The 56,702-nt window shown below is 67.5% G+C and carries 51 protein-coding genes and 1 tRNA gene (2 of these 52 cut by a window edge); 13 read left to right on the top strand and 39 right to left on the bottom strand.

Annotation, left to right across the window (positions count from 1 at the left end; all coding sequences use genetic code 11):
* Both HFK18_RS05675 and mgtE read right to left on the bottom strand, forming a co-directional pair.
* A protein-coding gene (locus tag HFK18_RS05675; protein ID WP_180164996.1) for a bifunctional acetate--CoA ligase family protein/GNAT family N-acetyltransferase crosses the window boundary here: on the bottom strand, nt 1-2,334 show its 5' portion. It extends 387 nt beyond the left edge of the window; the window shows 2,334 of its 2,721 coding nt (coding positions 1-2,334); its start codon is at nt 2,332-2,334; its stop codon lies off the left edge, out of view.
* A gap of 135 nt (nt 2,335-2,469) precedes the next feature.
* On the bottom strand, nt 2,470-3,840 hold the full coding sequence (mgtE, locus tag HFK18_RS05670) for a magnesium transporter (protein ID WP_099819869.1): 1,371 nt from the start codon (nt 3,838-3,840) through the stop codon (nt 2,470-2,472).
* Nucleotides 3,841-4,182: 342 nt separating this feature from the next.
* On the opposite strand from mgtE, the gene HFK18_RS05665 reads away from it, so the two are divergent.
* Nucleotides 4,183-5,961, top strand: a complete 1,779-nt coding sequence (locus tag HFK18_RS05665) for a monovalent cation:proton antiporter-2 (CPA2) family protein (protein ID WP_180164995.1) — start codon at nt 4,183-4,185, stop codon at nt 5,959-5,961.
* 119 nt (nt 5,962-6,080) lie between these two features.
* On the opposite strand, the gene HFK18_RS05660 is transcribed toward HFK18_RS05665, so the two are convergent.
* The 23 genes from HFK18_RS05660 to HFK18_RS05550 all read right to left on the bottom strand — a co-directional run bounded on the left by HFK18_RS05660 (nt 6,081) and on the right by HFK18_RS05550 (nt 29,368).
* Nucleotides 6,081-9,419 (bottom strand): ankyrin repeat domain-containing protein, encoded by a 3,339-nt coding sequence (locus HFK18_RS05660; protein WP_180164993.1) that lies wholly within the window; start codon nt 9,417-9,419, stop codon nt 6,081-6,083.
* On the bottom strand, nt 9,412-9,672 hold the full coding sequence (locus tag HFK18_RS05655) for a YcgL domain-containing protein (RefSeq protein WP_165378427.1): 261 nt from the start codon (nt 9,670-9,672) through the stop codon (nt 9,412-9,414). The genes HFK18_RS05660 and HFK18_RS05655 overlap by 8 nt, the downstream gene beginning before the upstream one ends.
* Before the next feature lie 159 nt (nt 9,673-9,831).
* Complete coding sequence (locus HFK18_RS05650) at nt 9,832-10,272, bottom strand: hypothetical protein (protein WP_025877987.1); 441 nt, start codon at nt 10,270-10,272, stop codon at nt 9,832-9,834.
* A gap of 37 nt (nt 10,273-10,309) precedes the next feature.
* Nucleotides 10,310-11,548, bottom strand: coding sequence for a beta-ketoacyl-ACP synthase (locus HFK18_RS05645; protein WP_180164991.1), 1,239 nt, complete (start codon nt 11,546-11,548; stop codon nt 10,310-10,312).
* Nucleotides 11,548-12,279 carry a 3-ketoacyl-ACP reductase FabG2 gene (locus HFK18_RS05640; RefSeq protein ID WP_180164989.1) on the bottom strand — a complete coding sequence of 244 codons (732 nt, stop codon included), beginning with the start codon at nt 12,277-12,279 and terminating at the stop codon, nt 11,548-11,550. The genes HFK18_RS05645 and HFK18_RS05640 overlap by 1 nt, the downstream gene beginning before the upstream one ends.
* Nucleotides 12,276-12,734, bottom strand: a complete 459-nt coding sequence (locus HFK18_RS05635) for a hotdog family protein (protein ID WP_180164987.1) — start codon at nt 12,732-12,734, stop codon at nt 12,276-12,278. Before HFK18_RS05635 ends, HFK18_RS05640 begins: the two co-directional genes overlap by 4 nt.
* Nucleotides 12,731-13,918, bottom strand: a complete 1,188-nt coding sequence (locus HFK18_RS05630; RefSeq protein ID WP_180164985.1) for a beta-ketoacyl-[acyl-carrier-protein] synthase family protein — start codon at nt 13,916-13,918, stop codon at nt 12,731-12,733. The genes HFK18_RS05635 and HFK18_RS05630 overlap by 4 nt, the downstream gene beginning before the upstream one ends.
* Nucleotides 13,915-14,469 (bottom strand): DUF3261 domain-containing protein, encoded by a 555-nt coding sequence (locus HFK18_RS05625; RefSeq protein ID WP_180164983.1) that lies wholly within the window; start codon nt 14,467-14,469, stop codon nt 13,915-13,917. Before HFK18_RS05625 ends, HFK18_RS05630 begins: the two co-directional genes overlap by 4 nt.
* A complete protein-coding gene (locus HFK18_RS05620) occupies nt 14,457-15,731 on the bottom strand; it encodes an NAD(P)/FAD-dependent oxidoreductase (protein WP_180164981.1) in 1,275 nt (424 codons plus the stop codon). The genes HFK18_RS05625 and HFK18_RS05620 overlap by 13 nt, the downstream gene beginning before the upstream one ends.
* Before the next feature lie 62 nt (nt 15,732-15,793).
* On the bottom strand, nt 15,794-18,139 hold the full coding sequence (locus HFK18_RS05615; protein WP_180164980.1) for an MMPL family transporter: 2,346 nt from the start codon (nt 18,137-18,139) through the stop codon (nt 15,794-15,796).
* Nucleotides 18,132-18,761, bottom strand: a complete 630-nt coding sequence (locus HFK18_RS05610) for an outer membrane lipoprotein carrier protein LolA (RefSeq protein WP_180164978.1) — start codon at nt 18,759-18,761, stop codon at nt 18,132-18,134. Before HFK18_RS05610 ends, HFK18_RS05615 begins: the two co-directional genes overlap by 8 nt.
* Nucleotides 18,758-19,189, bottom strand: coding sequence for an acyl-CoA thioesterase (locus HFK18_RS05605; RefSeq protein WP_033832524.1), 432 nt, complete (start codon nt 19,187-19,189; stop codon nt 18,758-18,760). The genes HFK18_RS05610 and HFK18_RS05605 overlap by 4 nt, the downstream gene beginning before the upstream one ends.
* A complete protein-coding gene (locus HFK18_RS05600) occupies nt 19,176-20,726 on the bottom strand; it encodes an aromatic amino acid ammonia-lyase (RefSeq protein WP_180164976.1) in 1,551 nt (516 codons plus the stop codon). The genes HFK18_RS05605 and HFK18_RS05600 overlap by 14 nt, the downstream gene beginning before the upstream one ends.
* Nucleotides 20,716-21,657, bottom strand: a complete 942-nt coding sequence (locus HFK18_RS05595) for an acyltransferase (protein WP_180164974.1) — start codon at nt 21,655-21,657, stop codon at nt 20,716-20,718. The genes HFK18_RS05600 and HFK18_RS05595 overlap by 11 nt, the downstream gene beginning before the upstream one ends.
* A gap of 1 nt (nt 21,658) precedes the next feature.
* The gene (locus tag HFK18_RS05590) at nt 21,659-22,429 is read right to left on the bottom strand and encodes a glycosyltransferase family 2 protein (RefSeq protein ID WP_180164972.1); all 771 of its coding nucleotides are present in this window, start codon (nt 22,427-22,429) and stop codon (nt 21,659-21,661) included.
* Entirely contained in the window at nt 22,419-24,104 is a 1,686-nt protein-coding gene (locus HFK18_RS05585; protein WP_180164970.1) for an AMP-binding protein, read from the bottom strand. The genes HFK18_RS05590 and HFK18_RS05585 overlap by 11 nt, the downstream gene beginning before the upstream one ends.
* Nucleotides 24,097-24,648, bottom strand: a complete 552-nt coding sequence (locus HFK18_RS05580; protein ID WP_089238175.1) for a hypothetical protein — start codon at nt 24,646-24,648, stop codon at nt 24,097-24,099. Before HFK18_RS05580 ends, HFK18_RS05585 begins: the two co-directional genes overlap by 8 nt.
* Nucleotides 24,649-24,670: 22 nt before the next feature.
* Nucleotides 24,671-24,928 (bottom strand): acyl carrier protein, encoded by a 258-nt coding sequence (locus tag HFK18_RS05575; RefSeq protein ID WP_025878014.1) that lies wholly within the window; start codon nt 24,926-24,928, stop codon nt 24,671-24,673.
* Between the two features lie 16 nt (nt 24,929-24,944).
* Nucleotides 24,945-25,202, bottom strand: coding sequence for a phosphopantetheine-binding protein (locus HFK18_RS05570; RefSeq protein ID WP_005411610.1), 258 nt, complete (start codon nt 25,200-25,202; stop codon nt 24,945-24,947).
* Entirely contained in the window at nt 25,189-25,986 is a 798-nt protein-coding gene (locus tag HFK18_RS05565; protein WP_180164968.1) for a lysophospholipid acyltransferase family protein, read from the bottom strand. The genes HFK18_RS05570 and HFK18_RS05565 overlap by 14 nt, the downstream gene beginning before the upstream one ends.
* On the bottom strand, nt 25,979-26,725 hold the full coding sequence (locus HFK18_RS05560) for a beta-ketoacyl synthase chain length factor (protein WP_180164966.1): 747 nt from the start codon (nt 26,723-26,725) through the stop codon (nt 25,979-25,981). The genes HFK18_RS05565 and HFK18_RS05560 overlap by 8 nt, the downstream gene beginning before the upstream one ends.
* A 230-nt stretch (nt 26,726-26,955) precedes the next feature.
* Entirely contained in the window at nt 26,956-27,969 is a 1,014-nt protein-coding gene (gene cydB, locus HFK18_RS05555; RefSeq protein WP_180164964.1) for a cytochrome d ubiquinol oxidase subunit II, read from the bottom strand.
* A 1-nt stretch (nt 27,970) separates the two neighbouring features.
* Complete coding sequence (locus tag HFK18_RS05550; RefSeq protein WP_180164962.1) at nt 27,971-29,368, bottom strand: cytochrome ubiquinol oxidase subunit I; 1,398 nt, start codon at nt 29,366-29,368, stop codon at nt 27,971-27,973.
* Nucleotides 29,369-29,674: 306 nt separating this feature from the next.
* Here HFK18_RS05550 and HFK18_RS05545 point away from each other — a divergent pair, with 306 nt between their 5' ends.
* Nucleotides 29,675-30,217 carry a hypothetical protein gene (locus tag HFK18_RS05545; RefSeq protein ID WP_180164960.1) on the top strand — a complete coding sequence of 181 codons (543 nt, stop codon included), beginning with the start codon at nt 29,675-29,677 and terminating at the stop codon, nt 30,215-30,217.
* Between the two features lie 91 nt (nt 30,218-30,308).
* On the opposite strand, the gene HFK18_RS05540 is transcribed toward HFK18_RS05545, so the two are convergent.
* From HFK18_RS05540 to HFK18_RS05530, 3 genes are read right to left on the bottom strand one after another with little or no spacing between them, the layout of a single operon-like run.
* Nucleotides 30,309-30,524 carry a hypothetical protein gene (locus HFK18_RS05540; RefSeq protein WP_180164958.1) on the bottom strand — a complete coding sequence of 72 codons (216 nt, stop codon included), beginning with the start codon at nt 30,522-30,524 and terminating at the stop codon, nt 30,309-30,311.
* Nucleotides 30,521-31,174 (bottom strand): sigma-70 family RNA polymerase sigma factor, encoded by a 654-nt coding sequence (locus HFK18_RS05535; protein ID WP_180164956.1) that lies wholly within the window; start codon nt 31,172-31,174, stop codon nt 30,521-30,523. The genes HFK18_RS05540 and HFK18_RS05535 overlap by 4 nt, the downstream gene beginning before the upstream one ends.
* Before the next feature lie 37 nt (nt 31,175-31,211).
* Entirely contained in the window at nt 31,212-31,541 is a 330-nt protein-coding gene (locus HFK18_RS05530; RefSeq protein WP_180164954.1) for a hypothetical protein, read from the bottom strand.
* A gap of 167 nt (nt 31,542-31,708) precedes the next feature.
* Here HFK18_RS05530 and HFK18_RS05525 point away from each other — a divergent pair, with 167 nt between their 5' ends.
* From HFK18_RS05525 to HFK18_RS05495, 7 genes are all read left to right on the top strand, one after another.
* Nucleotides 31,709-34,081 (top strand): S9 family peptidase, encoded by a 2,373-nt coding sequence (locus HFK18_RS05525; RefSeq protein WP_180164952.1) that lies wholly within the window; start codon nt 31,709-31,711, stop codon nt 34,079-34,081.
* On the top strand, nt 34,078-34,497 hold the full coding sequence (locus tag HFK18_RS05520) for an NUDIX domain-containing protein (protein WP_180164950.1): 420 nt from the start codon (nt 34,078-34,080) through the stop codon (nt 34,495-34,497). Before HFK18_RS05525 ends, HFK18_RS05520 begins: the two co-directional genes overlap by 4 nt.
* A 30-nt stretch (nt 34,498-34,527) precedes the next feature.
* A complete protein-coding gene (locus tag HFK18_RS05515) occupies nt 34,528-35,091 on the top strand; it encodes a hypothetical protein (protein ID WP_180164948.1) in 564 nt (187 codons plus the stop codon).
* A 35-nt stretch (nt 35,092-35,126) separates the two neighbouring features.
* A complete protein-coding gene (locus HFK18_RS05510; protein WP_180164946.1) occupies nt 35,127-36,239 on the top strand; it encodes a hypothetical protein in 1,113 nt (370 codons plus the stop codon).
* A 33-nt stretch (nt 36,240-36,272) separates the two neighbouring features.
* Entirely contained in the window at nt 36,273-37,469 is a 1,197-nt protein-coding gene (locus tag HFK18_RS05505) for a hypothetical protein (protein ID WP_180164944.1), read from the top strand.
* A complete protein-coding gene (gene hemF / locus HFK18_RS05500; RefSeq protein WP_180164942.1) occupies nt 37,466-38,362 on the top strand; it encodes an oxygen-dependent coproporphyrinogen oxidase in 897 nt (298 codons plus the stop codon). The genes HFK18_RS05505 and hemF overlap by 4 nt, the downstream gene beginning before the upstream one ends.
* Nucleotides 38,363-38,485: 123 nt before the next feature.
* Nucleotides 38,486-40,006, top strand: a complete 1,521-nt coding sequence (locus HFK18_RS05495) for a hypothetical protein (RefSeq protein ID WP_180164940.1) — start codon at nt 38,486-38,488, stop codon at nt 40,004-40,006.
* 55 nt (nt 40,007-40,061) lie between these two features.
* Here HFK18_RS05495 and HFK18_RS05490 read toward each other — a convergent pair whose 3' ends face one another.
* Together HFK18_RS05490 and polA are read right to left on the bottom strand one after the other, a co-directional pair.
* Nucleotides 40,062-40,544, bottom strand: a complete 483-nt coding sequence (locus tag HFK18_RS05490) for a YetF domain-containing protein (RefSeq protein WP_180164938.1) — start codon at nt 40,542-40,544, stop codon at nt 40,062-40,064.
* A 315-nt stretch (nt 40,545-40,859) separates the two neighbouring features.
* Entirely contained in the window at nt 40,860-43,634 is a 2,775-nt protein-coding gene (gene polA, locus HFK18_RS05485) for a DNA polymerase I (protein ID WP_180164936.1), read from the bottom strand.
* Between the two features lie 97 nt (nt 43,635-43,731).
* Here polA and HFK18_RS05480 point away from each other — a divergent pair, with 97 nt between their 5' ends.
* Nucleotides 43,732-44,016, top strand: a complete 285-nt coding sequence (locus HFK18_RS05480; protein ID WP_099819903.1) for a DUF2782 domain-containing protein — start codon at nt 43,732-43,734, stop codon at nt 44,014-44,016.
* Nucleotides 44,017-44,307: 291 nt separating this feature from the next.
* Here HFK18_RS05480 and HFK18_RS05475 read toward each other — a convergent pair whose 3' ends face one another.
* The 5 genes from HFK18_RS05475 to HFK18_RS05455 all read right to left on the bottom strand — a co-directional run bounded on the left by HFK18_RS05475 (nt 44,308) and on the right by HFK18_RS05455 (nt 49,376).
* Nucleotides 44,308-44,754: a universal stress protein gene (locus HFK18_RS05475; protein ID WP_025878044.1), complete on the bottom strand. Its 447-nt coding sequence runs from the start codon at nt 44,752-44,754 to the stop codon at nt 44,308-44,310.
* Between the two features lie 219 nt (nt 44,755-44,973).
* Entirely contained in the window at nt 44,974-45,990 is a 1,017-nt protein-coding gene (gene rtcA, locus HFK18_RS05470) for an RNA 3'-terminal phosphate cyclase (RefSeq protein WP_180164934.1), read from the bottom strand.
* Between the two features lie 82 nt (nt 45,991-46,072).
* Nucleotides 46,073-47,299: an RtcB family protein gene (locus HFK18_RS05465; protein WP_089237839.1), complete on the bottom strand. Its 1,227-nt coding sequence runs from the start codon at nt 47,297-47,299 to the stop codon at nt 46,073-46,075.
* Nucleotides 47,300-47,382: 83 nt separating this feature from the next.
* Nucleotides 47,383-47,525, bottom strand: a tRNA-OTHER gene (locus HFK18_RS05460).
* A 303-nt stretch (nt 47,526-47,828) separates the two neighbouring features.
* The gene (locus tag HFK18_RS05455; protein ID WP_180164932.1) at nt 47,829-49,376 is read right to left on the bottom strand and encodes a VWA domain-containing protein; all 1,548 of its coding nucleotides are present in this window, start codon (nt 49,374-49,376) and stop codon (nt 47,829-47,831) included.
* 187 nt (nt 49,377-49,563) lie between these two features.
* Here HFK18_RS05455 and rtcR point away from each other — a divergent pair, with 187 nt between their 5' ends.
* Together rtcR and HFK18_RS05445 are read left to right on the top strand one after the other, a co-directional pair.
* Nucleotides 49,564-51,159: an RNA repair transcriptional activator RtcR gene (gene rtcR / locus HFK18_RS05450; RefSeq protein ID WP_180164930.1), complete on the top strand. Its 1,596-nt coding sequence runs from the start codon at nt 49,564-49,566 to the stop codon at nt 51,157-51,159.
* A 75-nt stretch (nt 51,160-51,234) separates the two neighbouring features.
* The gene (locus tag HFK18_RS05445) at nt 51,235-51,381 is read left to right on the top strand and encodes a hypothetical protein (protein WP_164745102.1); all 147 of its coding nucleotides are present in this window, start codon (nt 51,235-51,237) and stop codon (nt 51,379-51,381) included.
* A gap of 94 nt (nt 51,382-51,475) precedes the next feature.
* Here the strand turns inward: HFK18_RS05445 and HFK18_RS05440 are convergent, their stop codons facing one another.
* Both HFK18_RS05440 and HFK18_RS05435 read right to left on the bottom strand, forming a co-directional pair.
* Entirely contained in the window at nt 51,476-52,030 is a 555-nt protein-coding gene (locus HFK18_RS05440; protein WP_180164928.1) for a hypothetical protein, read from the bottom strand.
* Nucleotides 52,031-52,135: 105 nt separating this feature from the next.
* Nucleotides 52,136-52,462: a low molecular weight protein tyrosine phosphatase family protein gene (locus tag HFK18_RS05435; RefSeq protein WP_100461988.1), complete on the bottom strand. Its 327-nt coding sequence runs from the start codon at nt 52,460-52,462 to the stop codon at nt 52,136-52,138.
* Between the two features lie 135 nt (nt 52,463-52,597).
* On the opposite strand from HFK18_RS05435, the gene HFK18_RS05430 reads away from it, so the two are divergent.
* Complete coding sequence (locus HFK18_RS05430; RefSeq protein WP_180164926.1) at nt 52,598-53,308, top strand: hypothetical protein; 711 nt, start codon at nt 52,598-52,600, stop codon at nt 53,306-53,308.
* A gap of 106 nt (nt 53,309-53,414) precedes the next feature.
* On the opposite strand, the gene uvrD is transcribed toward HFK18_RS05430, so the two are convergent.
* Together uvrD and HFK18_RS05420 are read right to left on the bottom strand one after the other, a co-directional pair.
* Nucleotides 53,415-55,607 (bottom strand): DNA helicase II, encoded by a 2,193-nt coding sequence (uvrD, locus tag HFK18_RS05425; protein WP_108267661.1) that lies wholly within the window; start codon nt 55,605-55,607, stop codon nt 53,415-53,417.
* 9 nt (nt 55,608-55,616) lie between these two features.
* Nucleotides 55,617-56,702, bottom strand: the 3' portion of a protein-coding gene (locus HFK18_RS05420) for an FAD/NAD(P)-binding protein (protein WP_180164924.1). 336 nt of this gene lie beyond the right edge of the window; 1,086 of the gene's 1,422 nt are visible here — the last part of the coding sequence; its start codon lies beyond the right edge, outside the window — the gene reads right to left on this strand; the stop codon is at nt 55,617-55,619.

Genomic DNA, 56,702 nt, shown 5'->3' with positions numbered 1-56,702 from the left:
GTGCTTGACCGACTGGAAGAAGCGCAGGCGCAGATCCTCATCGCTGACGCGCGCGAAGAACGCGCGGAACAACGCGTCATCTTCCGGCCGCACCGGGCGTACGAAGGCGCGACCGCCGTCGGACAGTTCGATGGTGCGTTCCCATTCCTTCGGATACGGGAAGACGGCGAAGCGCGGATGGCCACGGCCCTTGTGCAGGATGCGCGACGGCGCAACCGCCACGCGCGCGTCCAGCGCCAGGATGCCCTTGCTGTCGACCAGCAGCGGGTTGATGTCCAGCGTGCGTACTTCGGGAATATCTGCTGCCAGCTGCGCCAGCTTGACCAGCGCCAGCGCCAGCGCGCGCTCGTCGGCCGCTGGCACATCGCCGTAGGCCTTGAGGATGCGCGAGGCGCGGGTCTGGCCGATCAGCTCGTGGGCCAGGCGCAGGTCCAGCGGGGGCAGCGCCAAGGCCTTGTCATTGATGACTTCCACCGCCGTGCCACCACGACCGACTACGATCACCGGGCCGAACGTGGCGTCGTCGGCGATGCCGACGATGAGCTCGCGCGCCTTCGGGCGGACGATGGTCGGCTGCACCAGCAGGCCGTCGATGCGGGCGTCCGGCCGCAGCTGTCGCGCACGGGCAAGGATCGCCTTGGCCGCGCTCTGCACCGCAGGCAACGTCGCCAGGTTCAGGCGCACGCCATCCACTTCGGATTTGTGCGGAATATCGGGCGACAGGATCTTCAGCGCGACGGTGGCACCACGCTCCAGCAGCGGTTGCGCCAGGTCCATCGCCTCGTGCGCATCGCGCGCGTGCATCACCGGCGCAGAGGGGATGCCGTAGGCCTTCAGCAGTTCATGGGTGGCCAGCGGATCCAGCCAGCCTTGACCGTTGGCCAGCGCGGCCTCGACCAGCGCACGTGCACGCACGGTGTCCACGCTGAAGTCCTGCGGCAGGCTGGGTGGCGTTTCCATCAACGCGTTCTGTGCTTCGCGGTAACGCACCAGATGCTGGAAACCGCGTACGGCTTCGGCTTCGGTGGGATAGGTCGGCACGCGTGCCGCGTTGAGGGTAGCGGTGGCCTGGTCGTCGTTGCCCAGCCACACCGCGAATACCGGCTTGTCGCGGTGATGGCGCGGGCGCAGGCCGAGCGTGCGGGTCAGCGCCTGCGCGGCGTCGGCCGAGGAGGTGAACGCCGTGGGCACGTTGACCACCAGCACCGCGTCGTTCTCGTTGTCGGCCAGCAGCGCCTCGATGGCCGTGGCATAGCGATCACCATCGGCATCGACCACGATGTCGACCGGGTTGCTGCGCGACCAGCCCTGCGGCAGTACCGTATCCAGCTTCTGTACGGTGCTGTCGGACAGCTGCGCCAGCGTGCCATGCAGGGCGATCAGCTGGTCCACCGCCAGGTGGCCGACACCGCCGCCGTTGCTGAGGATGGCCAGGCGACGACCGGGGAAGGTACCGAGGCGGCCCAGCGATTCGGCCGCGGTGAACAGTTCGTCCAGCGCGCTCACCCGCAGCAGGCCGGCACGGTTGAATGCCGCGCCGTAGACATCATCGGCACGCGCCAGGGCCTGCACGTGAGTATCGGCGCTGCCCGGCTGCACCCGTTCGGCGCGGCCGGACTTCACCACCACCACCGGCTTGGCACGCGCGGCGGCACGGGCGGCCGACATGAACTTGCGGGCGTCCTTGATCTGCTCGACGTAGAGCAGGATGGCGCGGGTGCGGTAATCAGTAGCGAAATAATCCAGCAGGTCGCCGAAGTCCACGTCCATGGTGTCGCCCAGCGAAACCACGGCGGAGAACCCCACCGAACGTGCCACGCCCCACTCCACCAGGGCGGCGGCGATCGCCGAGGATTCGGAGATCAGCGCGAGGTCGCCGGCCTGCGGGAAATGCGCGGCGATGCTGGCATTGAGCCGTGCATGCGGTGCGATCACGCCCAGGCAGTGGGGGCCGAGGATACGCAGGCCATGCGCGCGCGCGGCAGCCTCTACCTGTGCCCACGGCGAGCCCGGGCCTTCACCCAGATGCGCGGTGAGGATGATCGCGGCCTGCACGCCGCGTTCGGCGGCGGTGCGTACCACCTGCGGCACGATCGCCGCCGGCGCGGTGATCACCACCAGCTCCGGCACCCAGTCCAGGTCCTTCAACCGCTTTACCGTGCGGATGCCGTCGATCTCGGCGTGGCGCGGATTGATCCATGCCACCTTGCCGGGGAAGCCGGTGCCACGCAGGTTGCGCATCACTGCGCGGCCGGCCGAGCGCTCACGCGGGCTGCCGCCGATCACCGCGACCGACTGCGGACGGAACACGGACTGCAGGTGGTAGGTACTCATGTGCCTACGTTACACGGACCGGCGCTGCGGCGGCATGATCGTACGCAGGAACCTGGCATCGCATCCACGCATGGCGTGGATCTACCATGGCTGCCAGGACCAGTAGATCCACGCCATGCGTGGATGACGCCCCCGTTACAGCAGGGTGCCGTGCAGAATCATCGCAGCGATGCTGAAATAGATCACCAGGCCGGTCACATCCACCAGGGTGGCGACGAACGGGGCCGAGGCGCTGGCCGGGTCGAAGCCCAGCCGCTTGAGGATGAAGGGCAGCATCGACCCCGACAGCGAGCCGAAGGTAACGATACCCACCAGCGCGGCGCCGATGGTGATCGCCAGCAGGATCCAGTGCTCGCCGTAGTCATGGAAGCCACCAAGCTGCCAGATCACGATGCGTACGATGGCCAGGCAGCCGAGGATGGCGCCGAGCACCATGCCGGTGGGCACTTCGCGCAGGGCCACCTTCCACCAGTCGCGCAGGCGCAGCTCGCGCAGGGCCAGGCTGCGGATCAGCAGCGAAGTGGCCTGCGAACCGGAGTTGCCACCCGAGCTCATGATCAACGGGATGAACAGGGTCAGCACCACCGCGCGCGCCAGTTCGTCCTCGTAGTGCTGCATCGCGCTGGCGGTCAGCATCTCGCCCACGAACAGCACGCTCAGCCAGCCGGCGCGCTTGCGCAGCATCTCGAAAAAGCCGATCTGCATGTACGGCTTGTCCAGCGCTTCCATGCCGCCGAACTTGTGCGCGTCTTCGGTGGACTCTTCGATCAGTGCATCGAGGATGTCATCGACGGTGACGATGCCGAGCATGTGCTGCTGCGCGTCCACCACCGGGATCGCCAGCAGATCGTGGCGGCGGATCAGCCGTGCCACGTCTTCCTGATCCATCTGCGCATCCACCATCACCGGCGGGTTGACCTGGGCCACGTCCAGGATCGATTCCTCCGGCAGGCCGGTGATCAGCCGCCGCATGGTCACCACCTGCTGCAGCTGCTGGGTGGCCGGGTCGAGGACGTAGATCGCGTACACGGTCTCGCGCGTGCGCTCGACCTGGCGGATGTGCTGCAGGGTCTGGGCCACGGTCCAGGTGGCGGGCACGGCGACGAACTCGGTGGTCATCAGCGCACCGGCGGTGTTCGGCGGGTAGCTCAGCAGCTTCTGGATGGTCTGCCGGGCTTCGTTGCCCAGCAGCGGAATCAGCCGCGCGCGTTCCTCTTCATCCAGCTCGTGGACGATGTCGGTGGCACGGTCGTCGGCCATCAACCCCAGCAGCGCGGCGGCGCGTGCCGGCGGCAGCGCGGCAACCAGTTCGCCACTGCGGTGCAGCTCCGGCGCCTCCAGCATCTTCACTGCACGCGGCAACGACAGCGCGGCCAGCGTCTCGGCGGCGCGCTGCAGTTCGAGCGTGTTGAGGAATTCCACCGCGTCGGCGGTGTTGTAGTTCGCCAGCGGTGCCGACAATGCTGCGGCATCGGCCACCGGACGCAGCAATTGCTTCTGGTTCATGGTGATTCGCCTTCATGGGGTGCGACATCGCGCAACGCCAACGCAGGCAAACCGTCCCGATGTCAGACGGTGGCCATCGCTGGCGTCGACCGAGGTCGACTTCTACTGTCGCTGGACATGGGTTGGGGACTCCGGAAGGGTGTACTGACGGACATGCCGGCAGCGGCGGGCAGTCTGGACCGGCGACCGGTGCAGGTCAACCCGCCGCCGGTGACCGGGCAAGGGGCCGACTGCCGTTCTCGTGCGTACACAGCCGCGCGCGCATAATGGCCAGGTGGCATCCGCCGCGCTTCCCCCCGCCGAACGGACGCACAGCCGGCCTCCCGATGACCAGGTATTCCCATGCATAGCGGTGGTCTGGAACTGGCACTGGTGCTGCTGCTGGCCGCGGTGATCGCGGTGCCGGTGTTCAAGAAGTTCGGCTTCGGCGCGGTGCTGGGCTACCTGGCGGCCGGCGTGGTGCTGGGGCCGGATGGCCTCGGCTTCGTGCAGGATGCCGACCGCATCCTCGGCGCGGCCGAGATCGGCGTGGTCATGCTGCTGTTCGTGATCGGGCTGGAGCTGTCCCCTGCCCGCCTGAAGGTGATGCGGCGCTCGGTGTTCGGTGCGGGCGCGGCGCAGGTGGCGCTGTCCGGGCTGGTGCTGGGCGGCCTGCTGCTGCTCGATCACTTCCAGTGGAAGAGCGCGCTGGTGGTGGGCGTGGCGCTGGCGCTGTCGTCGACCGCGGTCGGCCTGCAGCTGCTGTCCGAGCACAAGGCGATCAACAGCGACCACGGCCGGCTGGGGTTTGCCATCCTGCTGTTCCAGGACCTGATCGCCATTCCGCTGCTGGCCGCGATTCCGCTGCTGGGCGGGGTCAAGAACGAGACGCTGCGCTGGGAAGATGCCGCCGTCGCGCTGGGCGCGCTGGCGGTGGTGATCCTGTGTGGACGGCCGGTGCTGCGCCGCCTGTTCGGCATCATCGCGCGCACCCGCAGCCCGGAAGTGTTCACCGCTACTGCGCTGCTGGTGGTGCTGGGCACCGCCTGGTTCATGCAGGAGGCCGGCCTGAGCCCCAGCCTGGGGGCGTTCCTGGCCGGCGTGCTGCTGTCCGATTCGGAATTCCGGCACGAGCTGGAATCGCAGATCGAGCCGTTCAAGGGTTTGCTGCTGGGCCTGTTCTTCATCGCGGTGGGCATGGGCATCGACCTCGACCGCATCGCCGCCGAGCCGTGGATGATCGCTGCCGGCGTGGCGATCCTGCTGGTGGTGAAGTTCAGCCTGCTGTACGCCATCGGCCGCATCGCCAAGCTCAGTTCGCGGCAGTCGCTGCTGCTGGGCAGCGTGCTGTGGCTGGGCGGCGAATTCGCCTTCGTGGTGTTCAACGAAGCGCAGCGCGCGCACCTGCTGGGCAATGCCAACCATGACCGGCTGGTGGCGATCGTCGGCCTGTCGATGGCGATCACCCCGTTGCTGATGATCGCCCTGATGCGCCTGCTCGGCGAGGAGAAGGCCGCGCCACGCCAAGCGGCGGAGGCCGACAAGGTGGCGCCGGACAATCGTCCGAAGGTGCTGATTGCCGGCATGGGCCGCTTCGGCCAGGTGATCGCGCGCCTGCTGACCGCGCAGAAGGTGCCGTTCGTGGCGCTGGAAGCGAACCCGGACACCGTGGCCGACCTGCGCCGCTTCGGCAACCAGCTGTACTACGGCGACCCGACCCGGCCGGAGATGCTGCGCGCCGCCGGTGGCGAGCACATCGACGTGTTCGTGATCACCGTGGACGACCCGGAGACCAACCTGCGCGCGGTGCGCATGGTGCGCCGCCTGTACCCGGATGCGACGGTGCTGGCACGCGCACGCAACCGCCAGCATGCGTGGCGGTTGATGGACATGTCGGCCGAACCGTTCCGCGAAGTGTTCGGTACCAGCCTGGAAATGAGCGGGCGCGTGCTGACCGCGCTGGGCGTGGCCCCGAACGTGGCCGAGCGCCATGTGCAGCAGTTCCGCGAACACGACGAGAAGCTGCTGCGCGACCAGTACCTGGTCTACGACGACGAGGCGGCGGTGATCCAGACTTCGCGCGATGCGCGCAACGACCTGATGCACCTGTTCGAAGCGGACGCGGAAAGCGACGACAAGTAGATCCACGCCATGCGTGGATGTTGTTGTTTCCGTGCGCGGCGATCATCCACGCATGGCGTGGATCTACTGAAGGCATCCTGCCGACCAACGGTCGGCACCCACCCTATGGAGTGCGACCTTCAGCCGTTGTCGCGCAGGAACCTGGCCATCGACGATACGCCCGGCACGCGCGGCTCGAACTCGGCGGCGACGTCGATGAAGCCGCGCATCACCGCGATCTCGCGCGGGCTGCGGTTCAAGCCATCGCGCGCTTCCGGATCGGCACCGGCGCGCAGCAGGCGCTGCACCAGCAGCGGCAGCCCGTGCAGGGCGGCCAGGTGCAACGGGCCGAAGCCACGCGGGTCGCGCACATCCAGGCTCACGTCTTCATCCAGCAGGCGCTCGACAGCGGCCATCACCACCTGCTCGTCGCAGGCGGTGCCCGGTTCGGCGCGCGCGCCCATCAGCAGCAGCAGCGGCGTGACCGCACCGGCGGCGGCCTGGTCCGGTTCTGCACCGGCCAGAAGCAGGGTGTCGAGCAGCGCCAGCAGGCGCGAACGATCGCGCGCACTGAAGCCATACAGGGCCGCGCAGTGCAGCGGCGCAAGCTGCTGGGCATCGCCGGCATGCACGTTGGCACCGGCGGTGAGCAGGCGCGCCACGATGTCCGGCAGGCCCAGCGCCGAGGCCAGCATCAGCACCGTGACCCCGCCAGGCAGGCGGTGTTCGAGCTGCGCCCCGGCGTCGAGCAGGGCCGAGACGATCTCGACCTGGCGCATGCTGACCGCCGCCGACAACGGCGTCGCACCACTGGCAGCGGCATGCTGCGGATCAGCACCGCGCGCCAGCAGCAGGTCGACCACGGCCAGATGGCCACCGCCGGCAGCACGCAGCAGCGCGGTGCAGCCCTGCGCATCGACGGCGTCGATGGCAAAGCCGAGATCATTCAAACGACGCACGGCATCGACATCACCGGCCATCGCGGCGGCCGGCAGATCGCCTTCGCGCAGGGTCCTGCGCGGCAGCGGCCAGACCCGCCAGTCCAGCCAGTCGGCCAGATCGCGACGACCGATCGACAGCGCCACGCCCAGCGGCGTCTGCCCATCGGCAGCACGCGCTTCGGGCGAGGCGCCGTGCTGCACCAGCAGCTTCAGGGCACTTTCGCGCGCCAGTGCGGTGGCCAGATGCAGCGCGGTCATGCCATGGCTGTCGCGTGCTTCACGGTCCACGCCAGTGGTGAGCAGGGCCTGCTGCAGGCGCAGCCAGCCCAGGCGCACGGCCAGTGACAACGGCGGATCACCGGCCGGCGAGGCAGCAAACGGATCGGCGCCGCGTTCCAGCAGCTCCAGCGCCAGCTGTTCCAGGCCACGCGCCGCCTGGTCGTGCTGCGCACAGGCGGCCAGGAAACGTGCCAGGCCACCACGGCCGGCCGGCGACAGGCCATGCTGCAGCATCACCTGCAGGGCCGGCACGGCATCGATGCCACGCGACAGCAGCGCGAACATCGGTGTATCGGCACAGGCGTCACGCACGTACGGATCGGCACCGTGGGCGAGCAGCCAGTCGACCGCGCGCGGCTCCAGTGCCAGCTCCGGATCGAGCAGCAGACCACCCAGTTCTTCCGGCTGGCACAGCCTGGCCAGTGCGGCCATGCCATCGGTATTGCCGAACCCCAGCGCCTCGCGCAGCAGGGTCAGCGGCGGGCGATCGGGCAGCAGGCCGCTGGCACTGGCCGTCTCACCGCGCTCGGCCAGGCCATCGCTGACGGCGGCGGGCAACGGGTAAGACGGATCCAGCAGGGCGACGATCGCCCAGCGACCGGCTTCGGCGGCGTAGTCCACCGCGCGTCGACCTGCCGGATCGCTGCCATCGGCGGCGATGCCCAGTTCCAGCAGGCGCTTGATCAACAGCGGCGAAACGTCCTCGGCCATCGTTGCCAGCAGCACCGCGTTGCGGCCATCGGTGTCGACTGCAACCAGATCGGGCTTGTGCGGCAGCAGGTGCTCGACCACGGCGGCGCGGCCGGCACGTGCAGCTTCCAGCCACGGGGTACGGCCGAGCGCATCGCGCGCTTCCAGGTTGGCACCGGCGGCAAGCAGCACGCCGATGATGTCCACGTGGCCGGCCAGTGCCGCTTCGTGCAGCGCGCTGCGGCGCTGGCGGTCACGCGCGTCGGCACGTGCCTTGTGCTTGAGCAGCAGCTGCACGCCGGCTGGATCATCGTCTTCGGTAGCGGCCGCGGCCAGCAGCACCGGGGTGCCGTCAGCCGGTTCGCTGCGGGCGCCGCGCTCCAGCAGGAAGCGCGCGAGGCGCCAGTTGCCGACCTGGCAGGCCACCGCCAACGGCGACCAGCCATCACGGTTCAGTGCGTCGACTTCAGCCGCTGCATCGCGCAGCAGCGCGGCCACGCCCGGGTCGGAACTGCGCGCGGCGTGATGCAGGGGCGTGTTGCCCTCGCTGTCGGTGGCGCGCGAATCGGCACCGTTGGCCAGCAGGGTCATCACCGCTTCCGGACGCCCATGCCAGCTGTCGCGGGTGGCGGCCAGCAGCGGGGTCATGCCGCGATGCGGCGCGTTCACATCGACGCCGCGGCCGATCAGTTCACGCAGCAGGCGCAGGTCCGGCAGGACGGCGGCGAGCACCGCCAGGCTGCGCTGGTCGCGCCAGTTCGGGTCAGGCAGGGAATACGGATCGGCGCCGGCCTGCAGCAGTTGCAGCGCACGATCGATGCGGCCGTGGCGCGCGGCTTCGTACAGGGCCGGGGTCAGCTCCTGCGGCGCCAGAGCTTCCAGCGGCGTGGTGTCCACGACCGCGCTGAACAGCGTTTCGCGATCGACTGGCAGTTCCGCGCCAAGCGGGCTGCGCAACGAGACCAGCGGCGCCGGTGCAATGCGCTGCAGCAGCAGGTGCAGCAGAGGCGACAGCAGCAGCACCGCCAGTGCCGACGGCCAACGTGCGCTTTCCGGCAGCAGGTCCGGCCAGGTCGGCAGTACCACCAGTGCCGCCAGGGCCATCACCAGTGCTGCCGCGCCAAGGCCACGCCAGGCGCTGAGGTCACGACCGGCCAACGCCTGCCAATGCTGGGCCAGGCCACCATCGAGACGCTCGACATCGTTCCACAGCGGCCAGGTGCGCCAGGCCGCCAGCAGGCCGGCGCTGACCAGCACGCTCAGGCCCAGCACCGCGGCAAGACTGCCGCTGTCGCGCAGCGCGGCCAGTGGCCAGGCCAGCAGCAGGGCCAGCAGCAACGGCGCGGCGGTCCACAGTGCCAGCAGCGCCGGCAGGTCCTGGCGGGCGATCACCTTCGGCGGCAGCAGCGTGCGGCTGCGTCGCCACCACGAGATTCCCAGTGCGAACGCCGGTTGCGCCAGGGCCGCCAGTACCGCACCGGGCAGGCCACCCAGCGCCGATCCCAGCGCCAGCAAGGCACCGAGGGTGAAGGCCAGCGACAGAGCGCGGGAGCGGGAAAGCTCAGTCATAGTGGCGCAGCATCATGCTGCTCACCGACGGCGGCACCTGCAGGTAGAACCCGCGCTCGGTCAGTTCGCTGCGCACCTTGGCCGGATCGGCCTGGGCCAGCCGGCGCTGCGCATCCAGGGTCACTTCCAGCACGAAGACGAGCGCACCCAACGACGCCGACAGCGGCGCAGGCAAAGCGCTGAAGTCATCGCGTCGGGCGAGATAGACGTAGGTGTCCGGCTTGAGTTGGCTTTTATAGACGTAGGCGTGCATGTCCACGGGACGATAACCCGGGAAGAGCCGTGATTGTGTCGGAAAGCCGACACCGGGGAAAGCCGTCACGCGACGATGGCGGCGTGATCGACGGCGTTTCCCCGGTGAGGTTCAGCAATGTGGCGACGCCGTTCAGCCAGCGCCACCGTTCCGCCGCGCTTACTTGACCTTGGCGTAGGTGCCCTTCAGGGCCACGCCGGCGACGAAGGTGCCGGCCCAGCACTCGTAGTTGGTCGCGCTCTTGAACTCGTTCTTCTTGTAGTAGCTGACGATGTCGACCACGGCGTTGGCGCCGCGCGACTTGGCACCGTCCTGCAGCGCCAGCAGCGCCGACAGCGCCACCCAGTTGCAGGCCTCGACGTCGCTCTTGTTGGCGGCGTTGGTCTTCTTGTTGGTCACGTCTTCGCCCAGGCGCTGCTGCACGCTGACCGGCTGGCCGGCCAGGTAGAAGCGCACGCTGCCGTCGATGCCGGCATCTTTGGCGGCCTGCGAACTGATCAGTTCGCGCAGGGACTGCTCGACGCGGGTATCGCGCGCCGAAGCGGTGGAAGTCAGGGCCAGCAGCGCGGTGGCAGTGGCGATCAGCAGGGTGCGGCGCATCGGAACGTCTCCTTGTTGAGGTGCGGGTACGGCGGGATCACTCGGTCCAGCGACGGAACACCAGCGAGGTGTTGATGCCGCCGAAGGCGAAGTTGTTGCTCATCACGTACTCGGCCTGCAGCTCGCGGCCCTGCCCGGTGATGAAGTCGAGCTGGCCGCAGCGCGGGTCCACCTCGACCAGGTTCAGGGTTGGCGCGAACCAGCCGGCGCGCATCATCTCGATGCTCATCCAGGCTTCGAACGCACCGCAACCGCCCAGCATGTGGCCGACGTAGCTCTTCAGCGAGCTGATCGGCACGCGGCTGCCGAACACCTGGGCGGTGGCCTGGGTCTCGGCGATGTCGCCGTGGTCGGTGGCGGTGCCGTGGGCGTTCACGTAGTCGATCTGCGCCGGCTGCAGGCCGGCGTCTTCCAATGCCAGGCGCATGGCCTGGGCCATGGTGTCGGCGCTGGGCTGGGTGACGTGCTGGCCGTCGCTGTTGGTGCCGTAGCCCACGATCTCGGCAAGGATGGTCGCGCCGCGTGCCTGTGCGTGCTCCAGATCCTCCAGGATCAGCGTGCAGGCGCCCTCGCCCAGCACCAGGCCATCGCGGCCGGCATCGAACGGACGTGGGGTGGTGTGCGGCGCGTCGTTGCGCGTGCTGGTGGCGAACAGGGTGTCGAACACTGCCGCAGCGGTGGCGTCGAGCTGTTCGGCGCCACCGGCCACCATCACCGTCTGCTTGCCGCTGCGGATCGCTTCGTAGCCGGCACCCACGCCCTGGCTGCCCGACGTACAGGCGCTGGAGGTGGTGTAGACACGCCCGGACAAGCCGAAGAACACACCGATATTGACCGGCGCGGTGTGGCTCATCATCTTCAGGTAGGTGGTGGCGCTGATGCCGTCGGTGGTGAACTCATGCAGCATGCGACCGAATTCGCCGGTGGCCTCGTGGCTGCCCGACGATGAGCCGTAGGCCACGCCGGTACGGCCGCTGCGCAGCACCGGGTGCTCGAGCAGGCCTGCCTCACGCAGGGCGACCTCGGTGGCGCGCACCGACATGATCGCCACCTTGCCCATCGAGCGGGTGGTCTTGCGGTTGTAGTTCGGCGGCAGCTCATAGTCCTGCGCCGGCGCGGCCAGCTTGGTGTTCAGGCCCGCATACACATCCCATTCCGGCATCGAACGCACCGCGTTGCGGCAGCTGCGCAGATGGGCCTGGATGGTCGGCCAGTCATGGCCGAGCGGACTGATGGCGGCGGCACCGGTGACCACCACGCGACGATCGGCGGCCATCAGATCATCCCCCCGTTGACCGAGATCACCTGGCGGGTGATGTAGCCAGCCGGCTCGGACAGCAGGAACGCGACCGTGGCCGCCACTTCCTCGGGCCGACCAACGCGACCGGCCGGGATCAGCTTCAATGCGTGTTCGACCACTTCTTCGTTGAGCATGTCGGTCTCGATCAGGCCAGGGGCCACGCAGTTGACGGTGATCTGGCGGCTGGCCAGCTCCAGCGCCAATGCCTTGCTGGCGCCGATGATGCCGGCCTTGGCAGCACTGTAATTGACCTGGCCACGGTTGCCGGCCACGCCGGACACCGAGGACAGAGTGACGATGCGGCCGGGCTTGCGCCGCCGCACCATCGGCATGATCAGCGGATGCAGCACGTTGTAGAAGCCGTCCAGATTGGTGTGGATCACCTGGTCCCAGTCGTCCTCGGACAGTGCCGGGAAGGCGCCGTCACGGGCGATGCCGGCATTGCACACCACGCCGTAGTAGGCGCCATGTGCCTCCACGTCCGCTTCCAGCGCGGCGCGCGCGGCGGCACGGTCGGCCACGTCGAAGGCCAGCACGCGGGCCTGCTGGCCCAGTGCCTGGATCTCGTCGGCCACCGCCTGTGCTTCCTCCACACGGTTGCGGCAATGCACCACCACGTCGAAGCCATCGCGCGCGATACGCAGCGCAATGGCCCGGCCGATGCCCCGGCTCGCGCCGGTCACCAGCACGCTTCGATTTCCTGTCATGCCTGTCCACTCTCCAGATAGGCCATCGAGTCGGCCGGTTCGAACACCGACACGTTGGCAACCGCCCATTCTTCTTCGCCTGCCAGGATGCGGCAGGCAAACATCCCCAATCCATTGTCGCCCAACAGCTCGCAACGCGCCTGTACCTGCAGGCGGGTGCCGCTGGGGAAGCTGCTGCGCGTGCTGGCATAGCGCCGGCTGCCGAGCAGGAAGCCCAGCTGCGGCGGGTTGCCGGCCGTACGCGCACGGCAGCCGGCCCAGGCGGCGATGGCCTGGGCCATGTATTCGATGCCGACCCAGGCCGGGACCGCGCCGTCTTCGATGAACAGGCCGGCCTCGGGCACCACCAGTTCCGCCTCGATGCTCTCCTGGTCCCAGCGCAGGATGCGGTCCAGCAGGCACATGTCCTGGCGGTGCGGCACCACTTCTTCGATGGCATACAGCGGCAGGCTCATCGGCGCTCCAGTGCCAGCACGGCATTGCTGCCGCCGAAGGCGAACGAATTGCTCAGCACCCGCCGCGGCAGCTGCGGCAGGAAGGTCGCCGGGGCGACCAGCGGCAACGCCGGCAGCGCCGGATCGGCCACGCCGTCCCACCAGTGCGGCGGCAGCTGCTGCTGCGGATTCTCGGCCAGCAGGATCCAGCACAGCGCCGCTTCGATCGCACCGGACGCACCCAGCGTGTGGCCGGTCAATGGCTTGGTCGAGCTGGCCGGCACATCGGTGCCCAGCACCTGCGCCACCGCCAGGCTTTCCATCGCGTCGTTGTGGCCGGTCGCAGTGCCATGCAGATTCACGTAATCCACTTCCGAAGGCGCCCAGCCGGCACGCTGCAACGCCTGCTGCAGGGCATCGATGGCGCCCAGGCCCTGCGGGTCCGGTGCGGACATATGGTGCGCGTCGGCTGACTCACCCCAACCGGCCAGGCTGACCGGACCGGGTTCGCGGGTCAGCAGGAACAGCGCGGCGCCCTCGCCGATGTTGATCCCGCAGCGATGCTGCGAGAACGGATTGCAGCGCACGGCGGAGACCGATTCGAGCGCGCTGAATCCGGCGACGGTGAACCGGCACAGGGAATCGGCACCACCGGCGATGACCGCATCGACGATGCCCGAACGCAGCATGCGCGCAGCCGACATCAACGCCTTGGCGCTGGACGAACAGGCCGTGGACAGCGTCCAGGCTGGGCCCAGCGCGCCACTGCGCTCCCGCACGAACTGCGCGGCGGTACCCATTTCCTGCTGCGCGTAGTCGAAGCCTTCGGGCCAATGGCCGTGCTCGGCGCGGGTACGCAGTGCCTGTTCGGATTCACCGATGCCCGAGGTACTGGTGCCCAGCACCACGGCCACGCGCTCGGCACCGTAACGGCTGATGGCATCGGCAACGGCCGGCGCGATCTGCGCCAGGGCCACGTCCAGCAGCGCGTTGTTGCGGCCACGCAGGGACACCGGCAGTGCTTCCAGCGTCGGCAACGGGCTGTGCACTTCGCCCAGCGCCAGGGTGCGACCTGGCAGTAGGGTGGCGTTGTCGCTCAGCCCGCCGGGCACGTCGGCAAACAGCGCAGCCGCCACCGCAGCGCGGCCGTCACCCAACGCGCAGACCACGCCGAGGTCGTTGAGGAAAATGGGCGCGCTCTTCATTGCTGGCCGGCCATGTCGATCGATTCGATGCGCAGGGTGTAGCCCTCGGCGCGGTTGTCCAGTTGCACGCTGCCATCGGCCAGGCGCTGCAGTTGCAGCCACACGGTGCCGTCGCGCGACAGGCTGCGCTGGCGGCCGTCATCGCTCACCTGCCAGCCGGCCGGCAGCGCGGCGGCAATGGCGTCGGTTGGCCACAGCGCGAACTGCAGGTCGTCCAGCACGCGTTCGGCGCGCACCTGCGGCGGCAGCCACGGTGCACGCTGCTGGGTCAGCTGCTGGCCATCCCACTGCAGGCGCACGCCGGTCTGGCCCATCGCCTGCACGGCCAGCCGCACCTGCTGCGCGTCGGCCTCCAGCAGCGCATCCAGATCACGCTCGTGGCTGCCGAAGCGGAAGTGCAGCTGCTGCTGCAGAGCCAACGGCGCCGGCAGGCTGGACGGTGCCAGCCGCAACGGCGGCAGCTCGACCAGCGGCCGCGGCATGCGGCTGGCACAGGCGGCCAGCAGCAGGCACAGCAGGACCGCAGAGAGGCGGGCAATCAGGCGCTGCACAGTTCCTCCAGCACACGCATGCGGCGGCCGCTGTCGTCGGCCACATACGGATTGTTGGTGTCCCAGGCGTAGCCGGCCAGGATGGAGCTGATCATGTCGCGCACCTGCGGCTGCTGGTCGGGGTGGTAGATGATCTTCTGGAAGCCGCCCTGGTACCAGCTTTCGACGAAGCGGCGGAAGGTTTTCACACCGGCACGCAGCGGAATCGAGAAGTCGCTTTCCCAGTCAACGGTCTCGCCCGCGTAGCGGCGCTTCAGGCATTCGCTGGCCAGTTGCGCGGATTTGAACGCGATGGTGACGCCGGAGGAGAACACCGGATCCAGGAATTCGCCGGCGTTGCCCAGCAGCGCATAGCCCGGGCCCCACAGCGAGCTGACGTTGGCCGAGTAGCCGGTGATGCGGCGCACCGGCAGCACGGCCCATTCGGCGTTGGCCAGCAGCGAGGTCAGGTTCGGGTCCTCGCCGACGATGGCCTGCAGCTTCTGCAGGTCGTCGCCTTCGTAGCGCTCGAAGAATGACGGCTCGGCCACCACGCCCAGCGAGCAGCAGCCGTTGGAGAACGGGATCGTCCAGTACCAGACGTCGATGTGCTCGGGATGGGTGGTGATCAGGATCTTGTTGCGGTCGAAATCCGCTTCGGCCGGGATGTTGTCACGCACGTGGCAGAAGATGGCGCCACGCACCGGGAAGTTGGACGGCGATTCCAGGTCGAGCAGGCGCGGCAGCAGCCGCGCGAAGCCGGAAGCGTCGAGGATGAAATCGGCTTCGATGCGGTACTCGCTGCCATCCGGGCGGCGCACGTTCACCACCGGCTGTTCGCCCGGCTCGACCGCCAGCACTTCGTCGCCGAAGCGCAGGGTCGCACCCATGCGCTCGGCGCCACGCGCCAGCACGTTGTCGAAGTCGGCGCGCTGCACCTGGTAGGTGGTGCCCCAACCCGGCGAGAACTTCTTCCTGAAGTCGAACGCGGTGCGCGCTTCCCCGTGCACGAAGGCCGCGCCGTTCTTGTACTGGAAGCCCGCCTCGACCACGTCCTGCAGCAGGCCCGCCGCCTCGATGTATTCCATGCTCTGCGGCAGCAGGCTCTCGCCTATGGAAAAGCGCGGGAACTGCTGGCGCTCCAGCATCAGCACCTTGCGCCCCTGCTGGCGCAGCATCGCCGCGGCCACCGAACCGGCCGGGCCGGCACCGATGATCAGGATTTCGGTACGTTCCACGTCTTCGTGGCCGGAAGAATCAGCGGCATCCACAGCAGTAGTCATCGGTGCGTCCTTGTTGCTCGATCAGGTGGAAAAGCGGAGGAATCGGAATGAAGCGTGTCCGTTCAGGCCGGCGGCACGTCATGCGGTGGCGGCCGGAACAGCGGCGAGATCAGCCAGACCAGGCCGATGCCGAACAGCAGGGTGAGCCCGAACGCGCGCAGCGCCGGTGTCTGCGAAAGACCCAGCAGGCCGAACGACAGCCACGTGCTGGCGGCACCCACGCACACCGCCAGCCAGGCACTGGCGTCGCCGCGGTGCTCGATCAGGAAGATGCCGTAGTCGATGCCCATGCCCAGCAGCAACATCAGTGCCAGCACGTTGAACAGCTGTAGCGGCTGGCCGAACAGGCCGAGCAGGCCGAGGGTCAGCGCACCGGCCACCAGGGTGGGTGCGAATACGCGCCAGGCCTGGCGCCGATAGCGCAGCCACAGGGCGCCGAACACCAGCACGATGCCAACCAGCAGCAGGCCGCCCATCAGCTTGCGGTAATGGCCCAGCAGCTGCGAGAAATCAGCGGTGCGGTCGACCCAGCGCACGCCGTCCAGGCCTTCGGCAGCGCCACGCAGGGTGGCCAGCGCATCGGCACGCGACAGGTCATCAACCATCACCACGCTGATCATCTGCCCGCCTACGTTGCCGACCCACAGGTGGCGGAACGGCTGCGAAGCCGGCGAGGCGAGGAAGGCCTCGGCACTCAGTGGCACCGCTGCGAATGCAGGGCGCTGCAGGGGCTCGCCCACTGCTTCGCCAACCGCGGCCAGCACACCCGGTTCCACCCGCGCAGTCAGCGCCGCATCGGCCTGCTGCCGCGCAGGCGACGGCAACCAGTCGCTGATCGCACGATAACCGCCGATGCGCTTGTCGTGGGTCAGTTCGCGCAGGCGCGTGGTCAGCGCTTCTTCGCGTTGCAACAGTTGTGCAGCGTCACTGCCCTGCACCAGGTAGAACTGCGCGGGACTGGGCATGCCCAGCAGCTGGCTGAGGCGGATCTGCTGGGCCATCAGCGCCGGCGGCGAGGACTGCAGGCTGCGCAGGTCGTCGTTGCTCTGCAGGCGGGCGATGCCGATGGCCGACACCAGCGCGGCCACGCCGAGGAAGATCACCACCGGGCGACGCCCATGCAGGCGCGGGAAGCGCTCCAGCGTATTGCCCAGCCACTGCGCGAAGCGGGTGCTACGGATCTCGCCACCGTCCAGCCACGGGAACCAGAAGATCACCGTGAGGAAGGCCGCAGCCAGACCGACCACCGAGAACAACGCCATCTGCCGCAGGCCAGGGAACGGCGCCAGGCCCAGTGCCAGGTAGGCCAGCGCGCTGGTCAGCAGGGCCAACCACAGGCCCGGCAGCAGATGCCGCAGCAGCTTCCAGCGGCGGTCGGCCGGCTCGGCCTGGCGCGAAGCAAACCAGTGGATGCCGTAGTCCTCGGCCACGCCGACCAGCGAGGCACCAAACACCAGGGTCAGCACATGCACCTTGTCGAACACCAGCACGGTGACCGCCAGCGCCACGCCACAACCGATCAGCAGCGAGGCGGCGACCAGCAGGATCGGCCGCAGCGAGCGGAATGCCAGCCACACCAGCAGCAGCACCGCCGCCAGCGAACCCCAGCCGATGGTGTTGATCTCCTGGTTGGCCTGCACCGCGGCCGCTTCGGCATGCAACGGCACGCCGGCATGCAGGATCTCCAGATCCGGCGCAGCGGCCTTGGCCGCCTCTCCGGCGCGCTCGAGCAGACCGTCGAGATGGCGCTCGCCATCAAGCCTGAAGGCCGAGCCCGGCGTATCGAACTGCAGCGCCGCCCAGTGCTTGCCCTCGGCCTCGAGCAGACCGTCATCGCCCAGGCGCAGCCCGGAGCCCTGGGCCTGCTGCTGCCACCACTGCGGCCACAGCGACAGCGGATCCTGCCGCCACTCGGTCAGGCGCGGTGCGCCCATCGGTCCGTACAGCGCGCCCAGCGCCTGTTCGGCCAGCGCAGCGGGTTCGGCCTGTTGCAGCTGCTCGCGCTGGGCCGGGGTCAGCAGGCGGTCGCGGTACGGTGCGTAGAACGCTCGCGCGTCATCGAACCAGCCTTCGATCGAACCACTCGGCACCAGCAGCGCGCTGTCGGCATCGCTGGCCATCGCCGCAGCGAACGCCGCCTGCGCGCGCTTGGCAGCGGCTCCGTCGGTGCTGCCGAGCAGCACCACCACCTGCCGCGAGCTGCCATCGGCGATGCGCCGGGTAACGTCGCTGAGCAGGCGGTCGTGCGCGTCCTGCGGCAACAGGGCGAGGATGTCGGTGTCGATCCGCGACTCCTGGCTCCACAGGCGCCACTGCTGCGCGCCCAGCACCAGCAACAGCAGCAGCCAGGCGATGCCCAGCCAGTGCCACCAGCGGCGCAGGCGATCCGGTGCGGCGCTGTCACTCAAAGCGGCGCGCCTCGTCGGCGTTCAGCGTGGCCGGCGCTTCGCTCAGCGCGGTGAACTGGATGCGGGTGCGATCCTGGTTGGCTTCGATGATCTCGACCTGACGCACGTAACGGTCGCCCTGCAGTGTCAGCGACTGGAAGGCCTTGGCCAGCATCGCCGACTTCGGCGTCAGTTTCAGGCGCCAGCCCTGCCCTTCACGCGTGGCCTGGACGTTGAACTGGCTGGACAGTGCCTGCACGTCACCGCTCATCAACGCGAACATGATCGCGTTGACCGAGCGCATCGCCGGCTGCTGACGCGCGTCCAGTTCGACGCGGGTGCTGCCATCGCGCTGGCGGCTGAGGATGCGGTCGGCGGTGACCACCACCTCGGACGGGAACGGCTTGAGCGTGGACCAGATCACCCCATGCTTGCGCGCGACCACGAACTGGCCCTGCGATCGCAGCGGGTTCTTGAAGCCGCTGACCTGCTTTTCCTGGGTGAACTGCCCGCGCAGCACGTCCGGCCGGGCGACGGCCTGGGTGATGGCATCGACGGCGGGATCTGCCGCCTGCACCAACGGCGCGGCTACCAGCAGCAGCGCGCACAGCAGCACGCGTGGAAGACGAAGGGATCGGATCACGGGGCAGGCACTCCAAGACGCTGCCACAGCACCGGCGGGCACTGGTACAGCATTTCCTTGCTGGCCGCGTCGACCGCGACCTGGATGGTCATTGCGCGGGTCAGCACCTGGCCGCTTTCCGCATCGAGGATCTCGTATTCGATCTTCAGCCGGTTCTCCCACTCGACGATGCGCGAGCGCACGCGCAACGCCTGCCCGAACAGCAGCGGCCGCACGTACTTCACCCGCGCATCGACCACCGGCCACAGGTAGCCCGATTCGAGCATCTGCGGATAGTCGTAGTCGTAGCGCTTCAGCAACGCGCAGCGCGCGATCTCGAAGTACTTGAAGTAATTGCCATGCCAGACCACGTTCATCGGATCGCAGTCATGGAATGCGGGGGCCAGCTCGATTTCGCCGACCAGTTCGTTGCCTTCATTCACCGACATACAGCTCCCAGCGTTGCGCGCGGATCTCCACCAGCAGTTCCCGCAGTTCGCGATCCAGCGCGCGGTCTTCTTCGACCAGGGCGATGCGCTGCCCCAGGTCGGCGTACATGTCGGCCAGACTGCCATGCAGCTGCGCGTTCATGCCAACCCGTTCGCGCAACGCCAGCCCCTGGCGAGCGGCGATCAGCATGGCCGCCACCACCTGTTCAGTCAGCTCGATCACGCGCAGGCAGTCGCGCGCGGCGATGGTGCCCATGCTGACCTTGTCCTGGTTGTGGCATTCGGTGGAGCGCGAGAACACCGAGGCCGGCATGGTCTGCTTCAGTGCCTCGGCAGTCCATGCGGAAACGCTGATCTGCAGCGCCTTCAGGCCATGGTTGATCGCCGCGCGCGGGCCGGTGGCCGCCGACAGGTTGGCCGGCAGGCCGTGGTTGTAGCGGGCATCGACCACCAGCGCCAGCTGCCGGTCGAGCAGGTCGGCGATGTTGGCCACGGTGTTCTTCAGCGTGTCCATCGCCAGCGCGATGTGTCCGCCATAGAAGTGGCCACCGTGCAGGATGCGCTCGCCGTCGGCATCGATCAGTGGGTTGTCGTTGGCGCTGTTCAGCTCGGTTTCGATCAGCTGGCGCAGGAACGGCAGCGTGTCTTCCAGCACGCCGATCACGTGCGGCGCGCAGCGCAGCGAGTAGCGGTCCTGCAGGCGCTGCTCGTTGCGCGGCGGGCGCTCGCTGTGCAGGTCGCTGCGCAGGCGCGCGGCAATGCGCGACTGCCCCGGGTGCGGCTTGGCGGCGAACAGGGTTTCATCGAAGTGGTGTGCGTTGCCGTCGCTGGACAGCACGTTGAACGCCGTCAGGCGCGTGGCCATGCGGGCCAGGTAATCGGCGCGCTGCCAGGCCAGGCAGGCCAGGCCGGTCATCACCGCCGTGCCGTTCATGATCGCCAGGCCTTCCTTCGGCCGCAGCTTCAGCGGGGTCATGCCGACCTTCGCCAGCACCTCGGCAGCCGGCTGTACGCGGCCGTCGTGCAGTACCTCGCGCTCACCGCACAGCACCGCCGCCACGTACGACAGCGGGGTCAGGTCGCCACTGGCGCCCACCGAACCTTCGGCGGGAATCAACGGCAGCACATCGTGCTGCAGCAGCGTGGCCAGGCCTTCCAGCAACGGCACGCTGACGCCGGACATGCCACGCACCAGCGAGGCCAGGCGCGCGGCGAGCACGGCGCGGGTCTCGGCCGGGTCCAGGTAACGGCCCAGGCCGCAGCCATGGTAGGTGTACAGGTGGTGCGGCAGCTCAGCGACCAGTGCCGGTGGAATGTTCACCGTGCACGAATCGCCGTAGCCGGTGGTCACGCCATAGATCACGCCATCCTCGCGCAGCAGGCGGTCGAGGAAGTCGGCACCACGCTGGATATGGGCGCGGAATGCCGGCACATCGCTCAGCGCGGCCTCGCACCTGCGCTGGGCCAGGGCGACCACGTCTTCGATGGTCAGCGGTGCATCGCCGAAACGGCACACGGGTACGGCGTCAATCGTCATGAGGAGCCTGATCCCAGAAGGGGAAGAAATTGAACCAGTCCAACGGGGACTGGATGACCTGGAGTTCCAGCCAGTGCGCGAAGCGCTGCGCCTGTTCGGCCAGTGCGGCATCGCGCGAACCGCGCGGCAGCACCACGCGCTCGGCGAACTGTTCGAAGGCCACCCGATAGCCGTCGCCCTGGTGCAGGCACGACATCGTGTAGACCGGGCAGCCCAGCGCGGCCGCCAGCACGTAAGCGCCGATCGGGAACGGCGCACGGTGGCCGAGGAAATCGGCGGTGACACTGCGGCCGCCCTGTACTGGCGTGCGGTCGCCAACGATGGCAACGAAGCCACCGGCGGCGACCTTTTCGGCGAGCATCACAGCCGTGGCCGGGCCCATTTCGGTGACCTGCACCAGCTCCACCGCCGCCAGCGGATCCAGCCGCTGCAGCAGGCGGTTGAAGCGCTGCGCATGCGCGGTATGCACCAGCACGGTAATGCGGAACCCCGGCACCTGCTCGGCCAGCACCTGGCACAGTTCCAGGCAGCCGATGTGCGCGGTGAGGATCAGGCCGCCTTCGCGGCGCGCGATCTTGCCCAGCACCAGGTCGCGCTGCAGGCGGATGCGCTCGGGCGGATAGCGGCCGCCAAGGCCCAGAATCTTGTCCAGCATCGTGTCGGCGAAGCTGAAGAAATGGCGCAGGCTGTCGCGCCGGGTCGGCACATGGCCCAGCGCGCCGGTATGCGCCTGCAAGCGCTGGAGGTACTGCATCGAGGCCTGGCGGCCGACGCGGTTGGCCAGCCAATGGCAGGCGACCACCGGCCACACGCACAGGCGGAACGGCCAGCGCCCGAACCAGCGGTGCACCCAGCACAGGAACAGTACGCCGGCCACCGAGGTGGACTCGCCGATATCGGCCCAGTGCGGGGCGTTCTGCGCGCGGCTCATCTCAGCCCTGCCCCTGCAGCCGGCGCCACAGCAGGCGCGGCGCACGCCAGAGCATGCCGAAGAACAGCCGGGTATGCATGCGGCTGATGCGCACGTTGTCGCGCCACACATCGAAATGCGAAACCCCGTCGGCGGGATAGGTCACGCGCGTGGCCAGGTGCTCGACCGGTACCTGCCGCCAGTACAGGCGGACCATCACTTCGGTATCGAAATCCATGCGCCGGCCGATGGTCTCTTCGCCGATCAGGCGCAGCACCGGCGGCAGCGGATACACCCGGAATCCACACATGGTGTCGCGCAGGTGCAGCGACAGCGTGTTGATCCACACCCAGATGTGGGTGGCGTAGCGACCGTACAGGCGGGCCTTCGGCACGCTGGCATCGTAGGCGGGAATGCCGCAGATCACCGCGTCCGGGTGGGTACGTGCGGCATCGATGAAACGCGGCAGGTCGCCGGTATCGTGCTGGCCGTCGGCATCGATCTGCAGCACGTGGGTGTAGCCACGACGCTGCGCTTCAGCGAAACCGGCCAGCATCGCCCCGCCCTTGCCCTGGTTCACGTCCAGCCGCAGCAGGTCGACGCCCGATCGCTGTGCAAGTTCCCGCAGCACCCGCGCGCAGGAGGGCTGCGAGCCATCGTCGACCAGCAGGCAGGGCAGGCCCGCGGCCTGCACGCCGTCGACCACCGCGCCGATGGCGTGTTCGTGGTCGTACACGGGAATGACCACCAGCGGCGCGAACGCGCCGCCAGCGGTGGCTGGTTCAATGCGCATCGGCGAAGACCACCCTGCCGCTGGCGTGCACGCCATGCACGGAGGTGTAGCGGAAGGTCAGCACGCCGCGTTCGGCGTCCCACTGCAGTTGCAGGGTCAGCTCGTCGCCGGGGCGGGCCACGCGCTGGAACTTCACCGCATCCATGCGCTGGAAACCGGTCGGCAGCACGAAGGCCTGGCGACCGAAGCGCACCGCCCAGTCCAGCTGGGCCACGCCGGGCAGGATCGCCGCCTGCGGGAAATGGCCCTGGAACGCGCGCAGCGCAGGGTCCAGCGTCATCCGCAGGGTGGCCGCGGCCTCTTCGCGACAGTCCCAGACCGGCACCGGCAGCAGCGGCTGGAACAGCGCGACCAGCGCCGCCTGGGTGACCTTGCCCTGGGCATTGATCGGCAGCGATTCGACCAGGCGCCAGCGGCGCGGCCGGGTGACCGCGTCATGGCCCTGCGCCAGCCGCGTGCCCAATCGCTGCCCCAGCGCGCGCCGTGCGCTGTCGCCGGCACGTGCCAGCGCCGGATCGGCCGGCACCACTACGGCCGCCAGCTGCTCGCGCTGGCCCTGAAGCACAAGTACGCGCGCGTCCTCGACCTCGGGATCTTCGCGCAGGGCGCGCTCCAGTGCGTCCAGCGAAACGCGCCGTTCTTCGATCTTGACGATGCGGTCGGCGCGGCCCAGCAGGCGGAAGCGGCCATCGGCCAGTGCTTCCACGCGATCCTGGGTGCGCCACCAGTCCGACGTCTCCAGGTGCGGCGAAGCGACTGCGAGGCAGTCCTCCTCGATCCGCCACTGCACGCCCGGCAACGGCTGCCACGGCGGCGCATCGGTGTCCCAGCGCCGCCAGGCGATACCGCCGGTTTCACTGCTGCCATAAACCTCGGTGGGCGCCACGCCCAACCACTGGCGGACCTGGCGCGCTGCGTCCTCCGGCAGCGGGCCGCCGGAAGAGAACACCGCGCGCAGGCGACCGTGCAGGCTGGCCCAGTCGAGCTGCTCGGGCAGGCGCTTGAGATGGGCCGGGGTGGCGACCAGCACCGTATCGGTTCCGGCCAGCGCGCCCACCAGGTCTTCGTGGAAGAAGCGCCGGGGCTGGATCGCACGGCCGGCAGCCAGCGGCCACAGCACGCGGAACAGCAGGCCATAGATATGCTGGTGGGACACGGTGCCATGCACCTGGGCGCCGTCGAGCTGGGCGCCGAAGGCAGCCTGCAGCGCATCGACCTCGCGCGCCAGCTGGTCCAGCCGCTTGCTGATCGCGCTGGGCTGGCCGGTGCTGCCGGAGGTGAACACGCACAGTTCGCAGGCGCGCTCGTCCAACGGCTCCAGCGGCGCATCGTCGGCGACGGCGGTCGCCTGCAACGGCTGGTAATCGGCCGACAGGTCACCTGCAAAACCACTCACCTGCGGCTGCAGCGCCTGCAATGTCGCGGGCAGGTTGTCGGCGGCCAGGAACACCCGCTTGCCGGCATGCCAGGCACCGAACAACGCTGCAGCGAAGGCCACGGTGTCATCGAAGTAGAGCGCCCAGTCGCGGCCTTCGGCAGTGCTGAAAGCGTCACGCCAGGCCAGCACGCGCAGGCGGAAGCCGACGTGGTCGACGGCAATGCCATCGCAGACACCGATGTCGCGGCCGGGCTGCGCCGTGATCAGCAGCCGATCCAGGGCGATCCAGTCAGCCATGCGCGTGCGCTGCCTTGACCCGACGCCGTACCAGCCATTCGCCCCCGAACAACAATCCCATCATCACGTACGCCAACAATCCGTTGTAGAGCATCCAGACCCGGTCCGACGCATACAGCGCGGTGAGCAGGGCGAGACCACCATTGAGAACGAAAAAGCCGCACCACACCTGGGTGACGCGGCGGGTATAGATCACCGCGAACGGTGGCAGGTCCGGCTCCTGCAGGCGCGCCAGGCGTTCCACCAGCGGCGGACCGAAGCGCAGGCTGGTGGCGAACACCGTCAACATCACCACGTTCACCAGCGCCGGGTACAGCTTCAGCGGCAGGGCCTGGTTGAGCACGGTGGCCAGCCCGGCCAGCAGGCCCGCGCCGGCGGCAGCGGCCCACCACAAGGGTTGCCGGGTGCTCAGCGCGCGCAGCAGGGCCAGCGCGAACAGCAGCAGCGCCAGCCAGCGCGGCTCGAAGCGGCCCATCGCCGCGTAGACCAGCACCGGATAGGCAAGCGAAATCGCTGCCACCACGACCATGCGTGCCCGTGCCATGGTCGCGGCGTCCGTGCTGCTGTCAGGCAGCGGCCTGACCGGGCAGCAGGCCGTGCACGACATCAACGATGTCCTGCACGGTGCGCACGGCCTTGAACGCTTCAGGCTGCAGGTTGCGGCCGAGCAGCGGCTTGAGCTGCACGATCAGGTCCACGGCATCGATGCTGTCGATGTCCAGGTCGTCGTACAGGCGCGATTCCGGGCTGATCCGCGCCGGCTCGATCTCGAAGCTGTCGGTCAGGATGCGGACGATGCGCTCGAACAATTCATTCTTGGTCATGGCAGTTCCTGGCGCCTTACGACTGGCGGGCGGCGACGAACTCGCCGAGCGCGCGCACGCTGGAGAAATGGCGACGGGTTTCTTCCGAGTCGGCCGAGAGGCTGACACCGTACTTCTTCTGCAGCGCCAGGCCCAGTTCCAGCGCATCGATCGAGTCCAGGCCGAGGCCTTCCACGAACAGCGGCGCGGTCGGATCGATGTCCTCCGGGGTGATGTCCTCCAGTGAAAGCGAGGAAATGATCAATTCCTTGATCTCGTGCTCAAGTGCTTGCACGGGTCGGATCTCCAGACAGGTCGAAATAACGAGTGAGGTGGTCGGTGACGCGACGGGCCGCCAGGGCATCCCCCCTTGGCGAGTCATCTTCGGCCAGAAACGGCGCGATCGGGATATCTTCGCCGATCTGCAGCTGAACGTGAAAACGACGTGAGGGCACACGATACCACTTCTGGCCCTTGGTCAACGTCGGCGGGGTGCAGGTGATGCGCACCGGGGTGATGTCCAGGCGCCCGCGCACGGCGATGTTGGCCGCGCCGCGCTGCAGCCGCAGCGGCTGTCCAGGCACGCTGCGGGTGCCCTCCGGGAAGATGACCAGGGTGCCGCCGGCATGCACGGCCGCCGCGCAGTCATCGACCAGGCCAGCGCCGTCATCATTGGAGATGTAGCCCGCCGCGCGCACCGGGCCGCGCATGAACGGGTTGCAGGCCACCGCCCGCTTGACCACGCAGTCAGCGTTGGGCAGCAGGGCGATCAGGCAGACCACGTCGATCAGGGTCGGGTGGTTGGCCAGCACCAGCAGGCCGTCGCGCTGCAGGCGTTCGCGCCCTTCGACCTGCAGGGTCATCACCCCCAGCCGGCACATCAGCCACACATGGCTGGCGAAGGCGCGCTGGACCATCCGGCGGGCCCGGCGCCGACGCGCCACCGGGTCGCGCATCAGCAGCAGCACCGGCATCACCAGCACGCCCAGCAGCAGTCCACCCACGCCGAACGCGGCGAAGCTGAAGCCGGTGCCGAACACCCGCCAGGCATGATCGAGGCGGCGCAGCGCCTCAGCCACGGCGGCGCCAGGACCAGCGCTGGCCTTGGGTCACGTGCTGCAGCACCGGATCTGCGGCCAGCAGGAAGCGGTGCAGGTCCAGCGCATGCGGCAACAGGCCCGGCGCGGTCGGACCGACGTCGTCGGCGACCTGCCAGGACAGCGAAAGATCGGTGCCACCGGCGGTGCCGACGGGTGCCAGACGCCAGCACCAGGCAAAGAACGGGTCGGGTTCGTCGGCGAATTCGGCGTAAACGTCGGGCAATGGCGACTCATAGACCACGATCCGTACTTCACTGGCCCCATCACCAAGCAGGCCGACGGCCTCCAGGCACGCCGCTTCCACCGTCGACTGGCCGGCGGACAACGCCAGGTAGTTGCCACGGTGGCCGCGGGCGATCGAGTACAGCGCGGCGATGGCGTTGTGCACCGACAGGCCGAAGCCGGTGGGTGACAGCGGCTGATCGGCCACCAGCGAGCCCAGCAGGTCCATCGAACGGGCGACATCGCCATGGCGGCTGGCGAACACCAGCGGCACCTGGCTGTCAGCGCCCTGCCCGTCCTCACACCAGCACGCCGCCTGGATCGCCATGCGGCCCAGGCGCTCGATACGGCGGCGCTGCATGGCCGGAATCTCGGCCAGCGCCGGCGTGTCCTCGCCCTGCGGCAGGAACGGCGACCCGGCCCAGCCCATCCATTGGCTACGCTCGGTCAGGCCAGGCGCCCAGGCGGCCCAGTCGACAACGGAAAATTCGATCATTACCGGTGATGTTTCGATGGGCGAACGAGAGTCTCGAGCCATTACGGCGACACGCGGCTGCCCCCCATTCCTGCAGCCATGCATCCGTCCAGGACGTCGCCGGCTGCCCCCCTGGCTGCCGGAAAGGAGCGCACGCTAGCACGTCCGACACAGGGATGACATGTTTCACAAAACACAACGGGGAGCGGTCAGCGACCGCCCCCCGCCTGGACTGATACCAGCGAACGGATTCAGTGATAACCGGCGTCGGCGCGCACCTTGCCGCGGAACACCCGGTACGACCACGCCGTGTAGCCCAGGATCACCGGCAGCAGAAGCACCAGCCCGACCAGGGTGAAGCTGAGCGAAGAGGCCGGCGCGGCGGCCTGCCACAGCGTCATCGACGGCGGCAGCAGGTACGGCCACATACCCAGCACCAGACCGGCGAAGCCGAGCACGAACAAGGCCAGGCTGAGCAGGAACGGCGGCAGGTCGCGACGCGGATGGGCGGCACTGCGCCACAGCGCGATGGCCACCGCCAGGGTCAGCAGCGGCACTGGCGACAACCACCAGAAGTTGCCGTCGCTGAACCAGCGGTCCATCAGCCGCGACTGCAGGAACGGCAGCCAGCTGCTGACCAGGCCCATCGCCGCGATCACCGCCACCACCAGCGGCCGGGTCATCTGCCGGGCCAGCGCCTGCACGCGCCCTTCCGTCTTCAGGATCAACCAGGTGCTGCCCAACAATGCGTAGCCGGCCACCAGCGCGGCACCGGTCAGCATGGCGAACGGGCTGAACCAGCCGAAGGCGCCGCCCTGGTACACGCCATCGATCAGCGGCAGGCCCTGCACCAGCGTGCCGAGGATCACACCCTGGGCGAAGGTGGCCAGCAGCGAACCGAGGCCGAACGCCACGCTCCACAGCCGCCGCGAGCGGTGCGCCTTGAAACGGAACTCGAAGGCCACGCCACGGAACACCAGCGCCACCACCAGCAGCAGCACCGGCAGGTACAGCGCCGAGAGCAGCACCGCGTAGGCCTTCGGGAACGCCGCCATCAGGCCGGCGCCGCCGAGCACCAGCCAGGTCTCGTTGCCGTCCCAGATCGGCGCGGCGGTGTTCATCATCAGGTCCAGCTGTTCCTCGTCCTCGGCGAACGGAGCGAGGATGCCGATACCGAGCACGAAGCCATCCAGCACCACGTACATCAGCACGCCGAAGCCGATCACCGCGAACCATGCCACCGGCAGCCAGGTCATCAGGTCCATGTCAGCGCTCCTCCAGCGGTTCGTCGGCGGCCGACAGCGGCCGCGCCGGGGTGTGGCTGCCATGGTCCAGCGACGGCCCTGCGTCGTACGGCTGTGGGCCATGGCGCAGGATCTTCACCAGGTACCAGATGCCCCAGCCGAACACGAAGGCATAACCGACCACGTACACCGTCAGCGACAGCGCGGTCATCCATGCGCTCTGCGGGCCGACCGCATCGGCGGTGCGCAGTACGCCGTACACCACCCACGGCTGCCGTCCCATCTCGGTGACGAACCAGCCCGATATCAGCGCGATGAAGCCACTGGGCAACATCCAGTTCCAACCCCGCAGCAGCCACGGCGAATCCAGCAGCTTCTTCCGCCACAGCTGGATGGCCGAGACCCAGGCCAGCACCAGCATCAGCGTGCCCAGCCCGACCATGATGCGGAAGGCAAAGAACACCGGCGTCACCGGCGGCCGCTCGCTGGCCGGCACCGAGGTCAGCGGATCGAACGTACCGTCCAGGGTGTGGGTCAGGATCACGCTGCCGAGCTTGGGAATGGCCACTTCGAAATCGTTACGCTCTTCCTTCTCGTTGGGCAGTGCGAATACCACCAGCGGCACGCCCTCGCCCTCCTTGGTCTCATGCCAGTGCGCTTCCATCGCCGCGATCTTCATCGGCTGGTGCTTGAGCGTGTTCAGGCCGTGCATGTCGCCGACGAAGATCTGCAGCGGCACGGTCAGCGCGGCGAACGCGACGGCGGCGATCAGCATGCGGCGGCCGGCCTCGACGTGGGTTCCCCTGCGCAGGTACCACGCACCGACGCCACCGATCACGAAACAGGTGGTGATGAACGAACCCAGCGCCATATGCGCCAACCGGTACGGGAAGGACGGGTTGAACACCACCTGCCACCAGTCGACGGGGTGGACGATGCCGTTGACCATCTCGTAGCCGGCCGGCGTGTGCAGCCAGCTGTTGGACGAGAGGATCCAGAAGGTAGAGAACAGCGTGCCCAGCGCCACCATGCAGGTGGACAGGAAATGCAGGCGCGGCGAGACCCGGCCCCAGCCGAACATCATCACGCCGAGGAAGCTGGCTTCCAGGAAGAACGCGGTCAGCACTTCGTAGGTCAGCAGCGGGCCGATGACCGTGCCGGCCACTTCGCTCAGCCGCGGCCAGTTGGTGCCGAACTGGAAGGCCATGACGATGCCGCTGACCACGCCCATGCCGAACGACACGGCGAAGATCTTCTGCCAGAAGAAATACAGCTCGCGCCACACGGGCAGCTTCGTGCGCAGCCAGCGCCATTCGATGAAGGCCAGCCAGCTGGCCGTGCCGATGGTGAAGGCCGGGAACAGTACGTGGAAACTGATGACGAATCCGAACTGGATCCGCGACAACAACAACGCGTCCAAGGGACGCCTCCTGCCTGTGACCGGTGGGATACCGGACCACTTTAGGAGGATTTCGTTAAGGTGGGATGCGACCGGGTGACGCGCTGCTTCACTTTGTCGCAGGTGGAGGTGGGTGAAGGGAGGGATGCAGTTTCAGATGGGCCGGACAAATTGCAACTCGTCCCATATCTGCGGATTTTTTGACGTGCGAGCCTCTTGCTGCCTGGGTTTGCTGACTATAGTCGGCCGAACTCGACAGGCGGGACAGCCACTCTTGCCGAATCCTCATGGAACAGCGCTCGAATCAACCGAATTATCAGAGAACAAATGATCACAACTTCCCAACGCCGTGAGCTTTTGCGTGCACTCTATTCCGCCGAAAGGCTCTACCTTGGGTTCTCAGCTTCATCGATTTTCCAGAAGCAGCCAGCGCGTCAGTTTCTGGATGAATTGTGGAATATGGTCGCGACAGGCGACATGCCTTCACAACGCCTAATGAGCGAGACCGATCTCTATCTCGAGAACGCCGTTCCACTCGATCAGTACGGTGTTTCAGCCGCTGACAATAAAGGCGAGGCGTTCGTTCTGGCCTTGCATTCCCTAGTGCTTTTCCTGACCGATGAATCTTCAGAATCGCTTGATTTCATCCCAGAGGAATTCGAAAGATTCGTCGTCGAGGAAGTGGTGACCGATGAGATGATCGATCAGTTGGGTCCAACACAACAAACGCTGCTAGTCACGGAGGAAGTCAGGGCAGAGATTGACAATCATCCGCTGATGAGAGCATTCGCCAATCAGCTGAAGATGGACGAATGGAAGGCCAAGAGCATCGATCTGAATCCTCTGGATATCGAGAAATCGAAGGCATGATCCGAACACTCCTCATCCGGACGGCTTCCAGATGGCTTCGCTCCTGATCGCGGTGAAGGCTCTATGAATTGCTCTGGCTTTGATCGGTCAGTCAGCTCCAAAAATACCAGGCCGCTGCAGCCAGCAGCGCGCCAAACAACAGCACCTGCACCACCACGTACAGCACACCGCTGTCGCGCGACTCGATGGCAATGCGCTTCCGCAGCGCCTCACTCACATCCGGCGTCTGTTCCTGCTGCGCCTGCTCACGCAACGCCTGTGCCAGCGCGCGCTCTTCCGCATCACGGGAATCGGTCGGTCGGTTCACAGCAGCTCTCCGGCGGTGGCGTGCCGCACCAGTTCCTGCTTCAGGACCTGGCGCGCACGGTACAGGTGGCTCTTGATGGTACCGCGGGCCAGGCCGGTCACCTGTTCGATCTCGGCCAGATCGAAATCCTCCAGATAGTGCAGGCCTACGATTAAGCGCTGCGGCGCACTCAATCGTTCCAGCGCCGCGCCGAGGTGACGGCCGGCCTGCAATGTCTCGCTGATTTCCGCCGGGCCCGGCCCGTCGTCACCAATGCCCAGTTCCTCGGGCGCTTGCACAGCCACCATCCACTGCGCTTCCAGTCGCCGCCGCCGCAGGTACTGCAGCGCGGTGGTGTAGGCCACGCGCGAAATCCAGGTACGCAGCGAGGATTCGAAACGGAACCGGTGCAGCTGGCGGAATACCGCCAGGAACGTTTCCTGCAGCAGGTCGGCCACCTGGTCGCGGTCGCCGACCATGCGGCCGATCACATGCGCGCAGGTGCGCTGGTGTGTTTCCACCAGCTGCGCGAAGGCCGGTTGCGAGCCGTCGATGATGGCGCGCACCAGCGCCTGGTCCGCATCCAGCGGCTCGGCAGGGGTGGTCGCGGCCGCGGCATCCTGTCGATGCCGCCCCCGCAATGCGGCCAGCGCTTCCCCCAGCAGGCTCATGCGTGGGGCTCCTCCTGTGCCCGCAACATGCGCCGGCTCAGCCCTTGCGTGCTGCAGGGCGGGTGAAGTGCCAGGCCAGCAGCTGACCCAGGCCGGCGCTGCCGACCATCGCGGCGGCGGCGCCGAACGTCAGGTCGCGTGCACCGATGACCTCCAGCAGCGCCATGGCCAGTGCCAGGCACACCAGGCTGATGCCCCAGCGCAGCGCGCCCTGGCGGCGGCGCTCCTCTTCCAGCAGCGCCAGCGAGCGGATCACCTCTTCCGGCACGTGCGGCGCCACCAGCTTGCTGCGCGCACGCGCATCGGCGATGGCATGGATCGCATAGGCGGTACAGATGAAGAGGGTGATCGGGATGAGTTCCTGCATGGTCGTGCTCCTGTCCGCTGGATGATGCGGGTTCAGGAGATTGGATGCGCGACCCTGCCGACCGGTTGCACCGCTTTGCCGATCCCGCTGCCATGACCTGTGGCCCCTTCCCCCGGCTCTTGCGGCTGCTACGCTTGCCCGGTTTCCTCTTCTGGTGCTGTCCGCCCATGTCCCGAGTGCTGCCCCTGTCCCTCCTGCTGTCTGCCGCGCTGGCCGCTCCGGCCGTGCATGCCGCGCCCACGCCGATCACCATCGAACAGGCCATGGCCGACCCGGACTGGATCGGTCCGCCGGTGGAGAAGGCCTGGTGGTCGTGGAACAGCCAGCAGGTGGAATACCAGCTCAAGCGCAACGGCAGCCCGGTGCGCGACACCTTCCGCCAGCCGGTTGCCGGTGGCGTGGCCGCACAGGTAGCCGACGACCAGCGCGGCAGCCTCGACGTGGCCGATCCGGTGTACGACCGCAGCCGCACCCGCAGCGCCTTCGTGCGCAACGGCGATGTGTTCGTGCGCGACCTGCGCAGCGGCGCGCTGACCCAGCTGACCCGCAGCAACGAACGCGCCGCCGGCGTGAACTTCGCCGCCGACAACGGGGTGATCTGGCGTGTCGGCCAGAACTGGTTCCACTGGACCGCCGCCAGCGGCGTGCAGCAGGTGGCCAGCCTGAAGGCCGACAAGGATCCGAGCACGCCGCCGAAGGCCGACGTGCTGCGCGACCAGCAGCTGCGCACGCTGGAAACCCTGCGCCGCGACCGCGAGCAGCGCGAGGCACTGAAGGACCAGGACCAGCGCTGGCGCCAGGCCGACCCGACCCGCGCACCGGGCCCGGTGTTCCTCGGCGCCGACGTGGAGATCGTCGACAGCGTGCTGTCGCCGGACCTGGGCCACCTGATCGTGACCACCAAGCCGAAGGACTTCGATGACGGCCGCGGCGGCAAGATGCCGCTGTACGTGACCGAGTCGGGCTACGAGGAAACCGAGGACACCCGCACCCGCGTTGGCCGCAACGGCTTCGAGCCGCACACCCTGTGGTTCGTGGATGTACGCAGCGGCAAGGCCGAGAAGCTGTCGCTGTCCAGCCTGCCGGGCATCGGCACCGATCCGCTGGCCGAGCTGCGCCGCAAGGCCGGCAAGGACGCGCTGAAGGGCGAGCGCAGCGTGCAGGTGATGAGCGACTTCATGGGCGGAGGCATCCGCTGGAGCGCTGATGGCCAGCAGGCCGCGGTGATGCTGCGCGCCAACGACAACAAGGACCGCTGGATCGTCAGCGTTGCCGCTGCCGACGGCCGCGTGCAGAACCGCCACCGGCTGACCGACAACGCCTGGATCAACTGGGGCTTCAACGATTTCGGCTGGATGGCCGATGGCCGCACGCTGTGGCTGCTGTCCGAGGAATCGGGCTTCTCGCACCTGTACACCCAGGCCGGTGGCAGCAAGCCGCAGGCGCTGACCAGCGGCAAGTGGGAAACCTCGGCGCCGGTGCTGTCGGCCGACGGCAAGGGCTTCTACTTCCTGTGCAACCAGCAGGCCCCGCATGACTACGAAGTCTGCGCGGTCGATACCAGTGCCCGCCAGGTGCGCGAGCTGACCAACCTCAATGGCGTGGAAGATTTCTCGCTGTCGCCGGACGGCCAGCAGTTGCTGGTGCGCTATTCCGGCGCCTACCTGCCGGCGCAGCTGGCGGTGGTGCCGAGCACCGGCGCTGGCCAGGCGCGCGTGCTGACCGATACCCGCACCGCCGACTACAAGGCGCGCCAGTGGGTCCAGCCGAAGCTGGTGGCGGTGCCGTCCAAGCACGGCGCCGGCGTGGTCTGGGCCAAGTACTACGAGCCGGAAAACAAGGAACCGGGGAAGAAGTACCCGATCGTGATGTTCGTGCACGGTGCCGGCTACCTGCAGAACGTGCACCAGCGCTACCCGGCCTACTTCCGCGAGCAGATGTTCCACAACCTGCTGGTGCAGAAGGGCTACATCGTGCTGGACATGGACTACCGCGGCAGCGAGGGCTACGGCCGCGACTGGCGCACGGCGATCTACCGCAACATGGGCCATCCGGAACTGGAAGACTACAAGGACGGCCTGGATTGGCTGGTCGACACCCAGCAGGGTGACCGTGACCATGCCGGCATCTACGGCGGTTCCTATGGCGGTTTCATGACCTTCATGGCGCTGTTCCGCTCGCCGGGCACGTTCAAGGCCGGTGCCGCGCTGCGCCCGGTGGTCGACTGGCACCAGTACAACCACGGCTACACCAGCAACATCCTCAACACCCCGGACATCGATCCGGAGGCGTACCGCGTGTCGTCGCCCATCGAGTACGCACAGAACCTGCAGGACAACCTGCTGATCGCCCACGGCATGATGGACGACAACGTGTTCTTCCAGGATTCGGTGAACCTGACCCAGCGCCTGATCGAGCTGCACAAGGACAACTGGTCGATCGCGCCGTACCCGCTGGAGCGCCACGGCTACGTACGTGCCGACTCCTGGCTGGACCAGTACAAGCGCATCCTCAAGCTGTTCGAGCAGAACCTGAAGTGAGTGCTGCCGCGGCCACGATCCACATCGTGGCCGCGGTCATCCTCGATGATCGCGGCCGGGCGCTGGTGGTGCGCAAGCACGGTGCCAGCCGTTTCATCCAGCCGGGTGGCAAGCCCGACCCGGGCGAGGAGCCGCTGCAGGCACTGGCACGCGAACTGCACGAGGAACTGGGCGTGCGGTTGGATGCCGCCTCGGCGCTGCCGTTGGGCACGTTCGAGGACTGGGCAGTGAACGAGCCCGGCCACCGCGTGCAGGCACAGGCCTGGCGGGTGTGGATCGAAGGTGAGCCGTGCGCACGTGCGGAGATCGCCGAACTGGCCTGGGTACCGCTGCAGCCGCCGCACGGCCGGCCCTTGGCACCCTTGAGCGAACACCATATCCTGCCGGCGGTCGCTGCCCTGGCGACGGCCCGCTGACGAGGCGGGCATCGCTCACCCGGACAACGGATGTCAGCCTCGATTCCCCCGATTCCCGCGCCCACCCCACCGCCACCCAACAACTGGGTCGCCGCGGTGGCGCAGGGCTCGTTCTGGCTGTGCCTGCTGGTCACCCTCTACTTCCTCGCGCAGGCGCTGATGGCCGCTGCACTGGCCCGCACCGGGTTCTGGACGACGCTGGTAACAGTGGCGTGGGAGCAGCAGCTCGACGGCAGCCTGTGGTGGATGCTGAAACACCCGGCGGCCACCTCGCTGCTTGTTGCCCTGCTCTGCCTGGTCTCGACCCTGGCCAGCTGGGGCCTGTGGCGCGGGCGACGATGGGGCCTGTGGGCCTATGTGTGGATGCTGGGCCTGAGTGCGTTGGCCAACTTCGTGATCGCCTGGTGGATGGACCGCCTGCTGCTGGTATTCATCGCGCTGCTCGCCAGCGACCCGACAGCGCAGCATGAGCTGCAGGTACAGCGCGTGCTGTTCACCCTGACACTGGTCGGCACCTCGGTGTTGTTCGCGGGCCTGCAGGGCTGGCTGGGCTGGCGCCTGCTGCGGCCGGATATCCGCGCGCGTTTCCGCTGAGCCCTATCTCTTTCCCGCACGACAAGGACCGTCGCATGCGTTTGTTGAACTTCCTGCCCACCCTGTTCCTGCTCATCGCACTGCCTGCCGGTGCCGATGCGCTGCGCTGTGGCGAATACCGCAGTACCGATGGCGGCATGGCGCTCGTGTTCACCACCCCCAGTACCGGCTACCGCCACAACCACATCAGTGAGCCGGAGCCGCTGTGGGTCGATCGCAGTGCGGCGCGGACCCGGCTGGTCATGCTCGACGATGGCGTGGCGGAGCCGATCCGGATCAGTGCTGATGGGCAGCGCATCGAGGACGACGTCGTCGTGGTCTACACCCTGCGCCAGCCTCGCGCCTGCGCCATCGAACCCAGCGCGATGGACGGCAGCTGCCGCGCCGCCGGCAGCCACTGCATCGCGCAGCTGCCCACGGCCTCGCCCGGTCAGGCCAAACGCGCGTGCAACGAAGGCGTTGGCGCGGGCTGCTCGACGGTGCTGCGACAGCTGCGCGATGCAGTGACTGCGGTGGGAAGCGACGACATCGGCCCCGCGCGCTTCGAGCGCCCGCCCGTCTGCCGCGAACACACGCCCGGACATGACACAGCAGCCTGCGAGGCGCTGACCGACGATGCGCTGGCTGCCGCCATGCAGCGGGTGGGTGAACGTCTGCAACGGGAAGACGAAGACACACTGGATTCGCGCCTTACGGCCGCTGCACGCGATCACCTGCAGCAGCTGTGCCTGCAGCACCGCAATGGCCGCTTCTGCGTCGAAGTGGCCGAACAACAGTTGATTGCGCTGGAACCTGCGCTGGCGGTGCAGGCCCTGCAGGTGGTCTGCGATGCGGGGCGCGTCAGCGCCTGCGAACGTACCGCACCATTGCGTGAACTCGGTGCCGATCTACGCCTGGTGCCGCTCCTGCAGGTGCCGTGCGGCCGCTATCAGGCCGATGGTGGCGTGATCGAGACGCTCGACTTTGGCGATGGCGCACGTGCCCGCCTGCATGACGGCGCCGTCCACCTGCAGCAGGACGGTGAAACCCTTGTGCTGCGCCAGCTGGGCAACGGCGACCTGCTCGGCATGGATGCGCAGACCGGTTATCAGCGATATCGGCCCCTTCCCAACGCACGCTGCCGGGCTGCGCTCGGCCATGATCACTGACCTTCACGTTCTCGTTCTACCAGGAGTTGCCGCATGCCCTCCGCCACTGTCATCCGCCACCACCTGTCGCAGGGTTGGGGCGTCGTGCTGCTGTTGCTGCTGAGCCCAGTCGTGTCTGCGCAGGCCCTGCTGTGCGGCACCTTCAAGGACGCCGACAGTGATACCCGCCTGCAGGTGGAGAGCCCTGTGCAGGGCCGCCTGCTCGCGCCCGGCACGGCCCCGGAACCGTACAACCTGGAACGGCTGGGCGAGACGCTGGTGATGGCCAGCCTGGCCACCGGCAGCGTCAGCGCGCTGCAGATCGTCGGCGACGGCCGCGTCCTGGCCAGCGACGACCATCACTACGCGTTGGAAAGCGCGGCCGAGTGCCGCCCGGCGCCGGTGTTTGCGGCGGGGAGTTGCCGCGCGGACGTCGCACAGTGCATCGATGACATGGCGCTCGCGGGTCCCGAACGCTGGCGGCAATGGTGCCGCGAAGAGATTCCCGTTGCCTGCAATCTGCTGATCGAGGACTACCGCAGCGATGCCCGCAACGATCTACTGCTGGAGATGGCATTGGCCAGCGACCGCGAGGAACCGGCCACGCCTGCGGCGTGTGAAAAGGGCACTGATCGCTACGACCGGGACGCATGCGAGCAGGCCGAGATGGCAAGCCGTGCACGCGATATCGGCTGGGCGTTCTCACTGGCGGGCAGCACACCGCACCAGGTGCCACTGCCTGCTGAGCAGCTGGACGAGGTCAGCACGCTGTGCCGCGAACATCCAAGCGCCAGCTTCTGCCATGCGACTGCCGTTGCGTTGTGGGCATCCAAGCGCTTGCTGCCTGCACGCGACGCGCTGCAGCTGGCGTGCAGGATCGGCCAGGATCCGGAGGCATGCAGCAAAGCCGCGCCGCTGGCGTCGCTGTCGCCCGCTGATCTGGCCGTGGTACCTCTGCACGCGCTGCCCTGTGGCCGCTACCAGGCGCAGGTTGGCGACCTGGTGTTCAGCGAGGATGCCCAGGTCCGAATGGCGGGACAGGAAACGCAACCTGCCGCCCTGCGCGAGGGAGCCGTCCACCTGCGCAGTGGCAAAGGCGAGGACCGGGTGTTCTGGCAGCTGGCCAATGGCGATCTGGTGGCGAACGACCGCGACAACCGCTTCACCCGCTACCAGCGCGATGGGGCGGCACCCCTCTGCGTTGCGCGCGCGGGTGTCGGCACAGCCCCTGCGGTAAAGTACGCGCCATGAACGAATTCGAGCGCGTTCGCGCCTACCTCACCGACCTGCAGGACCGCATCTGTGCGGCGATCGAGTCCGCCGATGGCCGCGCACGCTTCCAGGAAGACCTGTGGCAGCGTGCCGAGGGCGGCGGTGGCCGCACCCGCGTGCTGCGCGATGGCGCGGTGTTCGAACAGGCCGGCATCGGCTTTTCCGATGTGGCGGGCAGCCGCCTGCCGCCGTCTGCCTCGGCAAACCGGCCGGAACTGGCCGGCGCCTCGTGGCGCGCCACCGGTGTGTCGCTGGTGTTCCACCCGCTCAATCCCTACGTGCCGACCACCCACGCCAACGTGCGCTTCTTCCAGGCGCAGCGCGATGGCGAAGTGGTGGCCAGCTGGTTCGGCGGTGGCTTCGACCTGACCCCGTTCTACCCGTTCGACGAGGACGTGCAGCGCTGGCATCGGGTGGCACGCGATCTGTGCGCGCCGTTCGGTGAAGAACGCTACGCCGCGCACAAGCGCTGGTGCGATGAGTATTTCTTCCTGCGCCATCGCAACGAAACACGCGGCGTGGGCGGTCTGTTCTTCGACGATCTGCACGGCGATTTCGAGCGTGACTTCGCCTACCTGCGCGCGGTCGGCGATGGTTTCCTCGATGCGTATCTGCCGATCGTGCAGCAGCGCAGGGACACGCCGTACGGCGAGCGCGAACGCGAGTTCCAGCTGTACCGCCGTGGCCGCTACGTCGAGTTCAACCTGGTCTACGACCGCGGCACGCTGTTCGGCCTGCAGAGCGGTGGCCGCAGCGAGAGCATCCTGATGAGCCTGCCCCCGCGCGTGCGCTGGGAGTACGGCTTTACCCCGGAAGACGGCAGCGCCGAAGCGCGCCTGGCCGATTACCTGGTGCCACGCGACTGGCTGTAGGCGCTTCCGGTACCGGACGCTGCACGCGTTGCCGCTGCGCGAACCGCCGCCCGCGCGGCGGTGGCCGCGCTGCGGCGCGCTCCGCTTCATTCCCCCTCTTGTCTTGAATCAAGGAAGACCGTGATGCCCGTTGTTGTTTCCCCACGCCGCCGGATGGCCACCTGGCGCCTCATGCTGCTGCTCGCGCTGGCCGTGCCCAGCCTGCCGGTGGCCGCGCAGTCGATGGCCTGCGGCACCTACCTGCAGGACGATGGCAACGCCAGCCTGACCATCGAAAGCGAAGCCCACGGCTTCCTTTCGGGCCCCTACCAGGCCACGGAACGGCTGCGGCTGGTACGCCAGGACAACCTGCTGGGCACCGGCAACCTGTCCACCGGCCGCCTGGAGAACTGGGAGTTCAGCGACAACGACCGCACGGTCACCGGCGGATACCACACGTTCCACCTGAAAGCAGCGGCCGCCTGCAAGCCGGTACCGGAGATGGTCGAAGGCAGCTGCATGGCCGACACCAGCGACTGCCTGGAGGCACTGCCTGAGGCCGCGCCCTTGCAGCTGCACGCCTGGTGCAGCGAGGGCGTGGAGGCAGCCTGCACCCAACTGCAGGAGACCTACCAGCGCCAGGCCAAGGAGGCGCAAACGCAGCGTGCCCAGGCCGAGCCGCAGATGCCGGCCTACTGCCGCGATGATGCATCGCCCGAGGAGGGGGAAGCCTGCATGGCCGTCATGAAGGCCATGGCCGGCGAACTGATGGGCAGGGCGGTGATGGGTCTGGAGCAGACGCTGGACGCACCGCTGCCAGCAGCGCAGCTGGATGAACTGGCGGCGCTGTGCGCACAGCAGCAGGGCGAGTCGTTCTGCAGCAACGTGGCCGAAGCGCTGTGGAACGGCGGACGCCTGCAGCAGGCGCAGCAGGCCCTGCAGCGCTCGTGCACGCAGCGCGAGGGCACCTACGCCTGCGGCCCGGCCAAGGGCCTGGCGATGCTGACCCCGCTCGCGTCGTCGGCGCTGACCCCGGTCGCAGCTACCGCGCTTCCCTGCGGCCGCTTCGAGGCCGAGCTTGGCCTGCTGTCGTCGCTGCGGTTCCTGGATGCCGGCCTGGTCGAAGTGGAGGGTGTCGGCACCCGCCTGCGCGCACGCGTGCAGGACGGCAGGATCCTGATCCGTCGTGACGTCGGCAGCGATTTCGTGCTGCAGCCACTGAGCAACGGAACCCTGGCCGGGATGGACAAGGACAACCGCTACGGCTACTACCAGCGCATGGACAAGTCCGCGACGAGCTGCCAGCCGCCGCCGGCATTCGTGGAGATCCCGCAGCCGCTGGATTGCCCGATCCTGGCCCGCAAGGGCGGCGCCGCGTCATGCTGCAACGACGGCAAGCTGCTCGGCTGCAAGGTCGCCGGTGAGGAACTGCACAGCGCGGAGAAGTGGGCGCAGGCCCAGCCCTATTTCATCAAGCTGTGCAGCGCCGGCGTGCGCGATGGCTGCCTGGGGCTCGCCGCAGGCTATGCGCATACCGCCGACCCCAAGGTTCCGCAGACGATGGCGGCGATCTGCGCCAAGGATGGCAAGGGCACCCATGTAGCCTGCGATGTGGACGCCACACGTGACTGGGCGGGCATGAAGGCGCAGGCGGCCGAACAGTAAACCGTGGTGCCGTGGGCCGGAGGAATACTGCCTTCGGCCCACGCTGTGGCGCGCGTCAATCGTCCTTGCGCTTGGGAATGATGGTGATGTGGCCGTTGGTTTCCAGCAGTGCCAGTTCCACCTCTTCCACGCCGATGCAGCTCTGCTGGCGCATGGCGACCTCGAAATCGGCGCGGCTGACCAGCTCGCGCCGCAGCACGCTGTCGAAGAGCTTGCCGTTGCGCGCGATCACCACCGGTTCGCCCTCGATCAGCCGTTCCATGCGGCGGATGCGGGCGGTGATCCAGCCCACGCCGTAGTTCAGCAGGATCAGCGTGGCGGCCAGCAGCAGGCCACCGGCCAGCGACGTATCGGTACCCAGCAACGCGTTCTGCACCGCGTTGCCGAGCAGCACGATCAGCAGCACATCGAACGGGGTGACCTGCCCCAGCGCGCGCTTGCCACTGAGCCGGACCATGCCCAGCACCACGGCATAGACCACCACCGCGCGCAGGATGAATTCCCACCACGGCATCGCCAGGGCGAACAGATCGGGCATTGCGGGTTCCCCTGCTGAGCGATGGCCCAGCGTGGCGCAGCAGCGCACAAATAAAAAGCCCCGCTGACCAGGGGGAGGTCAACGGGGCCGGGGAACGGGTGCTTGGGGAGGAGCCCCCGTTCCGAGATCTGCTCCAGGGGATGGGAGAGATCCACAACAGGCGTTGCGCCTGTCGGGAGTTATAGAAGCACTCCGAACACTAACGGTTCGTGAAGGGGCCCAATTTAATAAGCACCCCTCAGGGAAACATTCATGTTCGAGTCAGAAATATCACGCAAATGAACGAATTCACGGCGTTTTCGGCCTGAATGCGACTCAGTGCGCCTCATCCCAGTTACTGCCGGTGCCGGTATCAACCACCAGCGGCACGCGCAATTGTGCTGCTTGCGACATGTGCTGCACGACATTGCTGCGCAGCTCTTCAATGAATCCGGTCTCGGCTTCGAATACCAGTTCATCGTGCACCTGCAGGATCATCCGCGCCGGGGCACCGCTGTCACGCAGCCACTGGTCCACCGCGACCATGGCGCGCTTGATGATGTCGGCGGCCGTGCCCTGCATCGGGGCATTGATCGCCGCACGTTCAGCGCCGGCACGCAGGCCCTGGTTACGTGCATGAATGTCGTTCAGGTACAGGCGGCGACCGAACAGGGTCTCCACGTAGCCCTGCTCCCGGGCCTGCTCGCGCATGCGCTCCATGAAGTCACGCACGCCCGGATAGCGGCTGAAGTACAGCGCCACGTAGTCCTGCGCCTGGCCTCGGTCGATGCCGAGGTTGCGGGCCAGTCCGAACGCGCTCATGCCGTACATCAGGCCGAAGTTGATCGCCTTGGCCGCGCGACGCTCGTTGCTGGTCACTTCTTCCAGGGTGCGGCCGAACACCTCGGCGGCGGTGGCGCGATGCACGTCGGCGCCCTGCTCGAAGGCGCGCACCAGGCCCGGGTCTCCGGACAGGTGGGCCATGATCCGCAGCTCGATCTGCGAATAGTCCGCCGCCAGCAGCTGGAAACCTTCCGGGGCGATGAACGCGCGGCGGATGCGGCGGCCATCCTCGGTGCGGATCGGGATGTTCTGCAGGTTCGGATCGGACGAAGACAGGCGGCCAGTGGCGGCGCCGGACTGGTGGTAGCTGGTGTGCACCCGGCCGGTGTCCGGGTTGACCATCTCCGGCAGCTTGTCGGTATAGGTGCTGCGCAGCTTGGCCAAGCCACGGTATTCAAGGATCACCCGCGGCAGCTCGTGCTGCTCGGCAATCGCCTCCAGCGCCTCTTCATTGGTGCTGGGCTGGCCCTTGGGGGTCTTCACCACCGCCGGCAGCTTCAGTTCGTCGAACAGCACCGCCTGCAGCTGCTTGGGCGAATCCAGGTTGAAGCTGCGTCCGGCCAGTTCGGTGGCCTTCTGCTGCGCGGCCAGCATGCGCGAGGACAGGTCCTGGCTCTGCCGGCGCAGTTCGTCGGTGTCGATCCGCACGCCGTTGGCCTCGATGCTGGTCAGCACCGGCACCAGCGGCATCTCGATGCTGCGGTACACGCTGTCCAGGGTCGGTTCGGCCCGCAGCTGCGGCTGCAGCGCGTGGTGCAGGCGCAGGGTGATGTCCGCGTCTTCGGCGGCGTAGCGGCTGGCCTCGTCGATGCCCACCTGCGAGAACGAGATCTGCTTGGCGCCCTTGCCGGCCACCTCCTCGAACTTGATGGTGTTGTAGCCCAGGTAACGCAGGGCCAGCGAATCCATGTCGTGGCGGGTGGCGGTGGAATTGAGCACGAAGCTCTCGAGCATGGTGTCATCGTGGTAGCCCTGCACGTCCACGCCATGGCGGCGCAGCACGTGCAGGTCGTACTTGCCATGCTGGCCCAGCTTCTTCTTCGCCGGGTCCTGCAGCACCGGCCGCAGCGCGTCGAGCACCTGTGCCAGCGGCAGCTGTGCCGGCGCGCCCGGATAGTCATGGCCGACCGGGATGTAGGCGGCCTTGCCCGGCTCCACCGCCAGGCTGATGCCCACCAACCGCGCGCGCATCGCATCCAGCGCGTCGGTCTCGGTATCGAAGCTGATCAGATCGGCCTGCTGCACACGTGCGACCCAGGCCTGCAGCTGCTCGGTGGTCAGCACGGTCTCGTACTCGCCGGGCGCCGACAGCGCCGGATCGAGTTCGCCCGCCGGCGGCGCTTCGGCGCTGCCACGGGCAAAGCCGGCTGCGGTACCACGCAGGCTGGGCGTCGCGTCGTTGGTCACCGCAGGCGCTGGTACCGGCCCACCCAGTTCCTTCAATGCCTGGGTGAAGCCGTAACGCAGGTACAGCTCGCCCAGCGTGGACACATCCGGGTCACGCAGGGCCAGCGTGGTCGGGCTGGCGTCCAGCGCGACGTCGGTGCGGATGGTCACCAGCTCCTTGTTCAGCGGCAGGCGCTCCACCGCGGCGCGCAGGTTCTCGCCGATCTTGCCCTTCATGGTCGGCGCGGCCGCGATCACCCCGTCCAGGTGCTGGTATTCGGCCAGCCACTTGGCCGCCGTCTTCGGCCCGCACTTCTCGACCCCGGGCACGTTGTCCACGGTGTCGCCCATCAGCGCCAGCAGGTCGACGATCTGGTCGGCACGCACGCCGAACTTGTCCATCACCGCCGCGTCCGAATCCATGCGGCTGCCGGTCATGGTGTTGACCAGTTCGATGCCCGGCCGGACCAGCTGGGCGAAATCCTTGTCGCCGGTCGAGATGGTGACCTTCAGGTCCTGTGCGACGCCCTGCAGGGCCAGGGTGCCGATCACATCGTCGGCCTCCACGCCATCAATGCGCAGGATGCTGATGCCCAGCGCTTCGACGATGCGGCACATCGGCTCGACCTGGCTGCGCAGTTCGTCGGGCATCGGCGGGCGGTTGGCCTTGTACTGGTCGTACAGGTCGTCACGGAAGGTCTTGCCGGGGGCATCGACGACGAACGCGACGTAGGCCGGGCGCTCCTTCAGCGTCGAGCGCAGCATGTTGACCACGCCGAACAGCGCGCCGGTGGGCTCACCCTGTGCATTGGACAGGGGCGGCAGCGCGTGGAACGCGCGGTACAGGTAACTGGACCCGTCGATCAGGACTAATCTGCTCATGCGACGATTCTACGCGCCCACGCCTGCACCGAGGCGACACGGCAGTGACGCGACGATGGGGCATAATCAAGGCTCTTTCCAGGCAAAGGCCCCGCCGATGAAAACCCTGATGCTGGCTTCCGTGCTCCTGCTCGCTGGCTGCGCCAGCATGGGCGGCGCCGGCGCGCCCCCGGTGGACGTCAAGGGCGCCGATGTCTCCAAGCGCACGATGGACAACGGTGACACCATCGAGGAGTACCGGGTGTCCGGCCAGCTGCGCATGGTCAAGGTGACGCCGGCACGCGGCGCGCCGTTCTACATGTACGACAAGAACGGCGATGGCCGCTTCGACAACGACAAGGACGGTGTGTCGCCGGTGTACTGGAAGCTGTACAGCTGGTGATGTAGGCAGCGTCGGATCCCTTTCCGCAGGAAAGGGCTCTGACCCCATCAAGGCGATCGGCGATGTCCATCCACCCATGGGGTGGATCTACTGGATGTTTCGGTGGCCCATCCACGCGTGGCGTGGATCTACTGGGCATTGCGGTGACCCATCCACGCATGGCGTGGACCTTTGACGGTGAGCTTGAGTAGATCCACGCCATGCGTGGATGCTCTACCCGGCGCCGGAAAAAACAACGCCGGCGCGCTTCCTGCGGCCGGCGTCGGGTCCCCTCCCCGGGAACGCTCTGTATCAGCGGATGACCAGCACCGGCAGCGTGCTGCGCGCCAGCACCTCGGCGGTCTGGCTGCCCAGCAGCACGCGGGTGACGCCGCGGCGGCCGTGCGAGGTCATCACGATCAGGTCGCTGTTGCGCTGGCCCGCCGTCTCGATGATGCCGTCGGCCGCATAGCGGTCCAGCACATGCACCGGATTGGCGGTGATGCCCTGCTCGGCCGCCTTGGCCAGCGCAGGCTGCAGCACCTTCTGCGCGCCTTCCTCGCGGTCGGCCTTGTACTCCGGGCTGTTCATGTAACCCACGCTCCAGCCCATGGCGTCGTACATGCCGACGGCCCATGGCTCAGAGACGGTGACGATGTCGACCTCGGCATTGAGGTCCTTGGCCAGCTCCAGGCCCTTGGCCAGGCCCTTGTCGGCCAGCTCCGAACCGTCGGTGGCGATCAGGATGCGCTTGTACATGGTGGGGCTCCGCGGTGATCTACCCAGTGGGAACGACACCATTACATACCCGATGTGGAGATCGTGCCTTGCGCAGGATCAATCCGGTAGCGCGCAGCGATGCCTGCGCAGCGCGGGTTGATTGGCCGATGCGCGGCTTGGCGTCGCCCGGCGCAACATGCCCAGGATCGACACGCGGCTGGGATGCTCCGGTAGCGCCGGGCCATGCCCGGCGGGCACTCAGGCCTGCACCTTCACCCGCCAGCCACCCTCGTGCGGTTGCCAGTCGAATTCCACCGGCAGGAACTTCTCGATCAACCGCGCATTGCTGACCAGGTGATCGCTCAGCACGTGGGTGGTGAACGCACCGCCGCCCGCCAGCGCCATCGGCAGCAGCAACTGGTCGGACAGGTACTCGCCAACGGCACCCGCCCCGTCCAGATACTGCTTCACCTGCCCGGCCAGGCGCGCGCCGACCTGCTCGGCGGAGACACTGCGCTCGCCATGCCCGCTGAACACCTCCACGTGGTCGCCATGCCGCACGCGCACCAGGGCAACGTTGCCCGGTCCCAGCGCCGGCCGTATCGACTGCACGTTGCGCGGATGCGGGTCCACGCCCAGCGTCTCGGCCAGCACCTGCAGTTCGCGCAGGCCGATGCCGCTGGACAGGCCGGACATCAGCACCTGTGCCTCGATTCCCTGCAACGGCGCACGCACCTCCAGCGACGGCGGCTGGAGCGCTGCGCACGGCTGCACCTGCACCTCCATCACGCCACCGCCTGCCGGGTGAAAGCCGTGCTGCAGCAGCTGCATCGACGCCTGCACGCCCATCCGTTGCAGCGCCGGCAGATAGCTTTCGGCGATGAAGTCCGCACTGGGCGCCAGTGGGTTGTGGGTACCGCCTTCCAGGCGCAGCTGCGACGCTCCCTGCGCGCGCCACAGTGCCGGCAGCACGGTCTGCAGCACCAGCGTTGCCGAGCCGCTGCTGCCGGTCGCGAAATGATAGTCGCCAGCGCTCACCGCCCCCGGCTCGAAGCGCAGCGAGGTAGCGCCCAGTTCCGCACCGTGCACACACGCGTTGCCGACCCGCGCCGCGGCGTTCACCGCGGTCAGGTGCTGGCGCATCAATCCCGGCTTGCGCCGGATCGCGCGGATGTTGTGCAGCGTGAAGCCTGTGCCGGTGCACAGGCTCAATGTCAGTGCCGAGCGCAGCAGCTGTCCGCCACCCTGCCCGCCATCCAGTTCAATCATGTCCATCTGTCTGTTCCTCCATGCCCGTTGTTTCGATGCCGGGCCCTGCTGCCGTGCGCGGCGCAGTGTACGCCGCGCACGGGTTGCTTCATCCCTTCACGCACACCACTTGGCGCAGCGTGTGCACGATCTCGACCAGATCGCGCTGGGCTTCCATTACCGCCTCGATCGGCTTGTAGGCCGCCGGCGATTCATCCACCACCTCCGCATCCTTGCGGCATTCCACGTGCGCGGTGGCCTTGGCGTGGTCATCCACGGTGATCAGCTTGCGCGCCTGGGTACGGCTCATCACGCGGCCGGCACCGTGGCTGCAGCTGTGGAAGCTGTCCTCGTTGCCGAGGCCACGCACGATGAAGCTCTTGGCTCCCATGCTGCCCGGAATGATGCCCAGTTCGCCCTTGCGCGCACTCACCGCGCCCTTGCGGGTCAGCATCACGTCCTTGCCGAAGTGGGTCTCGCGGTTCACGTAGTTGTGGTGGCAGTTCACCGCCTCGGCCTCGGCCTCGAACGGCTTGCTGATCACCGTGCGCACCGCAGCCACCACGTTGCGCATCATCACCTCGCGGTTCATGCGTGCGAAACGCTGCGCCCAGTCCACTGCGAACACGTAGTCGCCGTAGTGCTGGCTGCCCTCGGGCAGGTAGGCCAGGTCCTGGTCGGGCAGGTTGATCATCCAGCGGCGCATTTCCTGCTTGGCCAGCTCGATGAAGTAGGTGCCGATGGCATTGCCCACGCCACGCGAACCGGAGTGCAGCATGAACCACACGCGCTGCTCCTGGTCCAGGCACACCTCGACGAAGTGGTTGCCGGTACCCAGCGTTCCCAGGTGCTTGAGGTTGTTGGTGTTCTTCAGGCGCGGATGACGCTCGCAGATCAATGCGAAGTCATCCACCAGCTGCGCCCAGCCTTCCACGGCCAGTTCGGGCGGCGTGTCCCAGCTGCCCTTGTCGCGGCCACCGCGGGTCACGCTGCGGCCGTGCGGCACCGCCCGTTCGATCGCGCTGCGCACGGCCGACAGATTGTCCGGCAGGTCGCTGGCAACCAGCGTGGTGCGCACGGCGATCATGCCGCAGCCGATGTCCACGCCCACCGCCGCAGGAATGATCGCGCCGATGGTCGGCACCACCGAACCCACGGTCGCGCCCTTGCCCAGGTGCACGTCGGGCATCACCGAGATCCACTTGTGGATGAAGGGCAGCCTGGCGATGTTCTGCAGCTGCTCGCGCGCCTGGTCTTCCAGCGGCACGCCGCGGGTCCACAGCTTGATCGGTGCAGCACCCGGCTGCTGGATCACGTCGTAATTGAGAGTGGTCATGGTGATGTTTCCTTTCATCCAAAGCAAAAACAAAGAAGGTGCGGTGACAAAGGTGGTGGAACATTCCGTCGTCCACGTTGCCGTGGATGACGGCCGGGACTTGAACCCGACCCCGAAGGGCTTCCGATGTAGTTCCACCTGCATTCCCCGCGCAACGAAAGCGAAGGTGCCGGCAGCACGACAAGAATCTGGAGGAACATCCTGCTCTACCACTGAGCTACCGCCGCGTTGCCGCGGCAGGCGGGAGTCGAACCCGCGACCTGGAGCTTAAGAGGCTGTAGTTCCTCCGGCATTCGCGCTGCCGGCGGTGAAGCATCGGCGCCGTTGCCGGTGCCGTTTGAAAAGGTGCGGTGACAAGGGAAGTGGAACGTCTGCTTCCTCACGACAGGCAGGAAACGCGGGACTCGAACCCGACCCCGAAGGGACAACCAATGTAGTTCCACCAGCATTCACCGCAAAAACGAATTCCTGGCCCTGCCCGGCTGGCCCCATTGCCAGCCGGGCGGTCCGTGGCGACATCCTTGCCGCCTTACAACGCCATGTCCTGGATGCGCTGGACCCAGCTGCTGCCGTCCTCGGCCGCAGCGGCGTACTGCGCGATCAGGTCGAACACCGCATCGCTGAAGCCTCCGATGTGCAGCACGTCGCCGCGCTGCACGGTCTGGCTGCTGGCCACCGGCTGCAGGTCGATGCACACCAGCCGAGCCTGTGGGCAGCGACGCTTCAGTGCGTCCCACTGCAGCATCGTCGCGGTCTGGCCGCCGGTGCGGGTGTCGCGCCAACTCTCGTTGTCCGACACCATCACCACCAGGTCCACCGGCTCGCGCCGCAGGTTGAGGTAGTGCAACGGCGCGCTGACCGACGTACCGCCGCCGTTGATCGCCAGCTGGCGGGCCAACGTCATCACGCTGTCGCGCGGGTTCAACCGCACGTGGCGCACCTCGGTATCGAACGGCAATACCTTGGCCTGCGGCTGACCGCGCAGCACGCAGGCTGCAACCAGCGCCGCCACGTCCACACAGCGTGCTGCGGTGCTGGCGCCCTTGCGGTAGCCGGTTACCGGCGACTGCATGGAACCGGACACGTCCACCGCCACCACCACCCGCCCCGGCAATGCCGGCGCCGATGTCGTCGCGATCTCCATCGCATCCTGCAGCGCTTCCAGGATCGGCGACGGCAAGCCAGCACCCGCGTGGAAGGCCATCAGCAGCTGGTACGGCAGTACACGGGCACGACGCACCTGCTGCGGATCACGCAGGCGATCTGCGATCACCTGCACCATCGCCGGATCATCGAACACGCCGTTGCGGGCGAACGTGTTGAGGTTCATCCGCATCGACTGCCACGATGCATTGCGGGCCAGTGCCGACCACTGCGCCGCATCCAGCGGCAGCGTGCTGTAGTACTGGAACGGCAGGTCCGGCGGCAGTCCGCGCGGATCGCGCTTGAACGCTTCGTAGGCCTGCACGACCGCCGGCAGCTGCGCCTCGTCGTACGGACGACCGATGATCCATGCGTACAACGCCTTGCGCTCGGTGTTGGCGGGCTTCGGGTGCACCATGCGGATCACATCGGCCAGCGACGGCTGCTGGCCGATTGCCGCACGCACCAGCGTTTCCGCCGACGCCTGCTGAATCCACTCGCGCACCCTGCGCTTGGGCAGCGAGCCCAGCGAACGGCGCCCCACCTGGCCACTGCGCATGATCTGCACGAAGGTGCGCAGCTGGCGGCCGTTGTCGATCACCCGCGGAAACGCCAGAGCGAACGCCTCCGGGTCACGCAGGCTGAGCACCGCCAACAGCAGCGCCGGCATGTCCTTCATGTGTGCGACCTGGCGGGCGTACAGCGCGGTGCGGGCGATGAAGCGCGGCTCGACCTGCGCGGTCAGCGCCAGCACCTGCTGCAGCTGCGCTTCGGCGTCGCTGTAGAAAGTGTTGTTCAGGCACCCGGTGGCCGCATACAGCGCCAGCGCTGCACGCGGGTCGCGGCGGTAGGCCAGGCCACCGGCTTCATTGACGGTGTCTGCCTGCGGCGGCTGCGGCGTGCGCATCCAGGAGAAGAGCGAAAGGTTGGCCATGCTGATGTCCTCGGCGGGAACAGCCCGCGTCGTGTCTTGCTGGATATAGAGCAATGGCCGTGCCAACTTTTCTCGCAGGTATCCATGCGATTGATTTTCATGGAATTTCTCTTGAATCGAGCTATCTTGATCAGCGAGACGCGGCGAAAAGATATATATTTCTCGCGCCACTTTTATAGGAATGGATATGAAGCGTCGGCAGGTGGTCTTCGGCATGCTCGGCACCCAGCTCGACGCGGGCGAAGGCCCGGGCCGCTGGCAGAAGTGGCGCCCGACGGTGTCACTGGGCATGCATGAGGATTTTCTGCCCGACCGCATCGAACTGCTGCTGGATGAGCGCCGCTACAGCAAGCTGGCAGGCGTGGTCTGCGAGGATCTGGTGCAGGCTGCGCCGGACATCAGCGTGCAGCGACACGACACCTACCTGGCAGATCCGTGGGAATTCGAAGGGGTCTACGCCACCCTCCACGACTTCCTCGCCAGCTATCCGTTCCAGCCGGAGGAGGAGGACTACTACGTCCATATCACCACCGGTACGCACGTCGCGCAGATCTGCTGGTTCCTGCTGACCGAGAGCCGGCACTTCCCCGGGCGCCTGCTGCAGACCTCGCCGCCACGCAAACAGGATGGCGCCGCTGGCACGTACGCGGTCATCGACCTCGATCTATCGCGCTACGACCATATCGCCCAGCGTTTCGCCCAGCAGCAGCTGCAGGACCGCGACCTGCTGAAGGGCGGCATCGCCACCCGCAACGCGGCCTTCAACCGCATGATCGAGCAGATCGAAACGGTGGCTACCCGCTCGCGCGCGCCGATGCTGCTGATGGGGCCGACCGGTGCAGGCAAGAGCCAGCTGGCCAAGCGTGTGTTCGAGCTGAAGAAGCTCAAGCACCAGTTGCCGGGTCGCTTCGTCGAGGTGAACTGCGCGACGCTGCGCGGCGACGGTGCGATGAGCACCTTGTTCGGCCATACCAAGGGCGCCTATACCGGCGCTTCCAGCGACCGTGCCGGCCTGCTGCGCTCAGCCCACCAGGGCCTGCTGTTCCTGGATGAGATCGGCGAACTCGGCCAGGACGAACAGGCGATGCTGCTGCGGGCGCTGGAAGAGAAGCGGTTCCTGCCGGTCGGCAGCGACCGCGAAGTGGAGAGCGACTTCCAGCTGATCGCCGGCACCAACCGCGACCTGCAGCAGTCGGTGCTGGAAGGCCGCTTCCGCGAAGACCTGCTGGCACGCCTCAACCTGTGGACCTACCGCCTGCCGGGCCTGGCCCAGCGCATGGAGGACATCGAACCGAACATCGAGTTCGAGCTGGAACGCTGGTCGCAGGACCAGCATGCGCGGGTTCGCTTCAACGTTGAGGCACGCACGCGCTATCTCGCGTTTGCCACCAGCCCGGAAGCGGCGTGGCGTGGCAACTTCCGCGACCTGGGCGCGTCGATCATGCGCCTGGCCACGTTGGCGAGTGCCGGGCGCATCCAGATCGAGGGCGTGGAAGACGAGATCGTGCGCCTGCGGGCGCAGTGGCGCGGCGGCGATGCGCCTTCACCGCTGGATGCACTGTTGGGCGATGCCGTGGACACGCTGGACCGTTTCGATCGCGTGCAGCTGGAAGAAGTGGTGCGGGTCTGTGCGCGCGCGAAATCGCTGTCCGCTGCGGGTCGCGAGCTGTTTGCGGTCTCGCGCACGCAGCGCGCCAGCACCAACGACGCCGACCGCCTGCGCAAGTATCTGGCCAGGTTCGGGCTGGACTGGGAGCAGGTGCGGGGTCCGGTCACACCGTAGCGCCGGGCTTGCCCGGCTGCCACGCACGGCGCATGCTGGGCGCGCGGCACGCTGCCGCCATCGGGGAGCACGCGCATGCAGGACCGCAAGCCGACATCACGGATCACCCCACGGGCCATTCTTCTGGCCGTGGCCGCCGCGTTCGTGCTGTTCTATGGCGGCTACCAGCTGGGCAAGCACCTGGCCCTGCGCGAGAACGCGCAGCAGGCCGCAAGTCGGTAACGCCCTTCTGTAGAGCCGAGCCATGCTCGGCTGCTCTCCGCGACCGACGACATCGTGCCAACCAAGGTTGGCACCTACCGGTAGAGGCCTACGCTCAGGCGATCTGCACCACGCGTGCGTTCTGGCACAGCGGGTAGCTGCCGACGAAATCAGCGATCGCCTCACGCATCGCCTCGAACGACTGGCCATACATGTACAGCGCGGTCTCGCTCGGCCCCTGCCACCAGCTGCAGATCTCGCCCAGGCCATCGATGCGCTCGGACAGCTGTTCGAACACATGGTTCGAATCGCACTGCTCGTATACCTCATCCGGCAGGGTCAGGCCGTCGAGGTAGATGCCCAAGCCCTCGGTCACGCCGAAGCTGCGATCGGCCTCGCCTGCGCCCTGTATCTGCGAACCCTTCGGTGCACCCAGCTGCTCCAGCAGGTCGACCAGCTTCGGCACGCCCGCGGCATCAACCAGCGCCACTTCGATATCACCGTATTCGACTTCGCCTTGGTCGGACATCGCGGTACCGCCTCCGGTGATCCCACCCAGCTCGGCCGCCTGCAGCAGCGCATCCAGCGGATCCTCGAACAGCTCATGGCGATGCTCGGGCTGCAGCCTGGCGTTCAACTTCACGGTGACATGCAGCGTGGGCTCGGTCATGAGGGCATTCCTGGGAGATGTGGCCGCTATTGTAGAGCCGCGCCTGCTCGACTGGCTTTGCTGCGGAAAGCAGCCGAGCATGGGCTCGGCTCTACAAGACCGCGCTCAGCGCAGGAACGGCGGCACTTTCCGTTTCAGCAGCTCCACCAGCACCGGGTCCATGTACTCGTAGTCGTCCGGGATATCCAGGCAGATCACGCGCTTGCCCTTCAGCCACGGTTTGTAGCGGCTGGAGAGGCGGTTGCGGTGGGCTCGCTCCATCACGAACACCAGGTCGGCCCACTGCAACAGCTCGGGGCTGAGGATCTCTTCGGCGTCGGCGAGCAGCCCGGCCGAGGCGGTCTCGATGCCCGGCCACTCGGCGAACACCTGCTCGGCCGTCGGGCTGCGCAGGCGGTTCTGGCTGCAGAGGAAGAGAACCTTGCGGGTCATGACCGCAGCGTATCGGGGTCGGATCCCTTTTCCAACGGAAAAGGGCTCTGGCCCTACGCAGTACCTTCAGAGACGTTGCATGGCCGCCGCAGGCTTCATCAGCGATCATTGGGCTATCGCATCTTGGACACGCCCATGATTACCAGAGATGACCTGTTGCAGGAGTTCGGGGAGGTAACCGAGGTCCACGGCTGCTACTTCGCCAAGTACACCGTGGCGACATTCGATCTTCATTGCTGTTTGAGGATCACCGATGGCCAGGATCTGATGGTTGTCTCAAAGAACATCAACGACCCGGAACTCGCCTCCAGCGTTGCACTGGAAGCGCCGCGCCATCTGTCTCACGACAGGCCAACGATCTTCACTATTTCTTCCAATGCTTATGGGTTCACCCACGCAATGGCGGTGCCCAGCACGTATCACGGGTTCCTCAACCAGATTGAGGGTCGTGCGAACCTGTTCCTGTGCGTGCCGATCTTCCAGTGCGAGTTCAGCGGCGAGGAATCAGCAGAGGAGTTCCGGCTGGCCACGACGCATGTCGTTTCGATCTACGAGTGGGACAGAACCGTGCAACCCAAGGTCAGCGTGTACTTCGACAACCCCCGCACCGGCGGCGGCACAGACGAGTCCGGCGCCCTCGTGCCGTTGCGGGTACTCCTGGCTGAAATCGACAATCTGAGCGGCGTAGGCGACGGCTTCATCGAGATCACCAATTATCGCGACGAGGTGATCGAGGTGTTGTCACCGGAAGAAGGCAGCTATGTGTTGATCCGCAACCGGCAGGATGAGGAAATGATGGAGCGCGTGCGGCTGGTGGCAGCAGTGGAGACGTTCACCACCAAGTGACGCCTAGCCGTTTTTGTAGAGCCGAGCCCATGCTCGGCTGAATTTTCCGGCCAACCGCAGCCGAGCATGGCTCGGCTCTACAGATGTCCCGGCCCCCTGACAGCGATCAGATCACCGTCAGGTTGGCATATGCCATCACCAGCCACTTGCTGCCGGCGTCGGCGAACTCGATCTGCACACGTGCGTGGGCGCCGTTGCCTTCGTAGTCGGTCACCATGCCTTCGCCGAACTTGGGATGGTTGACCAGCGCGCCCAGCTTGATCGGCGGCGCTTCGATGGCGGCGTGACCCATCACCCGGCTTGCGCCCATCGAGGCCGGTCGCGAGACCTGCACCTTCGGCCGTACTTCGTGCAGCAGCTCGCGCGGGATCTCGCGCAGGAAGCGCGACGGCAGGCTGTAGTTGTCCTGGCCGTGGATGCGCCGCGATTCGGCGTAGCTCAGCACCAGCTTCTGTCGCGCACGGGTGATGCCAACGTAGGCCAGTCGACGTTCTTCTTCCAGCCGCCCGCTTTCCTCCAGCGACCGTGCGCTGGGGAACAGGCCCTCTTCCACGCCGGCCAGGAACACCAGCGGGAATTCCAGGCCCTTGGCCGAGTGCAGCGTCATCAGCTGCACGCCCTCCTCGCCCGCCTGCGCCTGGCCTTCACCAGCTTCCAGCGCGGCATAGGCCAGGAACGCGACCAGCTCGTCCATGTCCTCGCCCACTTCCTCGATGTCGTCGGCACGGCGCACGAAGCGCGAGGCCACCGACACCAGTTCGTCGAGGTTGTCGGTGCGCGATTCCGAATCCAGCGCGTTGCGGCTTTCCTTGCTCCAGTGCTCGCGCAGCTGCGAACGCACCAGCACATGGTCCACGCGCTCGGCCAGGGTCATCTGCAGGGTCTGCGCCTGCAGTTCATTGACCAGCACCAGGAAGCCGGCCAGCGCGTTGCGCGCACGCGCCGCCAATGCACTGCCCTGGGTCACCAGCATCGTGGCTTCCCACAGCGAGATGCCCTGGGTGCGTGCTTCGCGGCGCACTTCGTCCAGCGTGCGGTCACCGATGCCACGCGTGGGCGTGTTCACCGCGCGCTCGAATGCAGCGTCGTCGTTGCGGTTGGACAGCAGGCGCAGGTACGCCAGCGCATCCTTCACTTCGGCGCGCTCGAAGAAGCGCATGCCCCCGTACACGCGGTACGGCACCTGTTCGCTCAGCAGCGCTTCTTCCAGCGCGCGTGACTGCGCGTTGCTGCGGTAGAGCACGGCCACTTCGGTATAGCTGCCACCGTCGCGCACCCACTGCCGCGCGCGCTCGACGATGTAGCGCGCCTCGTCCATCTCGTTGTACGCCGCGTACAGGTCGATCGGATCGCCGTCGCCGCTGTCGGTCCACAGCTGCTTGCCGATGCGGTCCGGGTTGTGCGCGATCACCGCGTTGGCGGCGTTGAGGATGTTGGCGGTGGAACGGTAGTTCTGTTCCAGGCGGATGGTCTGCGCGCCCGGGAAATCGCGCAGGAAGCCCTGCACGTTCTCGACCTTGGCACCGCGCCAGCCATAGATGGCCTGGTCATCGTCACCGACCACGAACACGTGGCCCTCATGCCCGGCCAGCACGCGCACGAAGGCGTACTGGATGGCGTTGGTATCCTGGAATTCGTCCACCAGGATCTCGCGGAACCGCGCGCGGTAATGCGACAGCAACGGCGGATTGTCGCGCAGCAGTTCGTGCGCGCGCAGCAGCAGCTCGGCGAAATCGACCAGGCCGGCACGGTCGCAGCGCGCCTGGTACTCGGCATAGGCCTGGCGCATGGTTTCCAGCCACGCATCGTTCGGCTCGGGCTGGATGTGCTGCGGGCGGCGGCCCTCATCCTTCTGCGCGTTGATCCACCAGGCAATCTGCTTGGGCGGGTACTTGCCGTCATCCAGCTCCAGCGCCTGTACCACGCGCTTGACCAGCCGCAGCTGATCGTCCGAATCCATCACCTGGAAGCTTTCCGGCAGCTTGGCGTCCTGCCAGTGCAGGCGCAGCAGGCGGTTGGCCAGGCCGTGGAAGGTGCCGATCCACATGCCGCGGCTGCCATGCGGCAGCTGTGCGTCGATGCGATGGCGCATCTCGCCAGCGGCCTTGTTGGTGAAGGTCACCGCGAAAATGCCGTGCGTCGGCACGCCTTCGACTTCATGCAGCCAGGCAATGCGGTGGGTGAGTACGCGCGTCTTGCCCGACCCGGCACCGGCCAGCACCAGGTGGTGACCGAGGGGAGCGGAGACGGCTTCGCGCTGGGCCGGGTTCAGGCCATCAAGCAAGTGGGAGACATCCATGCCTCCATTTTACGGCATCGACGTCGCAGCTCCTGCGACCACCTGCACGGCCAGTGCCTGCGCCTGCTGACGCAGTTCAGGCACCGCCAGGCTTTCCCACAGGCTGCCGATGCGCAGGCTGCCGAGTACCCCCAGGCGCGCCTGCGGCTTGCCGCCCGCTGCGCACAGCCGGTCGCCCGGCACACTGCTGTCCAGGCCCAGCCCATGCGGGCCGGGACGGACCAGGCCGTCGACCTGCAGCTGCTGCAGCAAGGGGTTGCGCAGCGCCGAGGCACGGGTTTCCACGCCCGTGGCATTGACCACCGCACCGATCGTCCACTGCACGTTGCCGCCGCCCGCCTCGCGACCCGACAGCTGCAGGGCATCCCCGTCGCGCCACACGCGTTGCAGGCGGGCGCGGTGAACCCGCAGCTGGCCGCTGGCCTGCAACGCCTGCAACTGCTGGGCCACCGGCTCAGCGATGCGATGGCGGTGTACGTCCCAGTAGCGCACCACGTGGCGCAGGAAGCGACGCTGGTCGGCCTCGCCCAGACTGAGCCAAAGTGCCTGGCCGTGCGGACGGATGCGGTCCATCACGCCCTGCCACGGGATGCCATCGACCTGAGCCTGCCGTGCGTGCTGGCGCAGTGCGCGCAGGCGCTGGCGCAGGGTCATCGGCAGCAGCTCCTGCGGGTCGAACGCCGGCTGGCCACCATGTGCATGCGGCAACGGCAGCAGGCCATGGCGCGAGATCACGTGCAGCGGCCCGCTGTGACCTGCGGCCGCCAGCGCCAGTACGGTGTCGGCCATGCTCAGCCCGGAGCCGACGATGGCCAGTGCATGGCCACCGGCCAGCGTGCGCACGCCGTCGTAATCCCAGGCTTCGACCACGTCATCGGCAGGCAGTGCATCGGCGCCGTCGACCGGCAGCGGCCGCATGCTGTTGCCGGTAGCGATCACCGCCTGCGCTGCATGCAGCGTTCGGCCATCGCCCAGCTGCAGCTGGTAACCGTGGTCATCGGCATGCAGCGCCAGCACCGGTTGGGCGATGACCTGCAATCGCGCCGCGCTGGTCGCTTCGGCCTCGCGCAGGCGCTGCTGCAGGTAAGCGGCGAA

It is taken from the genome of Stenotrophomonas sp. SbOxS2 (assembly GCF_013416715.1).
Lineage (GTDB): Bacteria > Pseudomonadota > Gammaproteobacteria > Xanthomonadales > Xanthomonadaceae > Stenotrophomonas > Stenotrophomonas lactitubi.
Note: the sequence above shows the minus strand (reverse complement) of the source record. Positions and strands in the feature narration are given on the sequence as shown.

Coding starts and splice junctions, on each gene's coding strand:
- HFK18_RS05465 (WP_089237839.1), bottom strand. CDS start 47,299: ATGACCACTCTCAATTACGACGTGATCCAGCAGCCGGGTGCTGCACCG.
- HFK18_RS05440 (WP_180164928.1), bottom strand. CDS start 52,030: ATGACCGAGCCCACGCTGCATGTCACCGTGAAGTTGAACGCCAGGCTG.
- cydB (WP_180164964.1), bottom strand. CDS start 27,969: ATGGACCTGATGACCTGGCTGCCGGTGGCATGGTTCGCGGTGATCGGC.
- HFK18_RS05510 (WP_180164946.1), top strand. CDS start 35,127: ATGCGTTTGTTGAACTTCCTGCCCACCCTGTTCCTGCTCATCGCACTG.
- HFK18_RS05590 (WP_180164972.1), bottom strand. CDS start 22,429: ATGCGCATTGAACCAGCCACCGCTGGCGGCGCGTTCGCGCCGCTGGTG.
- HFK18_RS05560 (WP_180164966.1), bottom strand. CDS start 26,725: ATGATCGAATTTTCCGTTGTCGACTGGGCCGCCTGGGCGCCTGGCCTG.
- HFK18_RS05455 (WP_180164932.1), bottom strand. CDS start 49,376: ATGGCCAACCTTTCGCTCTTCTCCTGGATGCGCACGCCGCAGCCGCCG.
- rtcA (WP_180164934.1), bottom strand. CDS start 45,990: ATGGACATGATTGAACTGGATGGCGGGCAGGGTGGCGGACAGCTGCTG.
- polA (WP_180164936.1), bottom strand. CDS start 43,634: ATGAGCAGATTAGTCCTGATCGACGGGTCCAGTTACCTGTACCGCGCG.
- HFK18_RS05660 (WP_180164993.1), bottom strand. CDS start 9,419: ATGACTGAGCTTTCCCGCTCCCGCGCTCTGTCGCTGGCCTTCACCCTC.
- HFK18_RS05575 (WP_025878014.1), bottom strand. CDS start 24,928: ATGACCAAGAATGAATTGTTCGAGCGCATCGTCCGCATCCTGACCGAC.
- mgtE (WP_099819869.1), bottom strand. CDS start 3,840: ATGAACCAGAAGCAATTGCTGCGTCCGGTGGCCGATGCCGCAGCATTG.
- HFK18_RS05600 (WP_180164976.1), bottom strand. CDS start 20,726: ATGACGATTGACGCCGTACCCGTGTGCCGTTTCGGCGATGCACCGCTG.
- HFK18_RS05475 (WP_025878044.1), bottom strand. CDS start 44,754: ATGTACAAGCGCATCCTGATCGCCACCGACGGTTCGGAGCTGGCCGAC.
- HFK18_RS05515 (WP_180164948.1), top strand. CDS start 34,528: ATGTCAGCCTCGATTCCCCCGATTCCCGCGCCCACCCCACCGCCACCC.
- HFK18_RS05620 (WP_180164981.1), bottom strand. CDS start 15,731: ATGACTACTGCTGTGGATGCCGCTGATTCTTCCGGCCACGAAGACGTG.
- HFK18_RS05665 (WP_180164995.1), top strand. CDS start 4,183: ATGCATAGCGGTGGTCTGGAACTGGCACTGGTGCTGCTGCTGGCCGCG.
- HFK18_RS05445 (WP_164745102.1), top strand. CDS start 51,235: ATGCAGGACCGCAAGCCGACATCACGGATCACCCCACGGGCCATTCTT.
- HFK18_RS05490 (WP_180164938.1), bottom strand. CDS start 40,544: ATGCCCGATCTGTTCGCCCTGGCGATGCCGTGGTGGGAATTCATCCTG.
- HFK18_RS05580 (WP_089238175.1), bottom strand. CDS start 24,648: ATGGCACGGGCACGCATGGTCGTGGTGGCAGCGATTTCGCTTGCCTAT.
- HFK18_RS05595 (WP_180164974.1), bottom strand. CDS start 21,657: ATGAGCCGCGCGCAGAACGCCCCGCACTGGGCCGATATCGGCGAGTCC.
- HFK18_RS05430 (WP_180164926.1), top strand. CDS start 52,598: ATGATTACCAGAGATGACCTGTTGCAGGAGTTCGGGGAGGTAACCGAG.
- HFK18_RS05530 (WP_180164954.1), bottom strand. CDS start 31,541: ATGCAGGAACTCATCCCGATCACCCTCTTCATCTGTACCGCCTATGCG.
- hemF (WP_180164942.1), top strand. CDS start 37,466: ATGAACGAATTCGAGCGCGTTCGCGCCTACCTCACCGACCTGCAGGAC.
- HFK18_RS05480 (WP_099819903.1), top strand. CDS start 43,732: ATGAAAACCCTGATGCTGGCTTCCGTGCTCCTGCTCGCTGGCTGCGCC.
- HFK18_RS05640 (WP_180164989.1), bottom strand. CDS start 12,279: ATGACAGGAAATCGAAGCGTGCTGGTGACCGGCGCGAGCCGGGGCATC.
- HFK18_RS05605 (WP_033832524.1), bottom strand. CDS start 19,189: ATGTCGGTGAATGAAGGCAACGAACTGGTCGGCGAAATCGAGCTGGCC.
- HFK18_RS05525 (WP_180164952.1), top strand. CDS start 31,709: ATGTCCCGAGTGCTGCCCCTGTCCCTCCTGCTGTCTGCCGCGCTGGCC.
- HFK18_RS05655 (WP_165378427.1), bottom strand. CDS start 9,672: ATGCACGCCTACGTCTATAAAAGCCAACTCAAGCCGGACACCTACGTC.
- HFK18_RS05535 (WP_180164956.1), bottom strand. CDS start 31,174: ATGAGCCTGCTGGGGGAAGCGCTGGCCGCATTGCGGGGGCGGCATCGA.
- HFK18_RS05545 (WP_180164960.1), top strand. CDS start 29,675: ATGATCACAACTTCCCAACGCCGTGAGCTTTTGCGTGCACTCTATTCC.
- HFK18_RS05585 (WP_180164970.1), bottom strand. CDS start 24,104: ATGGCTGACTGGATCGCCCTGGATCGGCTGCTGATCACGGCGCAGCCC.
- HFK18_RS05650 (WP_025877987.1), bottom strand. CDS start 10,272: ATGCGCCGCACCCTGCTGATCGCCACTGCCACCGCGCTGCTGGCCCTG.
- HFK18_RS05505 (WP_180164944.1), top strand. CDS start 36,273: ATGCCCTCCGCCACTGTCATCCGCCACCACCTGTCGCAGGGTTGGGGC.
- HFK18_RS05630 (WP_180164985.1), bottom strand. CDS start 13,918: ATGAAGAGCGCGCCCATTTTCCTCAACGACCTCGGCGTGGTCTGCGCG.
- HFK18_RS05435 (WP_100461988.1), bottom strand. CDS start 52,462: ATGACCCGCAAGGTTCTCTTCCTCTGCAGCCAGAACCGCCTGCGCAGC.
- HFK18_RS05635 (WP_180164987.1), bottom strand. CDS start 12,734: ATGAGCCTGCCGCTGTATGCCATCGAAGAAGTGGTGCCGCACCGCCAG.
- rtcR (WP_180164930.1), top strand. CDS start 49,564: ATGAAGCGTCGGCAGGTGGTCTTCGGCATGCTCGGCACCCAGCTCGAC.
- uvrD (WP_108267661.1), bottom strand. CDS start 55,607: ATGGATGTCTCCCACTTGCTTGATGGCCTGAACCCGGCCCAGCGCGAA.
- HFK18_RS05495 (WP_180164940.1), top strand. CDS start 38,486: ATGCCCGTTGTTGTTTCCCCACGCCGCCGGATGGCCACCTGGCGCCTC.
- HFK18_RS05645 (WP_180164991.1), bottom strand. CDS start 11,548: ATGGCCGCCGATCGTCGCGTGGTGGTCACCGGTGCCGCCGCCATCAGT.